The following is a 57,671-nucleotide window of genomic DNA, read 5'->3' as shown; positions in this document are numbered from 1 at the left end:
ATCAGGAGCGCCGCGATGACGGCGCAGATGGCGGCCCCGGACGCCTTCAGGCGCATGGTGTGCCTGGTGGCGATGAAGATGAGGAAGATGGAGGCGAAGGTGAAGAGGTCGAGCGCGTTGAAGAGGGCGTGGAGCTTGACGCTGTCGGGGGCCAGGTAGAAACCCAGGGACGTGGGGGAGAGGGCGTCGGGCTTGGCGCCGCCGATGGTCTTCAGGGAGCAGATGATCCCCAGAAGGATGGCCTTGGGGGCGCCGACCAGGCCGGCGACGACCGTGGCGGAGAAGGCCTGCCGGTAGCTGGGCTTGCGGCCCTCGTGGCTCCAGGAACCCACGATCCAGTAGACCAGGGCCAGAATGAGGCTGACGACCGCAAGGCCCAGCAGCCCGCCCAGCACGCTGAAGGGAAGGATCATCTTGGCCTGCATGGAGATGATATTGTCGATGGACTCGGCGGGGATCTTGGGATTGGCCTCGAGCATGGGACGGAGCATGGCGTCCACGTCCACCCGGCGGGCCCACAGGACCGCGACCACGGTGTTGAGGAGCGTCAGGAGGGCCAGCGCGCCTCCCCACACCGGCGTGGCCTCCAGCCGCCTGAACAGGGCCTCGGGCTCGGTGAACACCCCCACGAGCTGCTCCAGGAGGCCCGGGGCCTTCACGGGTTGCGGAGCGGCCTCGCTGCCATAGAGGCTTTCGGACGGATTGGATTCATTCATGGCTGGCCTCGTTCGGGGTTGTTGGTAAATTTTCGCAGCATCGGCGCCGCTTTCAATGTCAAATTCCCGCTCCTCCCCCTCGAGGAACGATGGCCACGCTCGCCGCACACAACTGGGAACGGAGACGAGACCATGAAGGTTGATCCAGGGCTGGGCCGTCATCTACTTGAGCAGGAGGAGCGGTACGGGACCCCCGGACCCCGTTCCCTTGAGCAGGTGTTCCTGCGCGCCGACGGCGCCTACCTGTGGGATCTCCAGGGGAACCGCTTCATGGATTTCCTCGGGGGGGACGGCGCGGTCAGCCAGGGCCACAACCACACCCGCATCGCCGCCGCCATGGTGGAGCAGTGCCTCCGGCTCTCCCTGGTGACCCAGGCGGTGCGCCACGCGCGGCTGGCCCCCTTCCTCGAGAAGCTCTGCACCGTGACGGGGTTCGGGGCCGCCCTGCCCATGAACACCGGCGCCGAGGCCGTGGAGGTGGCCATCAAGGCCGCCCGGCGCTGGGCCTACCGGGTCAAGGGCATTCCGCCGGGCAAGGCCGAGATCCTCGTGTTCACGGGCAACGACCACGGGCAGACCACGACCCTGGCGGGACTGTCCTGCGACCCGGACGCCGCCGGGGACTTCGGCCCCTTCGGCCCGGGGTTCCACATGGTGGCCTACGGCGACCTGAACGCGGCAGGGGCGGCGGTGGGGCCCTGCACCTGCGCCATCCTGGTGGAGCCCATCCAGGGCCGGGCCGGGCTCCGGATCCCCCCCCGGGGCTACCTGCGGGGCCTGCGGGAACTCTGCGATCGCCACGGGCTCCTGCTGCTGCTGGACGAGGTGCGGTCCGGCCTGGGGCGCACCGGCAAACTGTTCGCCTTCGAACACGAGGGCATCCGCCCCGACGGGGCCGTCCTGGGCAAGGCGCTGACCGGAGGCTTCTATCCGGCCAGCGCCTTCCTGGCCTCCAGGGAGGTCATGGACCTGTTCACCCCCGGTTCCCACCGGTCCACCTTCGCAGGCAACCCCTTGGCCTGCGCCGTGGCCTCCGCCGCCCTGGACGTGCTGGCCGAGGAGCGCCTTGCGGACCGGTCCGCCGAGCTGGGTGCCTACTTCCTCGCACGCCTGCGGGCCATGGAGAACCCCCGCGTGCAAGAGGCGCGGGGCCTGGGCCTCTGGGTGGGGCTGGAGCTGCGGGGCCCCGAGGCCGTCCGGATCTGCGAGGCCCTGGCCCACGAGGGGCTCCTGTGCCAGGCGGTGTGTGATACGGTCATCGTCCTCGTACCGCCCCTGGTGATCACCCGCGAGCAGCTGGACTGGGCCCTGGAGAAGCTGGAGCGGGTCCTGGGCAGGTAAAAGGAAAGCGGGCCCGGAGGCCCGCTTCCAGTGCGTACGGACGGACTAGAAGTGCAGGCCCAGGTAGAAGGAGCCCGCGACCTGGGGCGCCATGGCGCGCAGGGTGCGGTTGTCCATGCTGCTGAGGGCCTGGAGCTGGGTCTGGGTGGTCTTCACGGGGGTGCCGGCCACATCGACGCCCACGTAGGGACGGAGGGAGCCCATGCGCCAGGTGCCATCCAGGCTCAGGCGGACCCAGGGGCGCAGGTAGGTGTTCGAGGCATCCACGCGGCCGGTGATGACGCCGTTCTGGAAGATGGCGCCCTGGGCGGAAAGGGCTTCGCCCCTGCCCTCCAGGTGGAAGCCCAGGGAGACGCTGGAGCCCAGGGGCATGAGGTAGCCCGCGCCCAGGGACCAGTAGCTGTGGGTGATCTTGATGTCGGTGAGATCCACGGCGCCGGTGTTGAGCGCCATCTGGGAGGAGGAGTCCAGCTTCCCGCCCACTTCGTAGTACCAGTTGCGGGCGGAGGCGATCTCGCCCATGAAGCGGATCCCCACCCCGATGGAGCGGTCCGCCTGGTCCTTGGTGCCCGCCTGCACGGTGATGGAGGTGGGCCGGATCAGTTCCCCGAAGACCTGGATCCGGGCGTCCAGGGCCTGGACCGGCGTCTGGGCGAAGAGGGATCCTGCGGAAAGTGCTGCGACCAGGACTGTTGTGATCTTCACGAGTCCTCCTTAAGAGTTGGGAACCAGGGGGGCGAACAAGGGGGAAGCGTCGGGGATCCGACGCTTCCCAAGGGGGATGCAATCAGGGTGCCACGGGGGTGGCGGGGCCGTTGGTGACCACGATGTCCCAGTGGTAGTTGAAGGGGATCTTGTAGGCGTAGCTGAGATCCTTGCCATCGCTGGCCTTGATGTGGACGTTGCCGGTTGCCGTCTTGATGGCCTCGATCCACTCCGTCCGGTTGAGGGCGCGGGGAACCAGCTTGCCCCCGGCGTTGTTGGCTGTGATCGCCTTGAGGGCGTATACCCGCAGGGTGGCGGAGCCGGAGGGCCGGAGTTCGAAGGGGACGTCGAACCAGCAGTAGCCTGGGGCGACGGTGGTCATCAACGTCGTCTTGGCCACCGGGTCGGTATAGATCTGGCCGCTGGTCATGGTGACCCGGGCGTCGGTGAGGATGGGGAGCGTGTCCGGGTTGGGGGTGGTGGTGCCGCTGAAGACCGGATAGCCGCTGGACGGATTGCCGGCAACGGTCTGGGCCGGGAAGCTGCCTGGCAACATGAAGTGCTGAGTTGATTGGTCGGTTGCCAGTTCCACGACCCAGAAATCGGGGGCGACCGGGGCGCCGAGGCTGTCCTTGGTGGCATTGAACCAGGTGACCCGGTAGCCGCCGAGGCTGGGCGTATCCGTGACCAGGGGGTTGGGAATCTTGAGGCTGCCGTCGGCGTTCCGGCCGCGCTTGTCGACCATGGTGTCCTGGGGCGGGACGAAGCCGAACCTGGCCGTGGCGTCGCCGGAGGCGACCCCGGTGAGGCCGGTGGGCGGCTGCAGGGTGGTGCCGTCGGCCAGCCAGGTGCGGGCGATGGTGCAGCCCGAGACGCTGTTGTAGTAGGGCGTGAACGCGGTCCAGAAGAAGCGGCCGACGCCGTTGGGACTGGGCACCAGCCCGTTCTCCGCCGCCGGGAAGGAGGCATCGAAGGTGCCCTGGCCCGTGGCGTTGAGGTTGAAGGCGCTGTTCCGGGGGGTGATGCCCGCGTGGCTCGGCCAGGTGGTGGCCGAGGTGTAGCGGAAGCCCGGGAAGCCTGCCAGCATCCCGTTCTTGGAGTTCTGCCAGTCAAGGGCGGCGGCGTTCAGAGTGACCGGCCACTGCCAGACCCTGGACCAGAGGTATTCGGAGTAGGAGAAGACGCTCCGGATGGGATTGAGCGGCCGGGTGGAAGGGGTGATCACCTGGCGGTTGACGTCGTTGGCGTCGTAGGGAATGAGGAGGTCGGCCAGACCGCCCGAGAAGGCCGAGGCACCCTGAGAGTCGTACACCGCGGCGTTGAAGAAGGCGGGAACGGCGCCTGCCACAGGCAGCGGGGACAGGCTCACCGTGTCCGAGCTCCAGCCGGCCACATCCAGGTCATAGGGGTCCGTGGACGCGCCGGGGGCGCGGAAGGCCTGGAACTCCGAAGCCTTGTAGGTATTGGGGACGGCCGAGTCACCCTGATAGGTGGGGTAGTCGAGGTTGAAGCCCAGGTTGGCCGAGGTGCCGGCGCTGGTGGTTTCCACCGTGGGGATCGTCTTGAGCATCAGGGGCCATTCCGCGAAGATCTGGAAGGCCTGGATGCCCGAGAAGGTGGCCGCCATGTTGTCTTTCTCTTCCCAGACGGGAGCGGTCCAGGGCACGGAGGGACGGAACAGCCAGCGGTCCGTCGGGATCCCGCCGGGCAGGGCGGTCGTTCCCTGCAGCTTGCGCAGGGAGGCGACGGCCGTCTCGGCCGCGAAGCCCTGGGCGGTCACGATGTTCAGGACCGGGTTCCAGGGGGCGACGGCAGCCGCGGGATTCTCGAAGCCGAAGGAGGAGACCGTGGTGGTGGAATCCAGGGTCGCGCCCAGGGTCGGATCCATGAACGCGCCGGTGGGGGCGTTGGGGATGCGCATGAAGTAGGACCGGCTGTCGGGGATCGCCGGATTCGTCCAGGAGGGGATGTCGATCCAGAAGGGCAGGTCCGAGCGGACCGGCACCGAGATGGTCGCGTTGATGCCCTGGGAATCGGCCACCGCATAGCTGTAGGTGATGCCGTCCTGGAAGATCTGGATGGTGGCGCCCAGGCCGTTGGCGGCGGTGGTGACCTTCGGCAGGGGCGTGACCGCCTGGCCGGTATCGTCCTTGATCTGGCGGTAGAGGAAGTTCAGGGTGAACAGCTGGGTGTTGATGCCGTCCACAACCACCCACTTGCGCGTCTTCTTGGGGACCACCAGGCTGGAGCGGCCGACCTTCGCGCAGCTGTTGGCCGGGTCCTGCACGTCGGTGGTGTCGGTCACCGTGAGGTCCACGCGGTAGGCGATGATCTTGCCGGCCTCGCCGGGGAAGGAGACCTCGCCGGGGCTGGCGACGCCGCTGGCGCTGGGCACGCCGCCCGGGAACGTCCAGGCGTAGGTGAGGGCTCCACCGGAGGTGGGGGCCACGCCGGTGCCGGCGAAGAGGAGCTTGCCGCCGGCGGGGATGTAGACGACGTCGGGATCGGAGTCGCCCGCGGGAATGACGGGGACGCCCTTGCCGCCGTCCAGGATCGTCTTGGGATCCGGGGGCGGGGTCCCCGAGGCCTGGGGGGAGGAGATGGAAGCCGTGGGAAGCGCGTTCAGGGACACCGTGACCGTGAACGACACCTGGGTGGCGGCGGCGTTCGAACTGCGGTTGTCGGTGCCGTTGATGGTGACCGTGGCATTCCCGGTGAACGCATCCGGGTAGATGTGGCTCAGGGTCACCACCGATCCGCCCGAGGCGCTGGTGCTGGTGGTGGTGGTTCCGGTGACGACCCTGGGCTGGCAGGCGGAGTCGGGTCCGCCCCAGTCGACGGTGTAGGAGACCGGATCGTTGTCCTGGTCGGAAACGGCGAAGACGAGGCTGACGGCCTTGGAGGTCAGGGCCGAGGTGATCGGCGCCGCCGGGGTGCTGATGGTGAACCCGGGCTTGTGGTTCGCGCCCAGGGTCTTGATGGTCATGACCGGGCCGCTGGCGGGGACGCCGACGATGCCCAGGCTGTCCGTTGCGAAGGCCGAGGGGGTGGAGGTCCGGGTGCCGGTGGCCGCCGCGCCGGGGTACTGCACCGTGGCGGCGTAGGCGCCCCCGCCCGTGCTGACGAGGCTGGTGACCGTCGCCCCGGCGTCGTTGGGCTGGAAGGTGATGAGGTTGGCGGGAATGGGATCGGTCGCGCCGCCGGCGCCGGCCCTCGGGTTGGTCACGGTGAAGGTGAACACCTGGCTCACGGTCCCGTTCAGGTCCACGTTAAGGGTGGTGGCGCCCGGCGTGGTGAAGGCGACCACGGGCAGGGGGGTGTTGACCACCTGGAAGGCCACGGAGGGGCTGAAGTCGCCCACGCCGCCGTTGGCGTCGATGGCCCGGACCCGCACGGGGATGGTCCCGGTGACGGTGGTGGGGAAGGTGTGGTTGACGGTGGTGGTGCGGGTCGTGCCGGTGGGGCTCGCGTCGGGGGCCGAGGTCACGGTGTTGCCGTCGCCGAAGTCCCAGACGAACTGTTGGATGGTGTCCGAGGTGTTCGGGTCCGTGGCGGAGGCGGTGAAGGCGTACACCTTGTTCTGGAGCAGGCCGGAAGCCGCGGGGGTGGTGATCCTGGAGACCGGGGGCAGGTTGGCCTGGACCGTGATGGGAATGGCGACCGTGGTGACGCCGCCCTTGCCGTCGTCGGCCGTCACGGAGGCGTTGGAGATGCCCTGGGCCGTCCAGGCGTGGGTCGCGGTGGCGCCGGTGACCTTGGCGGTCCCGTCGCCGAAATCCCAGGTGATGGTCGGCGTGTCGGCGTTGGCGTCGGTCACGCCGGCGGTGAAGGTGATGGGCTGGTAGGCGAAGGGGTTGCCGGTGGGGTTCTGGGTGTAGGCGAGGACGGGCGGGGCGTTGGCCAGGATGTTCAGGACCAGGGAGATGGACTTGTTCCCGCCCGGGATCCCGTTGTCGGCCTTGAAGGCCATCGTGTAGATGCCGGCGGCCGCGTAGGTGTGGGTCTGGGTCAGGGAGGTGGTGCTGGAGACGTCCCCGACCGCGCCGGTGTCGCCAAAGGTCCAGCTGTAGGTCAGGGAGGCGTTCTGGGGATCCACCGCCGTGGCGGTGAACGTGATCGGGACGTTCTGCCAGGTCGAATTGGCGGCGCCTGGGACGGGAATGTCGGCCGACGCGACCAGGGATATGATCGGCGCCTGCGCGACGCTGAGGGTGGTGTTGACGGTCATGGCCGGCAGGGTCACGAGATCGCTGAGCAGGACGCCCGTGGTGTCCTGCACCGAGACGGTCGGCGAGAAGGTGCGGCTGTCGGTGGTGGCGGCCGCCGGGAACGTGGCGGTGGCGGTCCATTCGTTGGTGGTGCCGGGCTTGGCCGTTACCACAGGGCTGCTGCCGGTCGCCAGGGGGTCGTTGGTCTTGAAGGTGATGCCGGCGGCGTTGTAGGTGAGCCCGCTGGCGGGGTCGAGGTCGATGGTGAAGTCGAAGGTGTAGAGAACGTTGCTGCCGACCTGGGTCTGCAGGGTGCTGGGCGCGGCCGGCGCGACCGGGCTGACCGTGAAGGGGTTGGAGGCCTGGGTGACGGTGAAGGTGGTGGCGACGGCGGTCCCGGCGAGGCCGTGGCTGTCGGTGGGCGTCACCGTCACCGTGAGGGCGTTGGACGCCGACCGGAACGCGTGCTGGGCGGTGAACGGCGCGGCGGTCACGGTCTGGACCGGCGTGCCGTCCCCGAAATTCCAGATGCAGCTGGCGACGGAATCGCCCAGGTCGGGATCCGTCGTGCTGGTGGTAAAGGTGTATATCTTATATTCCACGAGGGTGTTGGTCGTGGCATTGACAACGGGGGCCGTGGCCGACGGCGCCGAATTCACCGCAACTTTGTTGCTGGGACTGTTACCACCTCCGCCGCATGCGCAAAGCAGCGCCAAGCAGGTGGCAGAAAGGATGATCCCGGAGTTGCGCAATGTGAATCTCATGGATGCCCCTTCGCATTGAAGCCGAAGAAAAGAACCAGCAATTACCCAAATTAGTACAGAAAGATCGGCCGATATGATGGCTCCGATCATACAATCAACCCCATCCAGGGGCCATTTATTTCCATGACTCTATGAAAATAGATGCCCGGAAGGCCTGGGCTTCACGATTTGCCTAGGGACGGGCCACTGTCTGGATCGTTACCGGGGGAAAGAGCACCGGCACGCTCTGGATATTCAGACTGTCCTTGATCTTCAAGGAAGGCGTCGCCGTGTAGACGGCGCCGGCGCCCCCGGAGGCGGGGTAGGCCATGGCGATGGACCAGGGCACGGCCCCGTCCAGGGTGCCCATGATCTTGACCACGGGCACCGCGGTGGCCAGCGGACTGCCCGGCGTGAACAGGAAATCCTCGTTGGGCACCGTCCCCATCCCGTTGTAGGTGACACGGAACTGGAAGATGACGGTGGTGCTGGTGCCCTGGCCGGCCTGCACGCTGATGGCGGCGGCGGGGGTGACGGGGATGACGGTGAAGGGATTGGCTGAAGGCGCCACCACGAAGGTCGTGGCGGAGGCGGGGCCGTTCAGGCCGTGGGTGTCCCGGGCGGTGACCGTCACCTTCACCGCCGCGGACGCGGCCAGGAAGGCGTGCTGCACCGAGAAGGGCGAGGTGGTGACCGCCTCCGGGAGGGAGCCGTCCCCGAAGTCCCACGTGCAGCTCACGACCTGGTCGTAGAGATCCGGATCCGTGGCGCCGGTCGTGAATAGGTATGTTTTATATTGAGACAGGTTGGTGTCGTTCGTGCTCGCCTTCGGCGGCGTCACGGCGGGGGGCGAGTTGATGGAGAGCCGCTCCCTGGGGCTGTTCCAGCCGCCCATGGTGCAGCCGCAGAGCAGGATCGGACCAAGCCCGGTGAGCACGAAGCAGCGCAGCATGGGTTTCATGGTCTCCCCTTCGGCATGATGTCCACCTTACCGCTTTGAAAACCTGATTTACCAGAACCAAGGTGCCGCAATGCCCCGGGAGCCGCCTTCGGCTCAGCCCTGGATCCACTCTGCGGAAAGGCCCAGGAGGCGGTCCACCGCCGCCCGTCCCCGGGGCCCGGGATCCACGGTGAAGTCGTTCACCCAGGCCCGGACGTAGCGTCCGATCATCTCGGTGTCCATGCCCCGCCCGAAGGACTGGGAATAGGCCACCGCCTCGTCGTGCCGCTCCCGCGCCAACTCGACGCTGCGGCGCATGAGGTTCGCGAAGCGCGCCTTCACGTCCTCGGGGAGGTCCTTGCGGATGGCGTTGCCGCCCATGGGAAGGGGCAGGCCGCAGTCGGCCTTCCACCAGGCGCCCAGGTCCTCCACGAGGTGCAGCCCCCGGTCCCGGAACATCAGCTGGCTCTCGTGGATGAGCAGGCCCGCCTCGAAGGCGCCCTCGGCTACCGACTCCATGATCCGGTCGAAGGGGACCAGCTCGACCTTCAGGCCCGGCATCCACCGGCGCATGGCCAGGTAGGCGCTGGTGCGCAGGCCCGGGATGGCCACGGTGACGCCGGCCAGGTCCGCGGGGGCCAGGGGTTTCCGGGAGATCACCACGGGGCCCGTGCCCTCCTGGATGCTGGAGCCGGCGGTGAGCAGCTGGTAGGTGGACGCCAGCTCGGGGTAGGCGCCGAAGCTGATGGCGGTCACCTCGTACGGCGCCCCCAGGGCCTCGGCGTTGAGCGTCTCGATGTCCTTGCGCACGAAGCGGAAGTCGAAGCCCTCGGTGTCCATCCACCCCAGGGCCAGGGGCGCCATCATGTACGCGTCGTCGGAATCGGGACTGTGGGCGATCGTGAAGGGCATCAACGGGCTCCGTGAAGGGGTGCGTGGAGCGACGCGAGCTTTTCCTTCACTCGCTCCACGGCCTTCACGGCCAGGGCGTATCCGGGGTTCTCCTGCACGGCGCTGCGGTAATGATCCAGGGCCTGCTCCAGTTTGTCCAGGGCCTCGTACACGCGGCCCAGGTTGTAGTGCGGGTAGCAGTAGCTTTCGTAGCGCTTGGCCTTGAGGGCCATGTGGAGCCAGGGGATGGTGTCCTCGTACTGGCCCAGTTCCAGGTAGTAGGCGCCGATGTCGTTGTAGGGGTTGCCGTACTCGGGGTCCAGGTCGATGGCCCGGTGGCAGTCGGCGATGGCGGCGTCGAAGTCCTTCTGGAAGGAGCGGGCCCACCCGCGGTACGTGTAGGCCTCGGGCGTCCGGTGCAGGTCCAGGGACTTGGTGTACAGCTCGATGGCCCGGTCCACCTCGCCACGCATGTGGTGCTGGTAGGCCTTGCTGACCAGTTCCATCGCCTCTTGCTTCTTGTCGTCGGTGCTCATGGAGGGCCTCGAGGGAACCCCATCATAGGACAATTCCGGCAGATGGGAGCCTAAGCTTGAAGGCGGAGAAGACTGACCGCCTGCCACAGGATATACCCGCCCATCGCCCCCACCAGCACCCCCCCCACCCGGAGGAGGCCGGTCCGCCAGGACTGGCGAAGCCGGGTCGCCGCCAGGCCGAGCCCCAGGAGAATGGGAAGGTTTCCCAGACCGAAGCAGACCATTCCGGCCGCCCCCATGCGCCAGGATCCGGCGTCCAGGGCCCGCAGGAGCATCATGTAGACCAGCCCGCAGGGGATGAAGCCCCAGGCCAGCCCCAGGAGGTAGGGGGCCCCCCCCCACTTGAGGCCCCGGGCCAGGAAGCTCTGGAGGGGCCGGGGCATGGGGAATTCCATGAGGCTGTCGGCGCGCCGGCCCAGGGCCATGAACAGCCCCAGGAGGAGCATCAGGAACCCGATGCCCAGCTTGACCCACACCTGCCAGGGCCAGGCCTGGGCGGCGATGAGGGCCTGGCCGTCGGGGCGGCAGCAGGCGTGCATGTCCTGCACGGTCTGGAGCCTCGCGAATCCGCCCAGGAAGCCGATGGCGGCCCCCAGGACCGCGTAGGTGCTCACCCGGCCCGCCTGGAACATCAGGTGGCGGGGCCACATGCGGCCCCCCTCCCTGGCCTGGGCCAGGCCGAACGAGGCCACGATGGGCCCGCACATGCCCGCGCAGTGGCCCACGGAGCCCAGGAGCCCGGCGATCCACATGATCACGAGCCAGGGCAGGGCGTGGGACTGGTTGAGCCAGGTCTCGAGCACTTTTCACCTCTGCCGGGATTCTACCGGGCAAGGCCCGACCCGGGTACGGCTATCCTTGTAGGATGACGAACGAGATCCCTGGAACCTTCTGCCAGAACTGTTTCACCTGGAACCCGGGAGAAAGGGAGATCTGCCGCAAGTGCGGCACCAGGCTCCTGATCGTCGCCGGGGACCAGACCTGGGAGGAGACCGAGGAGATGGAGGCCGAGGACGACCTCGACGAGCATCTCCTCGAGCGCATCACCGGCCTGGAGGAGACCCTGCGCCGGGTGGAGACCTACCTCGAGACCGTCTCCGACCAGATGGGCCGCCTGGAGCGCAGCGAGGTGATGCTGCGCAACGGCCTCATGTCCCTGGTGCAGGAGATGGAGCACAAGGGCCAGCTCGACGGCCGCGCCTTCTCCTCCCGGTGGGAGCAGCTGGTGGAGGAGAACCTGCAGCTCATCAGCGCGCGCGAGCTCTTCACCCGCTACCGCGCCCGGATACTCCCCATCGCCAAGCCCAAGGCCGCCTCGCAGCTCAAGCGGGCCCTCCTGGAGACCTCGGCCCTGCTGGACAACGGCCAGCTGCCCGAGGCCGCCACGCGCCTGGGCGAGGCCCTGGCGCTGGACCCGCGCAACTACGAGCTGGTGTTCACCGTGGCCGCCCTCAAGGAGGTGGCCCAGGTGTGGGACGAGGCCGAGCAGCTGGCGCGGCGCGTGGTGCAGCTCAGCCCCCGCCACTTCGAGGGCTGGATGCTCCTGGCCAAGGTGCTCCAGGACGACCCCGCGCGGGCCGACGCGGCCATCGAGACCCTGCGCATCGCCTCCGACCTGCGCCCCGACGAGGCCGGCCCCAAGATCCAGCTGGCCGAGCTCCTCCTGGAGGAGGAGGACCTGCAGGGCGCGCTCGAGAGCTCGCAGGAGGCCGTGAACCTCCAGCGGGACGGGGAGACCCTCTGCCTGCTGGCCGAGGCCCTCCTGGCCCGGGGCGAGGCCCCCAAGGCCATCCCGCTCCTCAAGGAGGCCTCCGGCTACCTCCCCGGGGACCTGCGGGTCCGCGAGCTCCTGGCCGAGGGCTACATCCTCGCCGACGAGCGTCCCAAGGCCTTCTCCATCCTCGCCGAGCTGCTGCGCCAGCACCCCGGCGATCCCCAGCTCCTCCTGCTCCTGGACGCCGAGAACGCCGCCCAGCTCCGCAGCGCCAGGGGCGGCAAGGCCGAGGCCCGCTACCTGCTGGACGACGCCGAGGACTGGCTCTCCGAGGGCAACCTCGCCGAGGCCGAGGGCGTCCTCAAGAAGGCCCGGCGCAAGGACAGGAGCGAGCGCCTGGAGTGGCTGGAGCTGAACCTGGCCTACCAGAAGGACCCCAAGGCCCACCTGGGCAAGGCCGTCCTCTTCGCCGGCAGCCCCCGCCATCCGCGCCTGTGCTTCCAGGCCCTGCGCCTGGCCCTGGACTCGCTCATGGACCGCAACGACGAGAAGGGCCTCAACCAGGCCCTGGACGTGTTCTTCAACGCCCACCCCAAGAGCAGCGGCGCCTGGGAGGCGGCCATCATCCGCCAGGCCCACCGGCTCATGAACGCGAAGATCACCGAAGCCGACCTCGCCGAGGTGCGCCGGCTCCAGGCCAACCCCCTGCCCGGCCAGGAGGCCCGGGCCCGCACCCTGCTGGGCCAGTACCTCCTGGAGCTCAAGCATCCCCGGGAGGTCGTCCAGCTCGTGGACCCGGTCCTTGCAAGCGAGCCGACGATGATCAATCATTTCCAGTTGGGGATGGCCCTGGCGGCCCTCAGGGAGAAGGAAGAGGCCCTGGCGGTGCTGCGGGACGGCCTGGACTCGGACCCGGGGGATCTGCCCGAGAGCCAGACCACCCTGCTCCGGTCCCGGATGGAAGGAATGATTCATGACCTAGAGCAGCCGGCCGGTCATCTGTGATCGCGGTCAAAGGGTCCGTGACAAAGTTGACAAGTCTAGTCATGATTATTCGGGAAGGTTGGGTCCGGCCATGAGCACGTCACTGCAGCAGGTCACAGGTCAGGAATACAAGTACGGGTTCGTCACGGACATCGAGTCCGACAGCGTGCCTCCGGGGCTTGATGAGGATGTCATCAGGTTCATCTCCGCCAAGAAGGGCGAACCCGATTGGCTGCTTGAATTCCGCCTCAAGGCCTACCGCCACTGGCTCACCCTGACCGAGCCGGAGTGGGCCAACGTCCACTACGAGAAGCCCGACGTCCGGAAGATCGTCTTCTACTCCGCCCCCAAGCCCCGGGAAGCCAAGTACCAGAGCATGGACGAGGTGGATCCCGAGCTCCTGCGCACCTTCGAGAAGCTGGGCGTGCCCATCAACGAGCAGAAGGCCCTGGCCGGCGTGGCCGTGGACGTGGTGTTCGACAGCGTGAGCGTCACGACGACCTACAAGGCCCGGCTGGCCGAAGAGGGCATCATCTTCTGCAGCTTCAGCGAGGCGGTGCGCGAGCACCCCGAGCTGGTCCGGAAGTACCTGGGCTCGGTCGTGCCCACCTCGGACAACTACTACGCCGCCCTCAACTCGGCGGTCTTCACCGACGGCTCCTTCTGCTTCATCCCCAAGGGCGTCACCTGCCCCATGGACCTCTCCACCTACTTCCGGATCAACAACAAGGAATCCGGACAGTTCGAGAGGACCCTCATCGTGGCCGAGGAGGGCGCCTCCGTCAGCTACCTGGAGGGCTGCACCGCCCCGCAGTTCGACGTGAACCAGCTGCACGCCGCGGTGGTCGAGCTGGTGGCCCTGGACGACGCGAGCATCAAGTACAGCACCGTGCAGAACTGGTACGCCGGCGACAAGGACGGCGTGGGCGGCATCTTCAACTTCGTCACCAAGCGCGGCCTCTGCAAGGGCCGCAACGCCAAGATCAGCTGGACCCAGGTGGAGACGGGCTCCGCCATCACCTGGAAGTACCCCAGCTGCGTGCTCCTGGGCGAGAACAGCGTGGGCGAGTTCTACTCCGTGGCGCTGACCAACCACCGGCAGCAGGCCGACACGGGCACCAAGATGATCCACCTGGGCCGCAACACCAAGTCCACCATCATTTCCAAGGGCATCTCGGCCGGGTTCTCCAGCAACAGCTACCGGGGCCTCGTGAAGGTCCACCCCAAGGCCGAGGGCGCCCGGAACTTCAGCCAGTGCGATTCCATGCTCATCGGCAGCCACTGCTCGGCCAACACCTTCCCCTACATCGAAGTGCAGAACGTCTCGGCCAAGGTCGAGCACGAGGCCACCACGTCGAAGATCGGCGAGGAGCAGCTCTTCTACTTCCAGCAGCGGGGCATCCCTCCCGAGGACGCCATCTCCATGATCATCAACGGCTTCTGCAAGGACGTGTTCCGGGAGCTGCCCATGGAGTTCGCCGTGGAGGCCACCCGCCTCCTGGGCCTCAAGCTCGAAGGGAGCGTCGGCTGATGAACACCCATTCGGAGACAAGCATGCTTTCCATCCGCAACCTCACCGCCCGCATCGGCGAAAACGACGTCCTCAGGGGCATCAACCTGGAGATCAAGGCCGGCGAGGTGCACGCCATCATGGGGCCCAACGGCAGCGGCAAGTCCACCCTGGGCAAGGTCCTGGCCGGCCATCCCGCGTACGAGGTCACCGGCGGCGAGGTGCTGTTCCAGGGGAGGAACCTCTTCGACCTGGCCGCCGACGAGCGCGCCCGGGCCGGCATCTTCCTGGGCTTCCAGCACCCCATCGAGGTGCCCGGCGTCTCCAACGCCTCCTTCCTGCGCCTGGCCTACAACAAGAAGGCCGAGGCCAACGGCCGGGAGGAGCTGGACCCCCTGGAGTTCGACGACTACATCCAGGAGCGCATCAAGCTCGTGAAGATGGACCCCTCCTTCCTGGACCGGAGCCTCAACGAGGGCTTCTCCGGCGGCGAGAAGAAGCGCAACGAGATCCTCCAGATGTGCGTGCTGGAGCCCGTGCTGGCCATCCTGGACGAGCTGGACTCGGGCCTGGACATCGACGCCCTGCGGGTGCTGGGCGAGGCCGTCACGGCCCTGCAGGGCCCCGACCGCGCCCAGCTCATCATCACCCACTTCCCCCGCATCCTGGAGACCATCCAGCCCACCCAGGTGCACGTGCTCTCCGGCGGCAGGATCGTGCGCACCGGCGGCAGGGAGCTCGCCGACGAGCTCGAGGAGCGGGGCTACGACTGGCTCAAGGAAGAAGCCCCCGCGGGGAGGGCGTGATGGTGGCGCTGGACGCCGTGCCCCTGCTCGAGGGCATCCTCTCCCGGCTCCGGCCCTCGGGCTGGGAGGCCCTGCGCGCCAAGGCCGAGGCGGCCCTGGAGGGCAGGGAGCTCCCCGCCACGCGCCAGGAGGACTGGAAGTACACCGACCTGGCCCCCATGCGCGACCTGGAGTTCGCCCCCGGCGCCGCCCTGGACGCCGACATCGCCCACGTCATCCTCCCGGAGGCCCGCGGCTCGCGCCTGGTCTTCGTCAACGGCCACTACGCCCCCCACGCCAGCAACGTCACCAACCTGCCCGCGGGCGTGCGGTTCCTGAACCTCTCCTGCGCCACGGAAATGGCCCGGGACCTGGGGACCCTCTCCGGATCGGACTTCTTCGCGGACCTCAACCTTGCCCGGTTCCAGGACGGCGCCCTGGTCGTCGTGCCCAAGGGCGTCCAGGTGGAGGCCCCCCTCCACGTGGTGTTCGTGAACCGCCAGGAGGGCGCCGTGCCCACCTTCGCCCTGCCCCGCCTGCTGGTGGTGGTGGAGCGCGGGGCCTCGGCCGTCCTCGTGGAGGAGCACCTGGGGACGGGCACCTACCTCACCAGCGGGGTCGCCGAGGTGATCGTCCGCGAGGACGGGCGCCTCATCCACGAGCGCATCCAGCGGGAATCCGACCTGGCCTTCCACTTCTCCCACCTGGCGGCCCGGGTCGAGCGCGGCGGGAACTACGCCTGCCGCACCATCAGCTTCGGCGGGCGCCTCTCCCGGTCCACGCCCCACGTGGTCATGGCCGCCGAGGGCGCCGAGCTCAGCCTGGACGGCCTGGCCCTCCTGGGCGGCTCCCAGCTCTCGGACACCCACTCCTTCGTGGACCACACGGTCCCCCACTGCACCACCCGCCAGTCCCACAAGGTCATCGCCGACGACGCCTCCCGCGCCGTGTTCAACGGCCGGATCTTCGTGCGCCCCGGCGCCCAGGGCACCGACGCCCAGCAGCAGTGCCGCGGCCTCCTGCTGTCCCCCAAGGCCCGCATCGACACCAAGCCCGAGCTGGAGATCTTCGCCGACGACGTGAAGTGCGCCCACGGCGCGGCCATCGGGCAGCTGGACCCCGAGGGCCTCTTCTACCTGCAGAGCCGGGGCATGGACCCCGCCCTGGCCCGCAACGTCCTCACCTACGCCTTCGCGGCCGACCTCCTGGCCCGCATCCCCGTCACGAGCCTGCGGCGCCAGCTGAGGCAGACCGTGCTGGCCCGCACCCAGTCCGGCACCCTCGAGGCCCTGTCATGAGCACCGCCACCGCCCCCCTGGACATCCAGAAGATCCGCGCGGACTTCCCCACCCTCACCACGCCCTTCCACGGCAAGCCGGTGGTGTACCTGGACAGCGCCGTGTCCAGCCTCACCCCCCTGCCCGTCATCGAGCGCATGGCCCACTACCAGTCCTTCGAGCACACCAACGTGCACCGGGGCGTCTCCACCCTCAGCCAGGAGGCCACGGACCGCTTCGAGGAGGCCCGGGAGAAGGTGCGCGCCCTGATCAACGCGCCCAGCGTCAAGCAGATCATCTGGACCCGCGGCACCACCGAGAGCATCAACCTGGTGGCCCAGACCTTCGGCCGCCAGAACGTCCACGAGGGCGACGAGATCCTCCTGTCGGCCATGGAGCACCACTCCGACATCGTCCCCTGGCAGCTGCTGGCCGAGGACCGCGGCGCGAAAATCCGCGTCATCCCCATGAACGACGCCGGCGAGCTCATCCTGGACGGCCTGGACGACCTCATCACGGAGCGCACGAAAATCGTGGGCGTCACCCACGTCTCGAACGTCCTGGGCACCATCAACCCCGTCAAGGAGATCATCCGGCGGGCCCACGCCAAGGGCGTGCCCGTGCTGGTGGACGGCGCCCAGGGGGTGCCGCACCTCAAGGTGGACGTCGTGGACCTGGACGCCGACTTCTACGTGTTCAGCGGCCACAAGCTCTCCGGGCCCACCGGCATCGGCGTCCTCTACGGCAGGAAGAGCCTGCTGGAGGCCATGCCACCCTGGCACGGCGGCGGCAGCATGATCCTCTCGGTCACCTGGGAGGGCACCACCTTCGCGGCCATCCCCGGCAAGTTCGAGGCGGGCACCCCCCCCATCGCCCAGGCCATCGGGCTGGGCGCGGCCATCGACTACGTGCAGGCCATCGGCCTGGACCGCATCGCCGCCCACGAGCACGACCTGCTCCTCTACGCCACCGAGCGCCTCAAGGCCATCCCCGGCCTGCGCATCATCGGCGAGGCCCGGGAGAAGGCCTCGGTCCTGTCCTTCGTCCTGGAGGGCATCCACCCCCACGACATCGGCTCCATCCTGGACCACGCCGGCGTGGTCGTGCGCGCCGGCCACCACTGCGCCCAGCCCGTCATGACCCGGTTCGGCATCCCCGCCACCACCCGTGCTTCGTTCGCCTATTTCAACACGCGGGCCGACGTGGACGCCCTGGTCTCTGGCATCCTGAACGTCCAGGAGATCTTCCAGTGAGCGACCCCCGGGAGCTGTACCAGCAGGTGATCATCGAGCACAACAAGAAGCCCCGCAACTTCGGGGACCTCGAGCCCTGCACCCACCACGCCCACGGCCTGAACCCCCTGTGCGGGGACGACATCGTCCTCAAGCTCGTGGTGGAGGACGGCCTCGTGCAGGACATCCGCTTCACGGGCCACGGCTGCGCCATCTCCAAGGCCTCCAGCAGCCTCATGACCGTCAACGTCAAGGGCAAGCCCGTGGCCGACGCCGAGGTCCTGGTGGAGCAGTTCCGCGCCATGATCCGCGGCGCCCTCGACACCGCCACCGACCCCAACGTCCTGGGCCGCCTCAGCCTCTTCCAGGGCGTGCGGGACCTGCCCAGCCGGGTGAAGTGCGCCGTGCTGCCCTGGGCCACGCTGCACAGCGCGCTCCACGGCGAAGACATCGTCAGCACCGAATAGGACGCCCCATGCCGAAGATCGCCGAAATCGAGTACACCCCCAATCCCAACGCCGTGAAGTTCCAGCTGAAGGAGCCCGTCACCGTGGGCTTCCCCAAGGCCTTCCGGGACGCGGAGATGGCCGAGCACGACGAGCTGGCCCGGGGCCTCTTCGCCATCGGCCACGTGGTGTCGGTCTTCATGCAGGACAAGTTCATCACGGTCACCAAGGACGACGGCATCGGCTGGACCGAGCTCCTGCCCAAGCTGGCCCCCCCCATCCGCCAGGCCCCGTCGGCGGCCGGCTCCACCCAGGAGGCCCCCCACTGGGACCGCCCCGAGGTGGACGAGAACGACCCCCTCATCCAGCAGATCCGCAAGGTCCTCGCCGCCAGCATCCTCCCCGCCCTGGCCGCCGACGGCGGCGGCCTGGACATCGTCGGCCGCCACGAGAAGCAGGTGATGATCCGCTACCTGGGCGCCTGCGGGTCGTGCCCGTCGGGACTTACGGGCACGCTCATGGCCATCGAGGGCATCCTGCGCAAGGAAGTGGACCCGGAGATCGTCGTCATCACCGTTTGAACCGGTTCTCGACGCCGGTATCCAGGGGAGCCTGCGGCGAGCTGGAGGAGGCCTCCAGCGGGGCGAGGAGGGTGGATATTCCTTCTCATCCTTTCGATTCCCTCGCCCCTTCCCGTACACTGACCCCATGACGGCAGGCAGGCGTGAGCGCCAACTACAGAAACAGCGAGAGATCCTGGACCGGACCTTGGCCGCCCTGGACTCGGGCGGTCCTGCGGACGTACGTTCCCAGGCCGACCTGGAGGCCATCATCTTCCATGACCACGCCGACCTGGTCCGGGGCCTGGCCGAGGTGCTGGACCGCTCGGGCCTCGTGGAGGCCTTCCAGGCCCTGGCCCGGCACCTGGAGGAGGACGGCGGGCCATGGCTGCGCCGCCTGGAGCGCATCGAGGCCGACCCCGCCCTGCGCGCCCGCCGCGCCGAACTCGACCGCGACTACCTGGAGGTCCTGTCGGGCCACTTCCGCCGCTGGGGCGCCGCGGGCCCCCAGGGCGAGCGGATCTCCGACCTGGAGGCCGCCCTCGCCCTGGCCGCCCTGCAGGGCGCCCAGCGGCTATGGGTCAAGGGCCGGGGCCGGCCCGTCCTGCCGGTGCTGGTGGACGAGGCCCTGGCGGTGCTGTGGCCTGCCCTCTACGCCCACGCCCGGCGGCACGGCTAGCCCAGGATCTCCCGCAGCGCCTTGACGTGCTCCTGGAACGCCTCCCGCCCCGCGCCGGTGAGCGACAGGTAGGTGCGCGGCTTGCGGTCCACGAAGGTCTTCTCCTGGGCCAGGAACCCGGCCTCCTCCAGCTTGAGCAGGTGGGCCCCCAGGTTGCCGTCGGAAAGCTTGAGCAGGTTCCGGAGGTAGGTGAAGTCGACTTTCGCGTCGGCATCGAGGGCCGCCAGGGCGGCCACGATGCGCAGCCGCGCCGTCTGGTGGATGATCTCGTTCAGCCCGGCCATGGCCTACCTCCAGCGGAGCTTGATGTAGAGTCCGGGCAGGAAGAGGCCGCCCCCACCGAACACGGCCATCCACAGGAGGAAGCCCCGGAAGTCCAGGAAGGCCCGGCCCGCCAGGGCCGCCACGCTCACCACCAGGCCGATGGCGGCGAGCAGCCCGCTGCGCACCCAGATCCCCATGAGCACGTAGGCCATCATGAGCACGGTGACGATCACGGCGAGCTGGTCCGCGCCGTTCCTCAGGGGCAGCAGCATGCCCAGGGCCATGGCGTAGACCATGACCGTCAGCCAGAACAGGGCCACCTGGGCCATGAGCCTGCGGGTCTGGGCGCTCCGGACGTTGCCCTGGCGGTGGTCCCGGAGGCCCAGCCCCAGGGTGGCCACCATGCCCAGGCTCCCCAGCACCATCCAGATCCGGCTGGTGTGGGCGGGGGACAGGTGTGACAGGGTGAACGCGACGATCCAGAGGGCCCCCCAGAGGAGGAGGTTGTCGCCCATCTGGCTGCCGGCCACGGCCCGGCGGGTGTGGCGGGCCACCATCTCGATGTCGGCCAGGGCTTCGCGCGCCTGGTCCGGGGTGAGGTCAGGCATGGCGGCACCTCCGCAGTCGGGCGAGCGAAAGGCAGGTTGGATTCATGGGTCGCCTCCTTGAAATTGGGTTAAGAGAACTCTGCATTACAGAGTACTCTTTGCTTGGCATTCGTCAATCCCCTCCTGACAGATATTTCTCCATTTGCAGTTCCCGGCGCCCCAGCTTCTGATTCCTGGTCCGAGAACCCGGGGGGGGATGGGCCGTGGACCGACGTGCCGGACGCATGATGGCTAGGCATAGCCCCCGAAGCGGCGGACAATACGGAAACGCCGACACCACCCCATAAGCTCAAATTATTAATTCATTTACAGTTCCCCCAGCCGGACTTGTGAAGGAACGCCCCGTGCAGCCCGCAGACCCCGACAGCCACCCCCACGTGAGGGCCGACGAGGGCGCCGAGATCCTCGTCGTCGAGGACGCTCCCGTCACGATGGAATTCCTCCGGTTCATCCTCGCCGAGAGCCGCTACCGCGTGCGGGCCGCCACGACCGTGGAGGAGGGCCTCGCGGCGCTCCGGGAGCGGCTTCCCGACCTGCTGGTTCTGGACCTCCTCCTGCCGGACGCCCATGGCCTGGAGATCTGCCGGCAGCTGAGGGCGGACCCCCAGGGGGACGACATCCCCATCCTCATCGTCACCGTGGACGATTCGCCCCGGAACCACGGGGACGCGGTTCGCGCGGGGGCCGACGACTTCCTGCGCAAGCCGATCCTGCCCCCCGAGCTCCTGACCCGGGTGCGCAGCCTCCTGCGCCTGCGGCGCCTGCGCATCCAGCTCCGGCAGGAGAAGGAGGCCGTCCTGCAGATGCAGGTCCAGCACGAGGAGATGGTCCAGTTCATCCTGCACGACGTGAAGAACCTGCTGGCGGGCCTCCTCGCCAGCGTCGAGATCTTCGAGCACGACGCCTCCCCGGACCACTGGGAGAAGCACCAGCGCCGCATCGGTTCCTGCACCCGGAGCCTGCACGGCCTGGTGGACAACTTCCTGGACATTTCCCTGTCCCGCCGGGACCGCCCGGTCCTGCGCACCGAGGCCATCCTCGTGGCCCGCTGGCTCCCGCGGGTCGTGAGCGAGTTCGGGAATTTCGGCACCCGGCGCCCCCAGGTCTTCGAGGTGAAGGCCGACGGCCCGGGCACGATCCAGGCCGACCCGCACCTGGTGCGGCGCGTGCTCTTCAACCTGCTGGAGAACGCCGCCCGCCACGCGCCGGGCGAGGCGATCCAGGTGCGGGCGGCCCTCGACGCCCGGGCCGGCCAGTGCCGGATCTCCGTGGAGGACCAGGGGCCGGGCGTGCCGGACCCCTTGAAGGAGCAGATCTTCGACCGGCTCTTCAAGGCCGGGGAGGACGCCGGGACGGGAGGCGGCAAGGGCCTCGGCCTGGCCTTCTGCAGGCACGTGGCCGAGCTGCACGGGGGGCGCATCTGGGTCGAGGACAACCAGCCCCGGGGCAGCCGGTTCGTGCTGGAGCTACCGAGGAGCCTGTCCACGTAACAGGAGGCCTCGCGGGGCCTCCTGTTACGTGGACAGGCTCCTGGGGGCTAGCCGATCCAGGAGCCGGTCCGGGTCCGCCTCGCAGGGCAGTCCGGCGAGACCGTCCCCGTGGAGGAAGCCGTGGGCCTCCACCTGGCCCAGGAAGGCCAGCAGGCCGTCCCAGAAGCCGTCGCTGTTGAGGAGCCCCACGGGCTTGGCGTGGATGCCCAGCTGGGCCCAGGTCAGCACCTCGAACAGCTCGTCGAGGGTGCCGAACCCCCCGGGCAGGGCCAGGAATCCGCCCGAGAGCTGGACCATGCGGGCCTTCCGGGAGTGCATGTCCTCGGTGATGATCAGCTCCGTCAGGCCGCGGTGGGCCTTCTCACGGGCCACCAGGGCCCGGGGCATGACCCCCACCGCCCTGCCCCCGCCCTGGAGCACCGCGTCGGCCAGGGCCCCCATGAGGCCGCAATGGGCGCCTCCGTAGACGAGACCCGTGCCCCGCCGGGCCATGGCCTGCCCCAGGGCCACCGCCGCCGCCAGGTGATGGGGGTTGGTGCCGGAATGGGAGCCGGCGAAGACGCAGAGGGTGCCAGGGTTGTCCATGGCTTCCATGCTCTCGTACGGCCGCGCGCATTGCATCCAAACGAATGAACAAGCGAGCACAAAAGGGATGAATGAAAATTATTGTCTAAACCAAAAAACTATTTAATCATTTGCAGACCCGAAAAGCCGAAACCCGGAATCCGCCGAAGCGAACCCAAGATTGCCTTATTTATCAACTGCTTGGATCCGGCCACGCGCTTGGGGCCATCCAGGTCCGTTCAGGAAAGAAGCCACTATTATCGCCCGAAAAACCATACATATTCAAGTCTGTTTATCCAGAGGCGTTCGCACTAATCTCGACGGAATGCCGGAACGAAGGGGTCATGAGATCCCGGCCCCAAGGCAGCGTGAGGAGACCCCATGCTCGCGCACCTGATCCTGAAAGACGGTGAGTGCTTCAGAGGCGACGCCCCCCTTGGCCGGGGCGGGAGCGGCGAGGTGGTGTTCACCACCGCCATGGCCGGCTACCAGGAGATCCTCACGGACCCCAGCTTCGCGGGGCAGATGGTCTGCATGACCTTCCCCGAGCAGGGGATCTACGGCGTCCATGGCGACCTCAACGAGGCCCCGCGGCCCTGGGCGGCGGGGTTCATCTGCCGGCGCCTGACCCTCCAGCCCGACCACGCGCGGGCCGAGGGCGACCTGGGCAGCTGGCTCAAGCGCCACCGGATCCCCGTGATCACCGAGGTGGACACCCGCGCCCTCACCCAGCACGTGCGGGACCGGGGCGCCCAGCCCGGCCTCATCTGGACCGAGACGGACGGTTCCCTCGCTGCGGGGGTGGCCGCGGCCTCCCACCTGCCGGACATGTCCGGCCAGGCCCTGGCGGGCGAGGTGAGCTGCACGGACCGCTACGAGCTCCTGCGGGAGGGCGCGAAGTTCCGGGTGGCGGTCCTGGACGGCGGCATCAAGGCCTCCATCCTCACCCGGCTCGCCGCCTCGGGGCTCGACCTGGAGGTCTTCCCCTGGGACGCCCCGGCCTCCGAGCTGACCGCGGCCCGCTTCAGCGGGCTTTTTCTTAGCAACGGCCCCGGCGACCCCGCGGCGCTGCCCGGCATGCGCAAGGAGGTGGAGGCCTGCATCGGCCGGCTCCCGATCTTCGGCATCTGCCTGGGGCACCAGCTCCTGGGCCAGGCCTTCGGGGGCAGCACCTTCAAGCTGAAGTTCGGCCACCGCGGCGCGAACCAGCCGGTGCTGGACCTGGCCACCCGCCGCGTCGAGATCACCGCCCAGAACCACGGGTTCGCCGTCGACGAGGCGACCCTGCCTCCCGAGATCGAGGTGACCCACCGCCACCTCTCGGACGACACCGTGGAGGGACTCCGGCACCGCACGCTCCCCATCTTCAGCATCCAGCACCACCCGGAGGCCTCCCCCGGACCCCACGACGCGCGCGGGGCCTTCGGCAGGTTCGTCCGCATGATGGAGGACCACCATGCCTAGGAACCCCGAGATCACTTCAGTCCTGGTGCTTGGCGCCGGCCCCATCCAGATCGGCCAGGCCTGCGAGTTCGACTATTCCGGCACCCAGGCCCTGAAGGCCCTGCGCGAGGAGGGGGTGCGCACCATCCTCCTGAACTCCAACCCGGCCAGCATAATGACCGATCCCCAGCGGGCCGACGCCACCTACCTGGAACCCCTGAACCTGGCGGTGCTGGAGAAGGTCATCGAGCGGGAGCGCCCCGCGGCGCTCCTGCCCACCGTGGGGGGCCAGACGGCGCTCAACCTGGCCATGGAGGCCCACAAGGCCGGCATCCTGGAGCGCTACGGCGTGCGCCTCATCGGCGCCCAGCCCGCGGCCATCGACCGCGGCGAGGACCGGGAGCAGTTCAAGGCCCTCATGGACGAACTGGGCCTGGAGACCTGCCGGGGCGGCTTCGCCCACAGCATGGAGGAGGCCCGCGCCATCTCGAAGATGACCGGCTTCCCCGCGATCCTGCGCCCCTCCTTCACCCTGGGCGGCTCCGGCGGGGGCATCGCCTACAACGTGGAGGACTTCGAGGCCATCGCCCAGCGGGGCCTGGACCTCAGCCCCATCCACCAGGTCCTGGTGGAGGAGAGCATCCTGGGCTGGAAGGAATTCGAGCTGGAGGTGGTGCGGGACCTGGACGACAACGTGGAGATCATCTGCGGCATCGAGAACCTGGACCCCATGGGCATCCACACCGGCGACAGCATCACCGTCGCCCCCATCCTCACCCTCACGGACCCCGAGTACCAGCGCATGCGCGAGGCCGCCAAGGCCGTCATCCGCGGCGTGGGCGTGGAGACCGGCGGCAGCAACATCCAGTTCGCCCTGGATCCCGCCTCGGGCCGCATGATCGTCATCGAGATGAACCCCCGGGTATCCCGCTCCTCGGCCCTGGCCAGCAAGGCGACGGGCTTCCCCATCGCCTGGGTGGCCACCAAGCTGGCCCTGGGCTACCGCCTGTGGGAGCTGCCCAACGTCATCACCGCGCGCACCAAGGCGGCCTTCGAGCCGGTGCTGGACTACGTGGTGGTCAAGGTCCCACGCTTCACCTTCGAGAAGTTCCCCGAGACCGAACCGGTGCTGGGCATCCAGATGAAGAGCGTGGGCGAGACCATGGCCATCGGCCGCAGCTTCCAGGAGGCCCTGCAGAAGGCCCTGCGCAGCCTGGAGGAGGGCCACCTGGGCCTCGCGGGCGCCCTCGACGGGAAGCTCGACCTCTCGCGGCTCAAGGAGCACCTCCTGACGCCGGGCCCCCAGCGGATCTTCTGGATCTACCAGGCCCTGCGCGCGGGCCACTCCGTCGAGGAGCTGCACCGCCTCACCTGCATCTCGGCCTGGTTCCTGCGGGAGATGGAGGAGATCGTGGTGCTGGAGGGGCGCCTGCGGGGCTTCCCCCTGGAGCGGCTCCCCCGCGAGCTGCTGGAGAAGGGCAAGCGCGCCGGGTTCACCGATTCCCAGATCGCCGCCTTCTGCGGGGCCACCGAGGCCGGCGTGGGCGCCCTGCGGGCGTCCATGGGCCTGCGCCACGCCGTCAAGCGCATCGACACCTGCTCGGGCGAGTTCCAGGCGGAGACGCCCTACCTCTACCAGACCTGGGAGGAGCGCAGCGAGGCCCCGCCCACGGACCGCCCCAAGGCCATCGTCCTGGGCAGCGGCCCCAACCGCATCGGCCAGGGCGTGGAGTTCGACTGCTGCTGCGTGCAGGCGGTGGAGGCCATCCGCGCCAAGGGGGTGGAGGCCATCCTCGTCAACTGCAACCCCGAGACCGTGAGCACGGACTTCGACATCTCCGACCGCCTCTACTTCGAACCCCTGGTCTTCGAGGACGTGAAGGCCGTGGTGGACCGGGAGGGCGCGGGCGGACATCTGCTGGGCGTCTTCACCCAGTTCGGCGGCCAGACCCCGCTCAAGCTCGCCCAGAAGCTGGAGGCCGCGGGCGTGCCGCTCCTGGGCACGGCCCACAAGGCCATCTTCGACGCCGAGGACCGGAACCGCTTCGGCGAGGTGCTCCGCAAGCTGGACATCCCGGCCGCGCCCTGGGGCATGGCCTCCAACCCCGCCCAGGCGCTCGCCGTGGCCGAGAAGCTCCACTACCCCGTCATGGTGCGGCCCAGCTTCGTGCTGGGCGGCCGGGCCATGGCCATCGTCTTCGACGACGCGGGCCTGGAGAAGTACATGCGCGAGGCCACCCTGGTGAGCGAGGACCGTCCCGTGCTCATCGACCGCTACCTGGAGAACGCCCAGGAGCTGGACGTGGACCTGGTGTGCGACGGCGGGACCGCCGTCATCGCCGGCGTCATGGCCCACATCGAGGAGGCCGGGGTGCACTCAGGCGACTCGTACGCCGTCTTCCCCCCGCTGGGCGTGCCCGAGGCGACCCTGGAGACCGTGAAGGCCATGAGCCGCGCCCTGGCCTTCGAGCTGGGGGTGCGCGGCCTCCTGAACCTCCAGTGGGCCATCAAGGACGGCCTCCCCTACTGCCTGGAGGCCAACCCCCGGGCCAGCCGCACCGTGCCCTTCATCTCCAAGGCCACCGGGGTCAACTGGGCCGGCGTGGCCGCGCGGATCGGGCTGGGCGAGACCCTGCGCGAGCAGGGCGTGCAGGACGGCCAGGCCCTGGCCGTGGCCGTCAAGGGCGTGGTCTTCCCCTTCGCCAAGTTCCCGGGCGTGGACCCGGTCCTGGGCCCCGAGATGCGCTCCACGGGCGAAGTGATGGGCGTGGGCGCCACCTTCGGCGAGGCCTACGCCAAGGCCCTCCAGGCCGCCAACATGGTCCTGCCCCTGTCCGGCACCGTCTTCCTCAGCGTCAGCGACCAGGACAAGCCCCAGCTCCCCGAGCTGGTCCGGCGCCTGGCGAGCCTGGGCTTCGGCCTGTGCGCCACGGACGGCACCGCCCGCGCCCTGGAGGCCGCCGGGTACCGGGTGCGCCGCATCCACAAGGTGAACGAGGGCCGCCCCAACGCCGTGGACCTCCTGAAGAACGGCGAGATCCAGTGGGTGGTCAACACCCCCCACGGCAAGAACGCCTTCGTGGACGAGGACACCATCCGTCGCCAGTCCCTGCGCCTGAAGATCCCCTGCGTCACCAACATGAGCGCCGCCCTGGCCGCGTGCGAGGCGGTGGAGACGCTGCGGGGCGAGGTGCGGGTGCGCAACCTGCAGGAGCTGGGAACCCGGATCTAGACCGGCCGGGTCGGCTGGCGTTCCGACCCCTTGCCCACGACCCGCCATGCAAGGGCTAATGGCTGTCATTTCATAAGAAAACAGTCAAACGCAGCGGCGCGGAGGATTCGCCAACGGTCCGAGGGAAGGGCGTTGGGCGATGTCCTGCAAACCCCGGCCAGGGCCTGCTCCATGGCCTGGCGAAGACCGATCGGCTCCCCAAACGCGGCGAACAAGGCCAACCCGCCCCATGGGGAAACCGGTTTCCGGGTCAGGCCGATTTCAACCTCCTGGCCCCCGGCCGCGGTAAGCTTCGGCTGCACCCTTGGGTCCGCCATCCGATCCTCCCTGCGTTCTCGACAAACCCAAGGAAATCAGGCGTTCCAAATGGCGCGACTGCCAATTCAAGGCCCTGCTGCCGAATCCGGGATTAGGTACCTGGATTTCTGGCGGCCTGCCCGGGTTCCACCGTGGCGCTCGGATGGCGGCAGGTCCGGTTTCCTCCAGGACGCCCGGGTTCGTTGCCGCCGGCGGGGCCGGCGCCAACGGAAGGAGTCCGGCCGGGAGCGTTGGGGTCATGGCGCCACCTTTGAACTCCGCTAAGGGGTGAGCCGGGGTTGAAGCCTGGCCCAAGGTTCCGACCCACCCGATCTCAAGAATCGGCAAGCACCACAATTCTAAGTTTTATACAAGTGCAGGCCCCGGTGCCCGCCCTGGCGCCGCGTCACCAGCTTGGCCGGTCCGGAGCTTCCATCCGTGGATTCCATTTGTATATTTATTTAATGTTTTTAATATTCCGACCTGAAACACAATCCGATTACCTTAATTCTAAGTGTTAAAAAATAAAATATTTAAAAGTCAAACATCGTGAAATCGATCGTGCCGAAGTTACTAAAATGTTTGCATTATATTAACTATAAATTAAAATGATCCAGTTGGAGACCCCACCTATGGCCCTTCCCGAACCCATCCACCCTCAACCCACACCCGCCCCCTCCCCGGGAGTGGCCGTGCACCTGATCACGGCCGCAGCGGCGTCCTTCCTCCTGATCCTGGCCCCGGCCTGCACCAGGCGGTCCGGCTCCGGCGGGTCCGTTCCCACCCCCACGGAACCGGCGGCGCCGAAGATCGCCAGCTTCCAGGCGGACAAGTCGATCATCACGAAAGGCGACTCGGCGATCCTGACGTTCGCGTTCGAGGGGGGAACCGCCACCCTCGATCCGAACCTCGGCCCCGTGACCAGCGGCGGAAGCCTGACGGTTTCGCCGGACCAGGACACCGACTACACCCTCACCGTCAAGGGCGCCGACAACGCCGCGGTGCACCGGGTCGTCACCGTGAAGGTGGCGCAGGCGCCCGCGGCCCCCGAGATCCAGGCGCCGGCCCAGGTGGCGACGTTCCAGACCGGCATGGTGGCCACGGTCCCCTTCGAGGCGGGCAGTACCTATAAGTGGAGCATCAGCAACGGCTCCATCACCTCCGGCCAGAACGAGAACACCGTCACCTTCGATGCGGGCGCCACCGGAGACCTGGTGCTGACCTGCGTCGTCTCCAACGCCGCCGGCAAGGAGGCCAAGGCCAGCACCTTCACGGTCGCCGTCAGGGTCTCCACCATCACCGACTTCAAGGCGTCGCCGGCCCGGATCACCGCCGGCAGGCCCACGTCCCTGATGGCCACCTTCACCGGCGGCACGGGCCTCATCGAGCCCGGCGGCCTGCCCATCACCAGCGGCACGGCGGTGGTGGTCACCCCCGCTGGGGACACCACCTACACCTTGACCGTCCACAGCGGAACCACCCCCCTGGTGTCGTCCCAGACGCTGGTGAAGGTCCTGCCGGCCCTGGCCGCCACCCCCATCACCGTTTCGGGCGCTGTCCAGGCGGGCATTTCGGGCTACCAGGCTAGGGTGGCTCCCCAGGCCGGCTGCACCTACCGGTGGAGGATCGGCAATGGCACCCTCACCGCAGGCGACGGCACCGACACCGTCACCTTCACCGCCGGCGTCGCCGGACCGCTGACCCTGGACTGCACGATCACCAACCCGGCCGGCGATTCCATCGATGCTCCTTCACTGGCCTTGACGGTCCAAAGCGCCCCCGCCCCCGGCGCGCTGGCCGTGTCGCTGCTCCGGCCGGCCTTCCCCGCCTACGGGGGCGGACTCCGGGCGGAGGTGAACCCTGAGCCCGGGGCCACGTATGCCTGGACGCTCTCGGACGGCACCATCGACCTGGGCGCGGGCACGAACGCGATCGTCTTCACCGCCGGCGGTCCGGCACCCGCCACGCTTCGCTGCGCCATGACCCTGGCGGACGGCTCCACCCGCGAAGGTTCGGTGGGCTTCACCCCCACCTACCCGGTCATCGACCAGTTCGCACCCAACCAGAGCGTGGTCACGGCGGGGCGGAACGCCACCCTCAACTTCACCTTCAGTGGCGGCACCGGAACCCTCTCGCCGGGCAACCTCGCCGTCACCAGTCCCGGCAGCGTCCAGGTGGCTCCCGGCACCTACACCCTGACGGTCCTGGACGCCGCCGGCAATGTGGACCGGGCGGAGCGGACGATCTCCACCGTCCCCATGCCCACCATCACCCGATTCACCACCAGCCACCCCATCCTCGGCCCCGGCCGGGAGGCCGACCTCACCGCCGTCTTCGACGCCGGTCCGGGCGGCACGGCCCAGGTGGAAACCCTCGGCGCGGTCACCAGCGGCCAGCCGATCAGCACGGGCCCCCTGCAGAACGGCCGGCGCTTCGCCCTCCGGGTGACCAACGCCGGGGGCGACAGCATCACCCGCGACGTGACGGTGCGCGTGGCGGCCCTCGAACTGGTGGCCGGCTTCCCCTCCGGGTACGGCAATGGTGACGGCGCGGCCCGCTTCGCGCGGTTCAGGAACCCTCGCGGGCTCGCCATGGACGCCGCTGGGAACAACTACGTGGCGGATACGCTGAACCATACGATCCGAAAGGTGGCCGCCGACGGCACGGTGACCACCGTGGCTGGGAATCCCGGCGTCCCCGGCAGCGCGGACGGCCAAGGGCGTGAGGCCCGGTTCAACACCCCGGTGGGACTGGCCCTGGACGCCAGCGGCAACATCTATGTGGCGGACTTCGGCAATGCCACCATCCGCAAGGTCGCCGTGGACGGGACCGTATCCACCCTCGCGGGCGTGCCTGGAACCCAGGGTTCCACGGACGGCACCAACGGTGACGTCCTCTTCAGGGAGCCCTACGGCATCGCGGTGAGTCCGGATGGCACCCAGGTGTTCGTCTCGGACAGAAGCAGCCGAACCATCCGGGCCTTCAATCCCGGCATGGCCCCCCTGGTGACGATGACGATCGCGGGCCAGGATGGCGTCCCTGCATTCATGGACGGGCCAGGCGCCACCGCGCGTTTCCGGCAACCGGGAGGCCTGGCCCTGGGGGGAAACGGCAGCCTCTACGTGACGGATACGACCTCCAGCGTCATTCGCAAATTGACGCCGCAGGCGGACGGCACCTATTTCGTCTCCACCGTCGCGGGCCGGGATCTGGCCAGAACCCTCAACGGCGTCACGGACGGTGACGGCCTCACGGTCGCGACGTTCACGAATCCCATCCAGATTGCCGTGGATTCCGCAAACAACCTCTACGTGACGGATCTCGCGCACAAGAGTGTCCGCAAGCTCACCCAGACCCCCAACGGGTACCTCGTCTCCACTCTGGCCGGCGACACCTCGGCCATGGGGACCCTGGATGGCCATCCCTTGACCCAGGCCCGGTTCACCCAGCCAGGGGGCCTGGCGGTGGACGCGACCGGAACGGTATTCCTTGCGGATGGCCAAGCCGGCGTCAACGGCCCCTTCGGGAACGCCATCCGGGCGATTCCCGCGGCCTCCAATACGTATACCGTCGCCGGCACCCTTCCCTCGGCAGGTGCGGTGAACGGCGTGGGGACTGGCGCCAAATTCAGGGAACCCAGGGGCTCCGTGTCCGACGCCGCCGGCGTCGCCTACGTGTGCGACACCCAGAACCACGCCATTCGCAGGATCTCGCCGGACGGCACCGTCACCCTCCTTGCCGGGAACGGCACCCCTGGGGCCGTTGACGCGACCGGCACCGGAGCCCGGTTCAACCAGCCCTATGCCATCGCCATCGATTCCGCGGGGGTCCTGTTCGTCGCTGACATGATGAACCATGCCATCCGCAGGGTCGCGCAGGACGGCGTCGTGACCACGGTGGCGGGGGATGTGACACAGCCGGGCGGGTTTGCCGATGGCCTGGGAACCGCGGCGCGCTTCAACCGCCCTTCGGGCATCGCCGTGGATGGAGCCGGCAACCTCTACGTGGCCGATCGCGACAACCACGTGATCAGGAAGATCGACCCGACCGGGCAGGTGACCACCTTGGCCGGCGACCCCCTGCGGGCTGATTCCCTGGACGGGCCGGCCGGGCAGGGCACCCTCACCGCGCCCTTCGGAATCGCCCTGGATGGTGCCGGAAGCCTGCTCGTTTCGGATTTCGGTTCCCACACCATCCGGAAGGTGAACCTCGCGACCGGCGCGCTGAGCACGCTGGCCGGGGACGCGGGCGCACCCGGGTTCCCGACGGACCCTGGGTACGTCGACGCGAACGGCTCCTTGGCCCGCTTCAACAAGCCGGCCTCCCTGGCGGTCGACTCCGACGGGAACGCCTATGTCGCGGACTTCAACAATGAGGCCCTCCGCATGATCGCGCCGGACGGGACGGTCACCACGGTCCTGGGCTTTGCGGGGTACCCGAGGATGCGAGGGGTCGCCCCCGGACCGCTGCCGACGGCCTTCGCCGAACCCAAGGGCGTTTCCGTCGACCCGGCCACGGGCAACCTCCTCGTCTCCACCCCGGACGCGGTCATGAAGGTCGCCTTCCGGTAGCGGGGCGCCCCGGACCTTCCGGTCCATTCCCGACACCCACCCGCCAGGGCCGCGAATTCCTCCACGGCCCTGGCGGTTCCGCGGAAGGCCCGCCTCACCAGGAATAGGCGAGGCCCGTCAGCAGCACGTCCGTATCCCGGTCGTTGAGCGTGATGGTGCGGTTCCATTGCAGGCGCAGGCCCAGGTGCGGTCCCAGGCTCCGTCCCGCCAGCATGGAGATGCGCCCGCTGGAGCGGATGTTCACGGTATCCGGGGGTTCGGACTTTCCCCGGTCGGGGAAGGTGCGGGAGAGGTAGGGTCCGATGCCCACGCTCAGCATCCAGTCCCGGTTGGCGCTCCGGGTGGACAGCCAGGCCTGCACCGACAGGCCGTCCCGCCTGGCGGCGTCGATGCCCCCTTCGTCGCAGTAGGTCACCGAGACGTCCACATTCCGGGCCAGCCGCCTGCGGTATTCCACCGCGAAGGATTGCAGGAATTCGGTCGTCTCGCTTTCCATGCTGTTGAGGATGGTTCGGCCGAACAGGAAGACCAGCTCATTGGCCGGGTCCTCACGGGGGGCCGGGGAGGCGGAAGGGCGGACCGACGGATGCCCGCCGAACCGGGTGCTCACCCCCACCAGGGAACCCTGGGTCTGGGGCCCGGGGGCGCCCAGGACGCGGTTCAGCTGCACGAACCCCTCCCAGGCGCCGCCCGCGAAGGGATACTGGGCCCGGAGGCTCAGCAGGGTCCGCAGGCCGTGGTCGTTCTGGTACCCGCCGCCGTCCTGGCCGGGCGTGGTGTCGAAGTTGCGGTAGATGCCCAGGCCGGCTCCCAGCCGCAGGCTGTTCCGCTCCATTCGATGGAAGCGCCAGACCTGGACGGAGGCCCCGTCCCGGTGGTGGCCATCCAGGTGCCCTTCATTGAGCCACGTGAAGCTCGCCGACCAGGCTCCCGCCAAGGGATGGAGGTACTGGAACTGCCACGTGTAGGTCGCCTCCCGCGCCCCGATGACATGCAGCCTGCCGAGGGCCGCGCTCACCTCCTGGCCGCGGACGTGGGACCCGCCCACGGCGGCCAGGAGCACGAGGAGAAGGAGAGGACGCATGGGGGTTCCGAAGGCGGGTCCGGGGAGATCCGCAGTCCCGGGGTCAAGGCGGGGCAAGCGGGACCCTTGGGGGTGGAGCGTCCACGAACGGGTTATTCGTTCGTTTGATCAACGCAAATTGAATTTAGCATGAAAAACCCAGGAAGGCCCGAAGGGGAGCTGGCAATGAGATGTTGATCACGCGGGATGGAGGCGGCGCCTCACACTTCCAGCTCCAGGAAAGCCCCTTGTGATCGATCGACCAATTCAATCACGGTCACCGGGATCCCCTCTGTCCCGGCGCGCGGCGCCGGCCCCGGTGTGGGCGCCGCCCGGGCCGTCTATGATGGAGGCATGCCGATCCTCCGCCTCATGCTGGCCCTCCTCCTCGCCCCCGCGGCCTTCGCCCAGCCCCTGGCCACCCGGCTCCAGGCCCACCTCCAGGCGCCGCGCTTCGAAGCCTCCAGGTGGGGCGCCTCGGTGGTATCGCTGGACACGGGGCGCACGGTCTTCGAGCAGGACGCCGGCAAGTACTTCGTGCCTGCCAGCAACGCCAAGCTGTTCACCTGCGCCATGGCGCTTTGCAGGCTGGGGCCGGAGCGGCGGATCCGCACGTCGGTGCTGGCCGGGGGCCGCCCCGGGCCGGACGGGGTCCTCCAGGGCGACCTGGTCCTCTTCGGCCGCGGCGATCCCATGCTCCTGGCCCGGTGGCACGGGTATCCCGGCACGCCGGACCCCTTCGAGGCCCTCGCGGCCCAGGTGGCCGCCGCCGGGGTGCGGGTGGTGCGGGGGGACGTGGTGGGCGACGACAGCTTCTTCCGCACCCGGCCCTTCGGGTCGGGCTGGGAGAGCGGGGACCGGGACTACGCCTTCGGGGCCGACGTGTCGGCCCTCACCGTGCACGACAACATGGTGGACCTGCGGATCTACCCGGGGGCCGGCGGGGGGCCCTGCCACCTCTTCCCGATCCCCGGCCTGGGGCTCCTGCCCCTGCGCAACCTCACCTCCACCGGCGCGGGGCCCGGCCTCCGGGCCCTCTGGGAAGGGGAGGAGCTGGTCGTCACCGGCAGCCTCGCCGCCGGCGCCGCCCCGGCCTCCCTCGCCGTCCCGGTGCGGCGCCCCGCCCTCTTCGCGGCCGGGCTCCTGCGCCGGGCCCTGGAGCGCCACGGCGTGCGGATCACGGGCGGCGCCGCCGCGCGGACCGCGCCTGCCCCGGTGGAGCTGGCCTTCGTGGAATCCCCCGCCGTCCGCGACCTGGTGAAGGCCACCCTCAAGGACTCGATCAACCTCTACGCCCAGCTCCTCCTGCTCCAGGCGGGGGGATCCGAGGAGGCGGGCCTGGCGACCCTGGCGGACTTCCTGAAAGAGGCCGGGATTCCGGCCGGGGACGTCCTGCTCGAGGAGGGGGCCGGGCTTTCCCGCAAGGACCTGGTGAAGCCCCGGGCCCTGACGGCCCTCCTGAAATTCATGGCCGCCCGCCCCGAGGGCCCGGCCTTCGCGGACGCCCTGCCCCTGGCGGCGGTGGACGGCACCCTGCGCAGCCGCATGGGGGATTCCCCCGCCGCGGCCAACGTCCGGGCCAAGACGGGCACCCTGCGCAACACCCATTCCCTGGCCGGCTACGTGACCACCGCGGCCGGGGAGCGCCTCGCGTTCTCCATCATCCTCAACAACCATGTGTCCCCCGCCCCGGCCGCGGACCTGGACGCCGCCGCCGTGCTCCTGGCGGAGCAGGCGGCGCGCGTGCAGTGAGGCCGCGAAGGCGGTAGAGTGGGAAATCCCACCGGTCCTCCCTTGCGCCTCCCCCATCTGCCCTTCGTGAAGATCTGCTGCATCTCGAGCCTCGAGGAGGCGCGGCTGGCCATCGCCTGCGGGGCCTCGGCCCTGGGCCTGGTGTCGGCCATGCCCAGCGGGCCGGGAATCATCGGCGACGGCCTCATCGCCGAGATCGCGGCGGCGGTGCCGCCGCCCATCGCCACCTTCCTCCTCACCTCCCGCCAGGACGCCGACGGGATCCTCCGCCAGCACCGGCTCTGCCGCACCACCACGATCCAGCTGGTGGACGAGGTGCCCCGGGCCGACCTGAGGAAGATCCGGCAGGAGCTGCCCGGGGTCCGCCTCGTCCAGGTGGTCCACGTGACCGGGGAGGCCTCCCTGGCCGAGGCCCGGTCCCTGGAGGGCCTGGTGGACGCCCTGCTGCTGGATTCGGGGAACCCGGCCCTGGCGGTCAAGGAGCTGGGGGGCACCGGGCGCACCCACGACTGGGGGCTGAGCCGGGCCATCGTGGAGGCCACCACGCTGCCGGTATTCCTGGCCGGGGGCCTGAACCCGGGCAACGTGGCCCAGGCCGTGGCCGTGGTGCGCCCCTACGGCCTGGACCTGTGCAGCGGGGTCCGCCGGAGCGGCAAGCTCAATGCCACCAAGCTGGAGATGTTCTTCGCCGCCCTCCGGGCCGGGGCCTGAATTTCCCTGCCGAATCTTGGAATTCCGCGATAACCTACCTGTTCTGCCGGACGCATGTGCCGGGATTCCAGCCCTCCAGGAGGGGGCTACTATTAGAGGTGGACGAATGTCCCAACTTTCAACACTCATCAAGGGCAAAGGCTCCAAGCAGATGGGCCGCATCACGGTGCTGGACGCGACCATGCTGGAGGACGAGACGCCTGACAGCCAGGAGTTCCTCGACGCCCTTCAGGGTGAGACCCGCGCGCTCCGCGAGGAAGAAGTGGTCCGCGGCATGGTCGTGGAGATCCGTGGCAAGGATGTCATCATCGACATCGGCTACAAGGGCTCGGGCACGGTCAACATCGATGAGTTCAACAATCCCGACGGCACCGTCGGCGTCGCCGTCGGCGACGTGGTCGAAGTGCTCCTCGAGCACCTCGAGGACCAGAACGGCAACGTCCGCCTCTCCCGCGAACGCGCGGAGAAGATGAAGATCTGGGACGAGGTGGAGAAGGCGTTCCGCGCCAACCTCACCGTCCACGGCGTCGTTCTCGAGAAGGTCAAGGGCGGCCTGGCCGTGGACATCGGCATCCGGGCGTTCCTCCCCGGCTCGCAGGTGGACACCAAGCCCGTGCGCAACCTGGACCCCTACCTCGGCAAGTCCTTCGACATGAAGGTCATCAAGGTGAACCGCCGCCGGGGCAACATCGTCCTGAGCCGCAAGCTCTTCCTCGAGACCATCAACGCGAACATGAAGGAAGAGACCCTGGCCGGCCTGGAAGAAGGCAAGCTGGTGGAAGGCACCGTCAAGAACATCACCGAGTACGGGGCCTTCGTGGACCTGGGCGGCGTGGACGGCCTGCTGCACATCACCGACATGAGCTGGGGCCGCCTGAACCACCCCTCCGAGATGTTCCAGGTGGGCGACAAGGTCGAGGTCGCCATCCTCAAGTACGACAAGGAGACCGAGCGCGTCAGCCTGGGCTACAAGCAGAAGTTCGCTGATCCCTGGCTCACCGTCGAGGACCGCTACCCCGTCAACGCCACGGTCAAGGGCAAGGTCGTCTCCATCACCGACTACGGCGCATTCGTCGAGCTCGAGCCCGGCGTCGAAGGCCTGGTGCACGTCTCCGAGATGAGCTGGACCAAGAAGGTCAAGTCCGCCAAGGGCATGGTCAACCTCGGCGACATGGTCGAGGCCCAGATCCTGCAGGTGGATCCCGAGAGCCGCCGCATCAGCCTCGGCATGAAGCAGATCACCCCCAACCCCTGGATGGAAGTGGCCGAGAAGTACAACATCGGCCAGATCGTCACCGGCCTGGTGCGCAACATCACCGAGTTCGGCGCCTTCGTCGAGCTGGAAGAGGGCATCGACGGCCTGATCCACGTGTCCGACTTCAGCTGGACCAAGAAGATCAAGCACCCCGGCGAGATCGTGAAGAAGGGCGACAGCGTCACCGCCAAGGTCCTCAGCCTGGATCCCCTGAACCAGCGCATGAGCCTGGGCGTCAAGCAGATGGAGCCCAACGTCTGGGAGATCTTCTTCGAAGGCCACCACGTGGGCGACACCATCGTCGGCCGCATCGCGCGCCTCACCGACTTCGGGGCCTTCGTGGACCTGGGCGAGGGCATCGAGGGCTTGGTGCACGTCTCCGAGCTCAGCCGCAAGCGGGTCGAGGAGATCACCAAGGAATTCGCCGCCGGCCAGGAACTGACGATGAAGATCGTCAAGCTGGATCCCACCGAGCACCGCATCGGCCTCTCCGTGAAGCAGTACGAGATGGACGCGGAGCGCGGCGAGATCGAGACCGCCAAGAACCTGCAGCCGTTCAAGAAGGCCACCCTTGCTGACGCGTTCAAGAACGTGGAGCGCGAGGACTAGGCAACCGTTCGCCCTGTCGGTGGAGTCTGAGCCGCAGGCGAAGAGGAAGGCCACCCTGGCCGACGCGTTCAAGAACGTCGAGCGCGAGGACTAGGCAGCCGCACCAGGGAAAGGGCCCCGCAACTCCGGTTGCGGGGCCTTTTCACGTACCGGGTCACAACCCGATCGGGTCCCCGCTGACGACCAGCTCCACCCGGCGGTTGCGCATCCGGCCCTCGCGGGTCTCGTTGGGCGCCACGGGACGGGAGGCGGCGAGCCCCTCGGCCTGGAGGCTGCCCGCGGCGAGGCCCTGGCCCGCCAGGAACCTCCGCACCGCCTCGGCCCGCTGGCGGGATAGGCGGGCGTTCAGGGCGGGCCTCCCGGTGGCGTCGGTGTGGCCCAGGGCGCGGATCTTCAGGCCCGGACGGGTCAGGAGGATGCCGGCGATCTTGGCCAGGTTCACCCGGGCGGGCGCCGACAGGCGGCTGCTTCCGGAGGGGAAGGCCACGTCCGTGAGGGTGGCCATGAGGCCCTCCTCCGTTTCGCGGGTCTGGAGCAGGCGGTTGAGCTGCTCGATGAGCCGGCGGCGCACCTCCAGCTGGGCCTGGGTGACCTCCCGCTCCTTTCCGCGGGCCGCGCTGGCCGCCGCGGCCCGGGCCGCGTCGGCGGTGGCGCGGGCGGCATCGGCCTGGACCCGGGCCGCGTCGGCCTGGGCGCGGGCGGATTCCAGGCTGGCCCGCAGTTCCTCGGCGGTCTCCCGTTCCCGGGCCAGGAGGAGGGCCTCCTTCTGCCGGCCGGCGACGATGCGGGCGTCCTCCGCCTGCAGCACCGCCCGCCGCGCGGCCAGGACGGCCTCCTTCCCCCCCAGGTGCTTTTCCGCCTCCATGCGGCCGAGCTCCCCCAGGGCCGCGCGGTACTCCGCGGGGGCGAAGGCCTCGGCCTGCTCGGCCTCGGCGAGCCGCACGGCATTGCGGGCCTGGAAGACGTAGGGCGAGGCCGTGGGGTCCCGGGGGGCGGGGGTGCCGGGCTCCAGGCCGTGGCCGGTGCCGGGGCCGAGGGGGGCCTCCACCGCCTCCAAGGCCGGCCGCGCGCCGCGCACCGGCTGGTTCTCCAGGACCAGGGCGTCGCTCACCCGGGTCACGGCGAAGTGGGGCTCGGCGGTGACGATGAGCCCGAAGGACGGGAAGGGGGTGATGGCCACCACGTGGGCCTTCCCGCGCACCGCCGCGACCTCCCCCAGGTTCACGGTCCGGCCCTGGGGCGAGACGGCCCAGAGCACGTAGGTGAGGTAGCCGGGGCCGAACCGGCTGGCGGGCTCCAGGCCCGCGAAATGGGCGTGGACCCGCATCCGGCCCCCCTCCCCGCGCACGATCGCCTGGCCGGAGGCGCCGGGGGACAGGGCCGTTCCGCGGAAGCCGATGAGGGTGGATCCCTCCACGAACGGATAATGAAAAGCTTGGGTGGACGCCGGATGCAAGGGGGCGAACGCACACAGGACCAGCAGGGGCCAGGGAATGGCTCGGGGCATCGTGCTCCTCCAGGGGGGTGGGTCCGCACAGGACACGGACTGCCTCCTATGTGGGGCGGAGGGGCCGGAGGATTCACCCCGGGCCGAATCCGTTCCGGAATGAAATTTCCATCCAGTCGTGGCCCGCCCGCTGGAACAATGGTGGGAAGCCCCCGCGGACCCATGCCATCATTCGAACGAGGATCTCCCATGCAAGCCCATCCCGAAGCCCAAGGCCCCGCCGCGGAATTCGCCAACAGCCTCACCCACGGTCTCGGCGCGGTCCTGGGCGTGGCGGCCCTGGTGGTCATGGTGGTCCAGGCCAGCCTCCACGGTTCGGCCCGGGACATCGTCGGCGCCTCCATCTTCGGAGCCTCGCTGGTGCTGCTCTATTCCATGAGCACCCTCTACCACGCCTTCCGCGGCCCGCGGGTGAAGTTCGTCTTCAAGGTCCTGGACCACAACTCCATCTTCGTGCTCATCGCGGGCACCTACACCCCCTTCTGCCTGCGCACGCTGCCGGCGGGGTGGGGCTGGAGCATCTTCGGGGTGATCTGGGGCCTGGCGGTGCTGGGCATCGTCTTCAAGAGCATCTTCATCCGCCGTCTCTCCTGGCTGAGCCTGGCGGTGTACCTGGGCATGGGCTGGATCGTCGTGATCGCGGCCAAGCCCCTGGCCCAGCACCTGCCCCCGGGAGGCCTCTTCTGGCTGGGCGCGGGCGGGCTCTTCTACACGCTGGGCACCGTCTTCTACGCGTGGAAGAGCATGAAGTTCCATCACGCCGTCTGGCACCTCTTCGTGCTCGGGGGCAGCGCCTGCCACGTGGCCTCGGTGCTGTTCTTCGTCATCCCGCGGGCCTAGCCCATGGCGGGCCTGGAGGGACTGCCTGGCTACGGGAGGTGGGGAGCCTCCCTGGACGTGCTCCTGGGCCATCCGGGGCCGCTGTGGGTCTACGGCGAGGCCGGCTGCGGCCTGAGCACCCTGGGGGCCTGGCTGGCCCGGGGCCGCGGCGCCCCCTTCCAGGACGACGCCGAGGGCCTGGACCCGGCCGCGCTGGGCGCCTGGATCGAAGCGCACCCCGCCGGCGTACTGGCCTCCCATCTGCCCCCCGAGGATCCGGCGGTGGCGCGGGCCGCCTCCCGCTGCCTCCCGTTCCGGCTTCCCAGTCTCGAGGAGGAGGAGGGCGATCTGGAGCGAACCTTCTGGATCATGGCCCGGGAGGAGGGCGTCACCGGCCCCCTGCCGCCGCTCCTCACGGCCCTGCCCTGCCCCGGCAACCTGCGCGGGCTGCGGAACCGGCTGGTGCGGTGGAAGCTCCTGGGCCAGCTGCCCGACGACGCCACCCCGCGCCTGCCCCTGGCCGACACCGAGGACCTCGCCGCCAACCTCCACGTGCTGGAGCGGCTCCTGCTCCACCGCGCCCTGCGGCGCAGCTACGGCAACCGGGTGGAGGCCGCGAAGCGCCTGGGCGTGAGCCGCAGGCACCTGTACCTCCTCATCGCGCGCCACGGGGACCCGGTGCGGGGCGAGGCTCCCACGGCGGAAGGCCCCAAAAGGCTCCTGCGCGGACAAAACTCCAACATCCTGGATCCACACCGATAAACTGAATGGAGACAGGGCGGACCATGGCGAATCCTCTGAGAGTTCTGGTGGTGGATGACGATCCCGGCATGCGGGATGGCATGGCCTTGAGCCTCAAGCGCGCCGGCTTCGTCACGGAACAGGCGCGGTCCGGCGAGGACGCCCTGCGCATGACCCGGCCCGGCGCCTTCGACGCCGTGGTCACCGACCTGCGCATGACCGGCATGGACGGCCTCCAGCTCACCGCGCGGCTCAAGGCCCTGGACACGGGCCTCCCGGTGCTCCTGGTGACGGCCTTCGGCAGCCTGGACACGGCCCGGGAGGCCATGCGCCTGGGGGCCTTCGACTACCTCTCCAAGCCCTTCAGCCCCGACGAGCTGGTCCAGGCCGTGCGCAAGGCCATCCGCAGCGACGACCGCCTCAAGGCCGAGATCCCCGCCGAGGCCCCCGTCATCCTCACCCAGGACCCGGCCCTGGCCGAGACCCTGGCCCTGGCCCGGCGCGCCGCCGACAGCAAGGCCACCATCCTCATCCAGGCCGAGAGCGGCACCGGCAAGGAGCTCCTGGCCAAGCTCATCCACACCTCCAGCCCCCGGCGCAAGGCGGCCTTCGTGGCCATCAACTGCGCGGCCATCCCCGAGAACCTCCTGGAATCCGAGCTCTTCGGGTTCGAGAAGGGGGCCTTCACCGGCGCCACCAGCGCCAAGCCGGGCCGCTTCGAGCAGGCCGACGGCGGCACCCTGGTGCTGGACGAGATCGGCGAACTGCCCCTGGCCCTCCAGGGCAAGCTCCTGCGGGCCATCCAGGAGCGCACCGTCGATCGCCTGGGCGGAAACCGCCCCATCGCCGTGGATGTCCGCCTCATTGCCCTCACCAACCGCGACCTGGCCACGGAAGTGAAGGAAGGCCGGTTCCGGGAGGACCTCTACTACCGCCTCAACGTCATCCCCCTGCGCCTGCCCCCCCTTCGGGAGCGCACCGCCGACCTGGAGCTCCTGGCCCTGCACTTCGCCGAGCGCTACGCCCGGGAGAACGACCGCCCCACCCCCCGCCTCTCCCCCAGCTTCCGGGAGGCCCTCACCCGCCACCCCTGGCCCGGCAACATCCGCGAGCTGGAGAACGCCGTGCAGCGCTGCGTGGTGCTGAACCCCGGCGACCTCCTCACCCACAAGGACCTCGCCTGGCTCCTGGACCCCGCCCAGCTGGAAGGCCTGCCCGAGGACCCCCCCGAGCCGCCCCGGGAATCCCCCTTCCTGCGCCCCCTGGAGGAGGCCCTGCCCGCCCCCCCCGCCGCCTCCGGCGACCTGCGCATCGCCGACCCCGCCGAGCCCCTGAAGGGCGTGCCCCTGGGCACCCTGGTGGCCCTGCCCCTGGGCATCCCCCTGCCCGAGCTGGAGCGGTTCTGGCTGCTGTCCACGCTCTCGGCCCTGGAGGGGAACCGCACCCACTGCTCCCAGAAGCTGGACATCGCCTTGCGCACCGTGCGGAACAAGATCAACGAATACCGGGACGCCGGCTACGACATCCCGCTCAGCGGGCACGGCCGGGAAGACTAGGCGGCTCCGAGGAAATTCTGGGCCACGACCCATCCGATGCCAGCCAGGAATCGGTGCGGAGGCGGGTGGACGTCCTCCGGCAGCAGGCGATCGGTGCCTCCCGGCTGGCCCTCCACAACTCGGCCCTAAATTGCCTATAACTCCTGCCGCGACCGGCACTGCCCCAAGTGCCAGGCCCTGGCCCAGGAACGCTGGCTCGACAAGGAGACCCAGCGCCTTCTGGACCTGCCCCACTACCACCTGGTGTTCGCCCTCCCGGCGGAATTGCGGTTCCTGGCCCGGCAGTACCCGGCCAAGTTCTACGGCGCCCTATTTCGGGCCGCGACCCGGACCCTTCTGAAGCTGTTCCGGACCCGCCTGAAGGCCACCCCGGGCCTGCTGCTGGTGCTTCACACCTGGACCCGGGAGTTGACCTTCCACCCCCACCTCCACGTACGGGTCACCGCCGGGGGCCTCGCCTTCGACGGCGGAAGCTTCATCCCCAGTGGGAAGAGGTACCTGTTCCCGGTGGCCATGATGGGTGAGGTGTTCCGGGCCAAGATGCTCAACGCCCTGGGCAGGCTCCAGGAGAAGGGCGCCTTCCCGGAGGTTCAGAAGGAACTTTACGCTACCCGGATGGCCGCGGTCAGCGACCTGGACTGGGGCGTCCACGCCAAGAAGCCATTCGCGCACTCCAGCCACGTGGCCGGCTACCTGGCCCGGTATACCCGCTGGGTCGGCATCGCCAACTCCCGGCTCCTGAACGTCACCGAGGACCGGGTGACGTTCGCCACCAAGAACGGCAAGACCGCCACGGTCCACCCCGTGGAATTCCTCGAGCGCCTGGTTCAGCACGTCCTTCCCCCGGGCTTCCACAAGATCCGTCATGCCGGCCTCTACGGCTCCCTCCAGGCTGGCGGCCTTCTGGAGAAGGCCAGGGCCATCGTCGGTACCTGCAAGAAGCCCCGGAAGGACCCGTCTGATCTGGAACGTCTGGAGCGCGAATCCCAGATCTGCCCCGTTTGCGGTGGCGCCCTCCGCCGGACACCCCTGCCCGCCGCCGTCCCCGCACCGCCCGGGGACGATCCAAGCTGACCGTCCCTGCAACGCCCGTGACGTCAGTTCCCGGCCTGCCCGATTGGGGTAGGTGGACCAGGGTCTTTCCGCATCTCAGCCTACCGCCGGGAACAGTGATCCCGAAGGGCGAAGCTCGGGTCCAGGGACCGATCCGGGCCTGTCCAAGAACGTAAGATCGGGCTGCGCGTCATCGCGCCGGCACAGGTGTGCGTTCGTGTTCCTGCGAGCCCGATTTACTAACTATTCTGATACTTGCCGTCGAACTCGGCTGAGCAGAAAGCCTCCACGGACTTCAAGGCGCCTTGAAGGTCCTGCCCTTCTCCGGACCACCCGGGAAGGTTAGCGGCTGCAATTAATACCATCATCCCAAACGACGCGGCCGCCAGGTTTGGGATAAAGGACCGGAATTGGGGAAGGAAAGTTGTCCGACGCCGGATCAGGGGTGATTCGCAGGGCGGTTATCTTGAATTCTTGTGGATCAGCTCATTCATTTTGGCAGAACAAGACGGATAACATAATTTAAAAAAATTAAATACAATGAAGCCAAACATGTAGAACAGGCCCAAAAGCGTTACGATCTCAAACACGAACCGCTGGAATAGAGTCAAATCATGAATACAATTGCCAATACCAAGGAAATTATTAATGGGTTGCTTAAGAGCAACACAAGGCAAAATAATTGCGATTCGTATAATATTGATATTATTCATTTTAACCATTCACCACCTCTGTTCAATTTGCCATGAATTTGACTTCGCTTAGCAGCTATCACCCGAATCAGATCCCGTATAAAATGAGTCATTAAGCGAAAAAATCAGGACAAAGGTGTTTAATGATACGATAAACAAATAAAAATAAAATATGCATAATTCCGAGAAGCACCATGGATGCAACTGCAAGGCTTGGGAAAAATCCAAGATTATCAATGCAATTGTTTATACCAGTTAATTTATAAAAAGGTTTTTGCAGACACAATGACACAAGAATTATTATAGCCTGGGTCCATTTTATTCTTTTGTGTTTCATTGCTAGTTCTTTCAACATAATTGGCCCAAAAGGCACCTAATACCGAATTTCAGGAAGAGCTCCAGCGCAGTTTATATCTGAATAATTTTGGATTGCTCTGTAATTTGCTTACCAGTTATATTTAATCGTGCTCAACGTTTTCTGCAATTTAATACCCTCTGTGACTCCTGTATAACTCAATGCTCCAACACCAGCAATAATTGCGCCGCCTGCAGCCCCAACACCTCCAATGGGAGGCCCCCCGATGCCAAGCCCAAGAACGGCGCTGCTGGCGTTGTGGACGGCCTGGGCCCTGGTGTGCAACGTGAGGCCCGGGGTGGCGCGCATTTAGCGGGTGATCGCCGCCTTCAGGCGGGCCTGCTCGAGGCGGTAATGGCCCATCAGGTTCGCGGCCAGCGCCAGGTCGTGGGAGGCCACGGTGGCGAGGCGCGCGTTCAGGGCCGGAACATCGTAGGTGCCGTCGGGGAGCATGGGATTCAGGGCGGCGATCAGGGCCGTGGCCTCCTGGAAGGTCAGGCCTTCCGTGGCCAGGGTCCTGGCGGCGGGGGCCGGAGTGGCGGGCGCCTTGGCCGGGCTGGCGGAAGGGGTGGCGGGGAGAGTGGTGGTGCTGGAACTGGAGGAGCCCGTACTGCTGCTGGAACGGACGGAGGCCTGGGGCGCCTTCATCCAGCCCAGGGCGACCAGCGTCGCGCCCAGGTCCTGCCAGCCCGGAAAGCCGTTTTCCGCGAGCCTGGGCTGAATGACCGCATGGTAGCTGAAAGCCACCTGGCTGCCTGGATAACTCAAGGCGTCGGGGTGCACCGCCGCCATGCTGCCGACCACCTGGACCAGGCATTCCTGGGCCCTGGCCTGGGCACCGACAGGCACCGGTCCCTTCCGGGCAGCCTGCAGGGTCGCCAGGCCCTGGGCGAGTGCCTCCTCCTGCAGCTTGTCGAGCCACGCCTGGGCCCTGAGATCGGCCTCGACGTCGTAGCCGGGCGGGTTGGTCGCGAGCAGGGGCTGGACCACCAGAAGGGCGGGGACAAGAAGCAGGCGCAGATTCATTAATTCTCCATCCCGATCGTCGGGCTGTCTTTCATGTGCCCTCAACCCCTACGGCCGTTCCAGCCATTGACAGACATTTTTATATATTTAATTTATATATTGGAGTTCTGGAATCCCCCTTTGAGCCACCCCCTTTCCCCCCTCCTGGCCGGCTTCCTGGCCCTGGTCCCCTCCCACGGTCCGGAGCGCCTGGCCAGGACTTATGTTCATTTCTCCAACGATTCCCGGGGGCCCTGGACGGTGGGGGTGGACCGGAGGACCGGCCTGAAGGGGAGGCTCCGGATCATGGACTTCGACGGGAAACGGCAGGCCTGGAAGACGGCCGGGAACCTGGAACCGGGCCGTGAGATGGTCCTGCCTCCGGGCCGGGGCCTCCACCTTGCGCCCTGCCCGCCCGCCTACATGGGGTTCCTCAAGACCGGAGAGGACTTCACCGGCCGGCTCTACCTCAAGGACAGCCAGGGCCGGAGGATCCTCCTGGACGTGGCCCGCCCGGCCAGGGAGGGCGCCCCGCCGGTCTTCAGCTTCGTGCTGCCCGCTTGCAGTTCGAAGGTCGAGGGGGTCCTGGCCTACGCCTACGGCAACGGCGACCTCGAAGGCTATGCCGTGGCCCGAATCCGCATCGTCTCGGAGACGGTCAGTCCAGATCCAGGTCCAGCAGCCCCGGAGGGGGATCCAGTTCCAGGCGCCGGCCGGCCAGGTCCACCTGCCACCAGGCCTTGATGTAGGGCACGTCCCGCTGGCCGGTGCGGCCGGGGCGCAGGTCCTTGAGGACCACCATGTCGTACCCCATGGGCGTGGGGTCCAGGCGCAGCACCTCGCCCACCAGGGCGCCGTGCACGTAGACCTGGCAGCCGGCCCACTCGTGGCGGAAGGTCTCGCCCTCGGGCAGGATGATGGCCTCGTCGGGGGCCCAGATGGCCCAGCCCTTGAAGGGCTCGGCGGCGGTGCGGTCGGGGATGCCCTCGAAGGCGACGCAGGCGCGGTCCTGGTGGAAGCGGAAGGTGCGCACCTTGGCGGGTCGCGCGGGGGGCGGCGCTTCGCCGGCGCCCTCCAGGTCCAGGCTCGGGGGGGCCAGCACGAGGCCGGCCATGCCGTCCAGCTTCTCCGGCTCGTCCATGAGCTCGTGCAGCAGGAACTCGCCCTTGAGGCCCTGCACCTTGGCGAGGTGGCCCAGGAGGAACATTACTGGTCGCCCAGGGGCGCTTCGGCCTCGGGCCTGGCGGGGCGCTCGTCGCCGTCGAACAGCTCGAGGTTCACCGTAAGGCCGGCCTTCTCGCCGGCGACCTTCGCGAGGGTGCGCAGGGAGGTGATCATGCGCCCGCCCTTGCCGATGATCCGGCCGCGGTCCCGGGCCTCGGCGTAGATGAGGACGTCCAGCTTGCGCCCGCCCTCCTTCACGTCCACCCGCAGCGCTTCGGGGTGGTCGAGGATGGGTGTCAGGACATCGGTAACAAACGCTTCAAAGTTCATGGAAGCTCCGCCGGGCGGCCGTGGCCAACCGGCCTTCAAGGCCAGATTCGCCGGCCCGGATGCCGGGCCGGCGTGTCGAGCTTACAGGATGGAATTCTTCTTGAAGAGTTCCAGGACGGTCTTGGAGGGCTGGGCGCCCTTGGCGATCCAGGCCTTGGCCTTCTCGGCGTCGATGCGCACGGTCTCGCCGTTCTGCGCGATGGGGTTCACGAAGCCCAGGACTTCGATGGCGCGGCCGGTGGGGATGCGGTCGTTCTCGGACACGACGATGTGGTAGAAGGGCCGCTTCTTGGCGCCGTTGCGGGCGAGACGGATGGAAAGCATCGGGACTCCTTGGGTGTTGAAAGAAAATTGCGGGTTAGAGTGAGAAGGGCGGTTTCTGCATGCCCTGCATGGCCTGCATCCGCTTCATGAAACCGGGGTTGTTCATCTGGGACATCATCTTCTTCATCTGCAGGTACTGCTTGAGAAGCTGATTGACTTCATGGACGGGGCGGCCGCAGCCCGCGGCGATGCGGCGCTTGCGCTTGGCGTCCAGGAGATTGTGGTTCTGCCGCTCCCGCGGCGTCATGGAATTGAGGATGGCCTCCAGGTGCTTGATCCGCTTGTCCGTGGCCACGGACTCGATCTGCTCCTTCATCTTCCCGAGCCCCGGCAGCATGCCGATGATCTTCTGCATGGAGCCCATCTTCTGGATCTGCTGGAACTGGCTGCGCATGTCGTCGAGCGTGAACTGGTTCTTGACGAGGCGCTGCGCCATGCGCTCGGCGTCCTTCTCGTCGATGGTGTCCTTGGCGTGCTCGATGAGGGTGAGCACGTCGCCCATGCCGAGGATGCGCTGGGCCATGCGGTCGGGGTGGAAGCGCTCGAAGTCGTCCAGCTTCTCGCCCGAGCCCACGAACTTGATGGCGGTGCCGGTGATGTGCCGGATGCTGAAGGCCGCGCCGCCGCGGGTGTCGCCGTCGGCCTTGGTGAGGATGACGCCGGTCGTGGCCAGCTTCTCGTGGAAGGCCCCGGCGGAGCGAACGGCGTCCTGCCCGGTCATGGCGTCGGCCACGAAGAGGATCTCGGTAGGGGAACAGGCGCCCTTGATGGCCGCCAGTTCGTTCATGAGAGTCTCGTCCAGATGCAGGCGGCCGGCCGTATCCAGGATCACCACGTCCCAGCCCTTGAGGGCGGCTTCCTGCACGGCCGCCTTGCAGATGGCCACCGGCTCCATGGATTCGGTGCGGAAGCTGGGCACGCCCGCGTCCCTGGCCACCACGTGCAGCTGCTCGATGGCGGCGGGGCGGTACACGTCCGCGGGCACCAGCAGGGGGGAGTAACCGTTCTTCTTCAGATACTTGGCGAGCTTGCCGCAGGTGGTCGTCTTGCCGGAGCCCTGGAGGCCCACCATCATCACCACGGTGGGCGGCTTCGGGGCCATGTCGAGGGGCCGCTCGGGAGCCTGGCCGCCCATGATGGCGGTGAGCTCCTGGTAGACGATGTCGATGAACTGCTGGGCCGGGTTGAGGCCGTTCAGGACCTCGACGCCCAGGGCCTTCTCCTTGACCCGCTGCAGGAAGGCCTTGGCCACCTGCACGTGCACGTCCGCTTCCAGGAGCGCCATGCGCACGTCCCGGAGGGCCTCCTCGATGTTCTTCTCGGACAGCCGGCTCTGCCCCCGGAGGGACTTCATCGCGCGGCTGAGTTTATCGGACAGGGTTTCGAACATGGGTCCCAGAGACAGGCAGAGCCATCCCAGAGTGGGATGAACCCATGATCTTAGCGCCAAAGCGGCTGGGACTCAACGGAAAGGCTTGGAACTCACGATCCGTGCCAGAATGTCGACTTCCGGAGTCGACTATGGCCAACCGTCTCGCCCAGTCCACCAGCCCCTACCTTCTCCAGCATGCCCACAATCCCGTGGAATGGAACCCCTGGGATGCCGAAAGCCTGGAGCGGGCCCGCCTGGAGGACAAGCCGATCTTCCTCAGCATCGGCTACAGCGCCTGCCACTGGTGCCACGTGATGGAGCGGGAATCCTTCGAGGACCCGGCGGTGGCCGCGGAGCTCAACGCCCACTTCATCCCCATCAAGGTGGACCGGGAGGAGCGCCCCGACCTGGACGACCTCTACATGGGCGCGGTCCAGGCCATCACGGGCCGCGGCGGCTGGCCCATGAGCGTCTGGCTCACGCCGGACCTCAGGCCCTTCTACGGAGGGACCTACTACCCCCCCGCGCCCCGCCACGGCCTCCCGGCCTTCCTGCAGCTCCTCGAGAGCATCCGCCGCGCCTGGGCGGACCAGCGCCCCGACCTCGAGGGCGACGCCGCGAGCCTCCTGGCCGCCCTGGACCGCGATCCGCCCCCGGCCCGGGCCCTCCCGACCCTGGCCCCGGTGCGCAAGGCCATGGAGACCATGGAGCGCAGCTTCGACCCGCGGTGGGGCGGCTTCGGCCCGGCCCCCAAGTTCCCCCAGCCCACCGGCCTGGAGCTGCTCCTGCGCCACGGGTCCGCGGCGGACCGGGCCCGGGCCCTCAAGACCCTGGACGCCATGGCCGAAGGCGGGATCTTCGACCACCTGGGGGGCGGCTTCGCCCGCTACAGCGTGGACGAGAAGTGGCTGGTGCCCCACTTCGAGAAGATGCTCTACGACAACGCGCTGCTGGCGCCGTGCTACCTGGAGGCCTTCCAGCTCACCGGCGAGCCCCGCCACCGCGAGACCGCCAGGGCCACCCTGGACTACCTGCTCCGGGACCTGCGGGACCCCGCGGGCGGCTTCCACTCCAGCGAGGACGCCGACAGCGAAGGGGAGGAGGGCCGCTTCTACGTGTTCACCCCCGCCGAGATCGAAGGCGTCCTGGGCGCGGACGCCGGACGTTTCTGCGAGGCCTACGGCGTCACCGCCCAGGGCTGCTTCGAACACGGAACCAGCGTCCTCCACCGCTTCGAGGCCCGGGGCGCGGCCGTCGAGGAGGGGCTTCGGGCCCGGGTCCTGGCCTTCCGGAACGCCCGGGTGCGCCCCGGCAAGGACGACAAGGTGCTTGCGGCCTGGAACGGCCTGGCCCTCGGCGCCTTCGCCCGGGGCTTCCAGGTGCTGGGCGAGGCGAGGTACCTGGAAGCGGCCGGCGCCCTGGCGGATTTCCTGCGGACCGAGCTGTGGCGGGACGGGAGCCTCCTGCGCACCTGGCGCCGCGGCCGGGGGCACACGCCGGCCTTCCTGGAGGACTACGGGGCCGTGGCCTGCGGGCTGGTGGACCTGTACGAGGCCGGGTTCGACGCCCGGCACCTGCGGTGGGCCTTCGACCTGGGGGAGATCCTCCTGGAGCGGTTCCAGGACCCGGAAGGGGGGTTCTACGCGAGCATCGCCCGTCCGGACCTCCTGGTGCGCCAGAAACCCTTCCAGGACGGCGCCGTGCCCTCGGGGAACACCCTGGCCGCGCGGGCCCTCCTGGCCCTGGGCCGGCACTTCGGGCACGCCCCCTTCACCGTCGCCGCCGAGGGCGCCCTGCGGGCCGCGGCGCCCCTGCTGGAGCGGGCCCCGTCGGCCGTGACGGGCATGGCGGGCGTCCTGGCCTCGGCCCTGGCTCCGGGACCGGAGGTCGTCATCGCCGGGGATCCGGGGGACCCGCGCGTCCGGGCCCTGGTGGACCGGGCCCACCGGGCCCTGCGGGTGGGAGGGGTCCTCTCCCTGGTGGAGGCCGACCCCGCCCTGCCCCTCCACCAGGACCGCCGGGTCGCCGAGCCGTCCGTATTTCTCTGCCGGGGCGGCGTCTGCGAGGCCCCGCTCACGGATCCGGACCGCCTGGCCGATAGCCTCGCGGGCGTGTTGACAAACTAATGAACCATCCTTATTTTTGATCCGGCGGCCGATACATGATCCATTTGGTCATCTAAAGGCCGACCCGGGAGTCGGCCATGGCCCAACCCAGTTCAAGGCCCGACTGGTTCGAGAAGGGGAAGAAGGACGGACGCTACGTGCTGGGTCCCCTCCTGGGCCACGGCGGCATGGGGGACGTGGTCGAGGCCTGGGACACCATCCTGGGGCGCGTGGTGGCCCTCAAGATCCTCAACCACGCCGAGCCCGCGGCCATGGTGCGCTTCATGCACGAAGCCCAGCTCCAGGCCAAGCTCGAGCACCCCAACATCTGCCGGATCTATGACATCGAGGCCCACGAGGGCGTGCCCCGCATCGCCATGCAGCTGGTGCGGGGCCCCACGCTGGAGGACGCCACCAACGACCTGGAGCTTGAGGAGATCGTGGCCCTCATCGCCCAGGTGGCCGAGACCCTGGAGGATGCCCACCGCCACGGGCTCATCCACCGGGACATCAAGCCCGGCAACGTCCTCCTGGAGCCCCTGCCGGCCGGGGGCTGGAAGCCCATCCTCTGCGACTTCGGCCTGGCCCTGCAGGTCGACGCCTCCGTGCTCACCCTGCCCAACGCCCTCACCGGGACGCCCGCCTACATGGCTCCCGAGCAGGTGCGGGGGGACCGCCGGCACATCGGGCCCGCGACGGACGTCTACGCCCTGGGCGGCACCCTCTACTTCCTTCTGGTGGGCCGGCCCCCCTGCGTCAGCACCGTCACCCAGGAAATGCTGAAGGTGAAGAAGGAGCGGCGGTTCCCCACCCCCCGGGCCCTGGAGCCGTCCATCCCCGAGGCGCTGGAGGCCATCCTCTTGCGCTGCCTCGCCCCGGCCCCGGCGGAGCGGTACCCGACCATGGAGGCCCTGGCCGCCGACCTGTGGGGGTTCCTGGGCCGGGCCCCGCGGCGCGCCGCCGGGAAATGGCGGAGCCTGGCCGCCACCGCCGCGGCCCTGGGGCTGGTGGCGGGGCTGGGAGGCCTTGCCTGGCACCGGGCCGCCGCCCAGGAACGCTCGGCGGAGCGGTTTAACCGCGCGGCCCAGGAAGCGAGCAATCTCATGGCCGGCCTCCGCTACGAGCAGGAGCAGCCGCTCCACGACACCCGGAGCGCCCTCGCGCGCATCCGGGCCGTCAGGGACGCCGCCACGGCGCCCGCCGACGACCCCGCCTGGGCCCTGGTGCGGGGGACCGCGGACTACTGCCTGGACAACCTTCCCGCCGCCCACGCCGAACTGGAGAAGGCCTTGGCAAGGGGACCGGCCCTTCCCGGCACCGCCTACCTCCTGGGCCTCGTCTGCGCGCGCCAGTGGCTCGACCTGGAGCAGGAGCCCGCCCAGCGGGGGCAGGCCGCCGCGGCGGACCTGCGCGCGCAGGCCCAGGCGTGGTTCCAGAAGGCCAAGGGCCTGAGCCGGGACCGGGAGGCGTTCGCCCAGGCGCTCCTCGCCCTCATGGCCCATGACCTTCCGGGCGCCCTGGCCCATTGCCGTGCTGCCGAGCAGGCCAACCCCTGGCTTCGCGACGCGGGCGCCCTGGGCTCCCACTGCCTGGCCCGTCTGGCCCGCACCTACCTTGCGGGCGGGGATGACGCCGCCGCCGGCAGCGCCTACCGCGAGGCCCTCCGGTGGGCCGAGGACGGCGCCCGCCAGGCCCAGAGCGACGGCGGACTCCGCCATGCCGCCCTGGTCGCCGCCATGGGGCTGGCCGAGCTGGACCGGGCCCGGGGCCAGCTCACCCGGGAGACGGTCCAGGCGCTCGTCGCGCGCGCGGACCAGAGCCTCCTCATCAATCCGGACGGCGGGACCGCCCAGGCGGACTGGATTTCCGTGCAGTGCCTGGTCGCCCGGCAACAGGCCGATGCGGGCCTCGATCCCAAGCCCACGCTGGACCGGGCCCTGGCCTTCTACTGGACCCGGACCCAGGATCCCCGTCCCCCGGCCCTGACCGCCGCCCAGCGGATGCTGAACGGATTGACAACCGAACGTGACCGGGCCCGGAGCCGGCCGGTCCTGCCCAGGGCCGTCAAGGCCTCCGGCCTGCCCATGGAAGGGCACCCGGACATTCTTCGCCCGCACGCCCAGCAACGAGCCGTCCCAGCAGCCTGAGAAGGCAGAAAACACCGCCTTGTTTCCGGTCCCCGGGGGCCTAGATTGGGTGCAGGGTAGAAAAAAGTCGCTCTTCCCTTACACCTGAGGCCGTCTAAGAACGAGCCCCTTCCCCAGTGACGGCGTTCCGGAAACCGCCCGCTGGCGAGACCCCAAAGCACCCTCTTCAGGGTGCTTTTTTTTCGGTGGAGGCCCGGGCGCGCAGCGCAACCACGCGAGATTCCTGGGAACCCCCGGCCACCCGGACGCTTATCGCGTTTTCATCAGCCACGGATCCTTGCCTGTTCGCCCAATTGAACGCCGAGCTGCCAGAAGGTGTGAACCAGGGCATTCGGATCATCTTTCCGCCGGATCCTACCCATTCCGCCCAGGGGCATTGCCCCATAATCGGATGGCGTCTCCGGGGTGGTGGCGAAAGCGGTCGCCTTGCCGGAAGCGTGAAGGGAATGGGCGCGATCCAGACGAAATAGCCAGGGAGGTCGACCATGCTGAAGTTCCAGATCCCCATGCTTGTAACCCTGCTGGCGATCCCGCATCTCAATGCGCAAGGGGGTCCCATGGCAAGCCCGGGAGCCGTCCAGAGGAGGAATCTGCTCGAGGCGGCCCTCGCACCCCCGAAAGCCGTCGGGAGCGTCAGCGTCCAGGACGTGACGATGGCGACCGGGCAGAAGGCGCCCCTTCACCTGCACCCATGCCCCGTCATCGGGGTTGTGATCGAAGGTCGCATCGCCTACCAGATCGAGGGTGAGCCGACGACGTTCCTCAAGGCCGGGGACGCCTTTTATGAACCTGCGGGCGTTCATGTGGCACGCTTCGACAACGTCGGGGACACCCCTGCCAGATTCGTCGCGGCCTACCTCCTGGAAGAGCCGGGGCAGCCGACGGTCAAGATCGTGCAGAACCCCTAGGCTCCTAGAGGGTCAGATGGTCCCCAGGGCCTGGGCGAGGTCGGCGATGAGGTCCTGGGCGTCCTCCAGGCCCACGGACATGCGCACCATGTTGTCGGTGATGCCGGCCTGGGCCTTCTCCTCCGGGGTCATGTCGGAGTGGGTCATGGAGGAGGGGTGCTCGATGAGGCTCTCGATGCCCCCGAGGCTCACGGCCAGCTTCATATGCCGCACGGCGTCCAGCACCCTGAAGGCCTCGGTTTCGCCGCCCTTGACGCAGAAGGCGATGATGCTCCCGGTGCCGGTGCACTGGTCCTTCCAGAGGGCCGTCTGGGCCTCGCCCATGGCCGGGCTGCCGGGGTAGGCCACGCACTGGACCTTGGGGTGGGTGCGCAGGAAGTCCACGATGCGCAGGGCGCTGGCCTGCTGCTGCTCCATGCGCAGCTGGAGCGTGCCCAGGGAGCGCTGGATGAGCCAGGCCGTGTCCGGGTCGGAGTTGGAGCCCAGGATGGTGCGCATGACCTTGATCTGGCCCACCAGGGCGGCGCTGCCCATGGCCACGCCCGCCACCAGGTCGGAGTGCCCGCCCAGGAACTTCGTGGCGGAGTAGAGGATCACGTCGGCGCCCAGTTCGAGCGGCTTGCTGAAGATGGGTCCCATGAAGGTGTTGTCCACCACGACCAGGATCTTGTGGTCCTCGCGGGAATAGGCGGCGGCCAGCTCCGAGGCGCCCCGGATGTCCGAAAGCATCATCGTGGGGTTGGCGGGGGACTCGATGTAGATGACCTTGACGGTGGGATCGGTCTTGACGAAGCGCTCCAGCTCCTCGCGGGGGGTCCCGGCGGGGAACGGGATCGTCCGGATGTTGAACTGGGGGAGCACCCGGCGGAAGAAGTACTCGGTGCCGCCGTACACCGGATCCGAGAAGAGCAGCGTGTCGCCGGGCTTCAGGAAGGCCAGGCAGGTGCTGGAGATGGCGCCCATGCCCGAGGAGAACAGGGCGGCGGCCTCGGCGCCGTCCCACACCACGACCTTGTCCTCCAGGATCTCGCTGTTGGGGTTGTTCACGCGGGTGTAGATGAGGGCCGGGCTCTCCCCGGCCTTGGGACAGTCGAGGCCGTAGGCGATCTCGAAGGCCCGCTTGCCCTCGGCGGCGGTCTTGAAGATGAACGTGGAGGTGCGGAACACCGGAGGCACCGCGGCGCCCTCGGAGCGCTGGGGGTCGTATCCGTGGGAGAAGATGCGGGTCTGCGGCTTGACGGTCATGGGGGCTCCGGATCCTTGGCAGGATGATTATGAGTCCCTGGGATCCGAATCCATGGTGTCGGAGGTCACACCTTGGGCCGGGAGCCTGTCTACGTAACAGGATTCAGGCTCCTAGCCCCTCGCCAGCGGCATGGTCATGCACCGCGGCCCCCCACGGGCCCGGCTCAGCTCGGCGCTCTCGAGCATCACCGCCCACTTGCCGCCGTCCAGAAGATCGATGGACGGGTCGGCGATGAGGTCCCGGGCCATGAGGATCCGGTAGCCGGCCTTGGCGAGTTCGCCGGCGGTGGCGTGGTTGCGGCTGTACATGACGATCACGCCCGGGGCCAGGCAGAAGGCGTTGGCGCCGTCGGTCCACTGCTCCCGCTGCTGCATGATGTAGTTGTCCCCGCCGCAGCGGATGGGTTCGAGGTCGATGCCCACGCCCTTCAGGGCCCGCAGGAGGTTGGCCTCCACGGAGGTCTGCAGGGTCTTGTGGCGCAGGTCGAACTTCACGACGTTGAGCAGCTCGCGGCTGTGGTCCGTGAAGAAGGGCGGGTAGATCAGGCACTCGCCTTCGCTGACCCGGGTGAAGATGGTGTCGAGGTGCATGGCGCTGCGCACCTTGGGCATGAGCACCATGAGCAGGGTGTCGAAGGAGAGGTCCTGCCGGCGCAGGTTCTCGGCCAGCATGTGGATGGCGTCGGCGGAAGTTCGCTCGCTGCAGCCCACGGCCAGCACCTTGTCGGAGAGCACCAGGGTGTCCCCGCCCTCCAGGCTCTGGGGCATGCGGATCTCGCCCTTGAGAAGCGGCGTGAGCTGGTCGAAGAGCCGGTCCGCCTCCTGGAGGTGGCACAGCCGCGGGTGGTGGCGGAAGACGTAGCTGAGGATCAGCGGCTCGCGCTCCCGGGCCCAGGTGGCCATGAAGTTGATGTTGTACCCGCGGCCCACCACCGCGGCGGGATCCCGCATGAACAGGAGGTTCGGGATGGGGCGCACGGTGTAGTCGAAGCGCTTCTGCCAGTGAGTGTGGCTCAGGGTGTCGTCCCAGGGGATGCCGGTGATCACGGCCCGGGCCACGTCCGCGGGAGCCATGGCCCGCAGCAGGTTCGCGGACTCGTCGGGCATGTCCACCAGGCGCCGGAAGTCCTCGATGAAGGCCAGCTTCACCCCTTCGGAATCGAGCGACTCCACGAAGAGGTCCTGGATGTCCAGCACCTCGTCGGCCACCCGGGCCAGCACCTTCCGGAACACCCCGTGCTCGGCCCGGGCGAGGTCCCCGTAGAGGATGTCGTCGAAGAGCAGCTCCTCCATCATGTCCGGAACCATCATGTCCACTTCGGGGCCGGGGTTGTGCACGACCACCTGCTTCAGGCGGCCGATCTCGGAAAATATCGATAACTGGATTGCGGGCATGACGTCCTCAAAAAGGGCACAAAAGTTGAAGATAAGCTTATCCGAAAAAGCGATTTACCGAAAGTTTACCAAACTGGTCACAATTCCCTTGCCTCGCCTGCGGGCCCCATCGTAGCCTGGAAACTCACTGGAAATCGTTCCCCCACAGGAGGCCACATGGCTGCTTTCGTAACTCAACCCGCACCCGACTTCAAGGCCACCGCCCTCGTGAACGGCGAGTTCAAGGAAGTCACCCTCAGCCAGTACAAGGGCAGGAAGGTCGTCCTGTTCTTCTACCCCCTGGACTTCACCTTCGTCTGCCCCACCGAGATCCTGGCCTTCTCCGACGCCGTCAAGGAGTTCGAGGCCCGCGACACCCAGGTGCTGGGCGTGAGCGTCGACTCCCACTTCAGCCACTGGGCCTGGGCGAACACCGAGATCAAGAACGGCGGCATCAAGGGCGTCAGCTTCCCGCTGGTCTCCGACCTGTCCAAGTCCATCGCGGCGGACTACAACGTCCTGCTCCCCGGCGGCATCGCCCTGCGCGGCCTGTTCCTCGTGGACGAGGCGGGCATCCTGCGCCACATCACCGTCAACGACCTGCCCCTGGGCCGCAACGTGGAGGAGGTCCTCCGCGTGGTGGACGCGCTGGACTTCCACACCAAGAACGGCGAGGTCTGCCCCGCCAACTGGAAGAAGGGCGACAAGGCCATGAAGCCCACCCAGGAAGGCCTGCGCGAGTACGCGGCCAACCACTAGCCTGCCGGATCGCGCGAAACGGGGCCCTGCGGGGCCCCTTTTCGCGTCTACAGGATGTTCACCGAGAACCCCACGTAGGGGCACCGGGCCCGGCGGTCCCACCCGATCCGGCCCGTGAGCATCCCCACGTAGAGGGCGAACCGCTCCTTGTATTGGATGCCCGCCTCCGCCCGGACCGCCAGCTTGAGAAGGCCCGTGGAGCCGTTGTAGGTGCCCCTGTTGCCCAGGCCGGTGGCTTGGTCGTACGTCCCTTCGGATCCCATCCGCCATTTCTGGAGGACCACCCCCGCGGAGATCGTGGGATGGAAGGCCGAATCGGGGGCCAGCGTCAGGAGGCCGTCCGCGCCCAGGCCATAGTTGTTCATCGCGACGCGGCCGCCATCGGCGGGGAAGGAATCCCCATCCAGGCGCACGCGCAGACGCATGGCCTCCTTCCCCACGAGGACGGCGAAGCCGCCGCCGGCGCCGGTACGGGAAAAGCCGATGTCCTTCAGGCTTTTGCCAGGCTGCGTGGCCCGGCCGTTGAGCTGGTACTGGATGCCGTCGCCGGCGGCCAGGGGCCAGGCGCAGAGGACGGCCAGGGAGATCGTGAGCAGCTTGTCCAAGCATCCCTCCGGGGGTTCACTTCAGTTCGAAATAGACACGGCTTCCGCCTTCCTTCCGGGCCCGTTCCCCACCGTCGACGATGAAGACCCGGTCCTCGGACACCTTTCCCGAGCCCAGGAGACGGTCCCGGACGGCCTGGACGCGACGGCGGGCCAACAGCCGAAGGGCAGCGGCGTCCACATCGACCCGGGCAAGGAGCCGGGCTTCCATGTCGGCCGGGGCGGGTTCGGGAGCGGCCTTGGCCTCCTTGGGGTCCTTGGGCGGGGGGAATGCCTGGAGGTAGGCGGCGCGCAGGAACTTCGGCCGCTCACCGGGCCCCAGGGGCTGGCCCTTGAGGCGCGCCAGGGAGGCCTCCAGCTCCGCGAGCTTCAGGGCGGGCACATCGACCTCGCCCGCGGTGCCCTCCATCTCCAGGCGCAGGCCGGGGCGCTCGAAGAGGCCCTTCTCGAGGGTCTCCAGGACCTTGGCCCCCTGGGCGTCGAC

The 57,671-nt window shown here is 68.5% G+C and carries 46 protein-coding genes and 1 pseudogene (2 of these 47 cut by a window edge); 26 read left to right on the top strand and 21 right to left on the bottom strand.

The window, feature by feature from the left end; translation table 11 throughout:
• Nucleotides 1-716, bottom strand: the 5' portion of a protein-coding gene (locus RAH40_RS21240; RefSeq protein ID WP_306599637.1) for a YIP1 family protein. 31 nt of this gene lie to the left of the window's left edge; 716 of the gene's 747 nt are visible here — the first part of the coding sequence; its start codon is at nucleotides 714-716; its stop codon lies off the left edge, out of view.
• A 132-nt stretch (nucleotides 717-848) separates the two neighbouring features.
• Here RAH40_RS21240 and rocD point away from each other — a divergent pair, with 132 nt between their 5' ends.
• Nucleotides 849-2,057 carry an ornithine--oxo-acid transaminase gene (gene rocD / locus RAH40_RS21235; protein WP_306599636.1) on the top strand — a complete coding sequence of 403 codons (1,209 nt, stop codon included), beginning with the start codon at nucleotides 849-851 and terminating at the stop codon, nucleotides 2,055-2,057.
• Nucleotides 2,058-2,102: 45 nt separating this feature from the next.
• Here the strand turns inward: rocD and RAH40_RS21230 are convergent, their stop codons facing one another.
• From RAH40_RS21230 to RAH40_RS21205, 6 genes are all read right to left on the bottom strand, one after another.
• On the bottom strand, nucleotides 2,103-2,762 hold the full coding sequence (locus RAH40_RS21230; protein ID WP_306599635.1) for a hypothetical protein: 660 nt from the start codon (nucleotides 2,760-2,762) through the stop codon (nucleotides 2,103-2,105).
• Nucleotides 2,763-2,844: 82 nt separating this feature from the next.
• Nucleotides 2,845-7,572: a PKD domain-containing protein gene (locus tag RAH40_RS21225; protein WP_306599634.1), complete on the bottom strand. Its 4,728-nt coding sequence runs from the start codon at nucleotides 7,570-7,572 to the stop codon at nucleotides 2,845-2,847.
• Between the two features lie 334 nt (nucleotides 7,573-7,906).
• Nucleotides 7,907-8,674: a PKD domain-containing protein gene (locus RAH40_RS21220; protein WP_306599633.1), complete on the bottom strand. Its 768-nt coding sequence runs from the start codon at nucleotides 8,672-8,674 to the stop codon at nucleotides 7,907-7,909.
• 93 nt (nucleotides 8,675-8,767) lie between these two features.
• The gene (locus RAH40_RS21215; protein WP_306599632.1) at nucleotides 8,768-9,565 is read right to left on the bottom strand and encodes an MqnA/MqnD/SBP family protein; all 798 of its coding nucleotides are present in this window, start codon (nucleotides 9,563-9,565) and stop codon (nucleotides 8,768-8,770) included.
• Nucleotides 9,565-10,080: a tetratricopeptide repeat protein gene (locus RAH40_RS21210; RefSeq protein ID WP_306599631.1), complete on the bottom strand. Its 516-nt coding sequence runs from the start codon at nucleotides 10,078-10,080 to the stop codon at nucleotides 9,565-9,567. The genes RAH40_RS21215 and RAH40_RS21210 overlap by 1 nt, the downstream gene beginning before the upstream one ends.
• 50 nt (nucleotides 10,081-10,130) lie before the next feature.
• A complete protein-coding gene (locus RAH40_RS21205; protein ID WP_306599630.1) occupies nucleotides 10,131-10,883 on the bottom strand; it encodes a sulfite exporter TauE/SafE family protein in 753 nt (250 codons plus the stop codon).
• Nucleotides 10,884-10,945: 62 nt separating this feature from the next.
• Between RAH40_RS21205 and RAH40_RS21200 the strand changes: the two genes are divergently transcribed.
• The 8 genes from RAH40_RS21200 (at nucleotide 10,946) to RAH40_RS21165 (ending at nucleotide 19,267) form a co-directional block, all read left to right on the top strand.
• Nucleotides 10,946-12,799: a lipopolysaccharide assembly protein LapB gene (locus tag RAH40_RS21200; protein ID WP_306599629.1), complete on the top strand. Its 1,854-nt coding sequence runs from the start codon at nucleotides 10,946-10,948 to the stop codon at nucleotides 12,797-12,799.
• Between the two features lie 70 nt (nucleotides 12,800-12,869).
• Entirely contained in the window at nucleotides 12,870-14,309 is a 1,440-nt protein-coding gene (gene sufB, locus RAH40_RS21195) for a Fe-S cluster assembly protein SufB (protein ID WP_306599628.1), read from the top strand.
• A 23-nt stretch (nucleotides 14,310-14,332) separates the two neighbouring features.
• A complete protein-coding gene (sufC, locus tag RAH40_RS21190; RefSeq protein ID WP_306599627.1) occupies nucleotides 14,333-15,094 on the top strand; it encodes a Fe-S cluster assembly ATPase SufC in 762 nt (253 codons plus the stop codon).
• Nucleotides 15,094-16,371, top strand: a complete 1,278-nt coding sequence (gene sufD, locus RAH40_RS21185; protein WP_306599626.1) for a Fe-S cluster assembly protein SufD — start codon at nucleotides 15,094-15,096, stop codon at nucleotides 16,369-16,371. Before sufC ends, sufD begins: the two co-directional genes overlap by 1 nt.
• A complete protein-coding gene (locus tag RAH40_RS21180; protein ID WP_306599625.1) occupies nucleotides 16,368-17,603 on the top strand; it encodes a cysteine desulfurase in 1,236 nt (411 codons plus the stop codon). Before sufD ends, RAH40_RS21180 begins: the two co-directional genes overlap by 4 nt.
• The gene (gene sufU / locus RAH40_RS21175; RefSeq protein WP_306599624.1) at nucleotides 17,600-18,049 is read left to right on the top strand and encodes a Fe-S cluster assembly sulfur transfer protein SufU; all 450 of its coding nucleotides are present in this window, start codon (nucleotides 17,600-17,602) and stop codon (nucleotides 18,047-18,049) included. Before RAH40_RS21180 ends, sufU begins: the two co-directional genes overlap by 4 nt.
• A gap of 8 nt (nucleotides 18,050-18,057) precedes the next feature.
• A complete protein-coding gene (locus tag RAH40_RS21170) occupies nucleotides 18,058-18,609 on the top strand; it encodes a NifU family protein (RefSeq protein ID WP_306599623.1) in 552 nt (183 codons plus the stop codon).
• Nucleotides 18,610-18,796: 187 nt separating this feature from the next.
• Nucleotides 18,797-19,267 carry a hypothetical protein gene (locus RAH40_RS21165; protein ID WP_306599622.1) on the top strand — a complete coding sequence of 157 codons (471 nt, stop codon included), beginning with the start codon at nucleotides 18,797-18,799 and terminating at the stop codon, nucleotides 19,265-19,267.
• Here RAH40_RS21165 and RAH40_RS21160 read toward each other — a convergent pair.
• Nucleotides 19,264-19,551, bottom strand: coding sequence for a transcriptional regulator (locus RAH40_RS21160; RefSeq protein ID WP_306599621.1), 288 nt, complete (start codon nucleotides 19,549-19,551; stop codon nucleotides 19,264-19,266). The two genes, RAH40_RS21165 and RAH40_RS21160, sit on opposite strands and share 4 nt — an antisense overlap.
• Nucleotides 19,552-19,554: 3 nt before the next feature.
• Entirely contained in the window at nucleotides 19,555-20,139 is a 585-nt protein-coding gene (locus RAH40_RS21155) for a hypothetical protein (protein ID WP_306599620.1), read from the bottom strand.
• 344 nt (nucleotides 20,140-20,483) lie between these two features.
• Here RAH40_RS21155 and RAH40_RS21150 point away from each other — a divergent pair, with 344 nt between their 5' ends.
• A complete protein-coding gene (locus tag RAH40_RS21150; RefSeq protein WP_306599619.1) occupies nucleotides 20,484-21,629 on the top strand; it encodes a hybrid sensor histidine kinase/response regulator in 1,146 nt (381 codons plus the stop codon).
• A gap of 24 nt (nucleotides 21,630-21,653) precedes the next feature.
• Here the strand turns inward: RAH40_RS21150 and RAH40_RS21145 are convergent, their stop codons facing one another.
• Nucleotides 21,654-22,214: a TIGR00730 family Rossman fold protein gene (locus RAH40_RS21145; RefSeq protein ID WP_306599618.1), complete on the bottom strand. Its 561-nt coding sequence runs from the start codon at nucleotides 22,212-22,214 to the stop codon at nucleotides 21,654-21,656.
• 360 nt (nucleotides 22,215-22,574) lie between these two features.
• Here RAH40_RS21145 and carA point away from each other — a divergent pair, with 360 nt between their 5' ends.
• The 3 genes from carA to RAH40_RS21130 all read left to right on the top strand — a co-directional run bounded on the left by carA (nucleotide 22,575) and on the right by RAH40_RS21130 (nucleotide 31,736).
• Nucleotides 22,575-23,657 carry a glutamine-hydrolyzing carbamoyl-phosphate synthase small subunit gene (gene carA / locus RAH40_RS21140; protein ID WP_306599617.1) on the top strand — a complete coding sequence of 361 codons (1,083 nt, stop codon included), beginning with the start codon at nucleotides 22,575-22,577 and terminating at the stop codon, nucleotides 23,655-23,657.
• Nucleotides 23,650-26,868 carry a carbamoyl-phosphate synthase large subunit gene (carB, locus tag RAH40_RS21135; RefSeq protein WP_306599616.1) on the top strand — a complete coding sequence of 1,073 codons (3,219 nt, stop codon included), beginning with the start codon at nucleotides 23,650-23,652 and terminating at the stop codon, nucleotides 26,866-26,868. Before carA ends, carB begins: the two co-directional genes overlap by 8 nt.
• A gap of 989 nt (nucleotides 26,869-27,857) precedes the next feature.
• Nucleotides 27,858-31,736 (top strand): hypothetical protein, encoded by a 3,879-nt coding sequence (locus tag RAH40_RS21130; RefSeq protein WP_306599615.1) that lies wholly within the window; start codon nucleotides 27,858-27,860, stop codon nucleotides 31,734-31,736.
• 94 nt (nucleotides 31,737-31,830) lie between these two features.
• On the opposite strand, the gene RAH40_RS21125 is transcribed toward RAH40_RS21130, so the two are convergent.
• On the bottom strand, nucleotides 31,831-32,820 hold the full coding sequence (locus RAH40_RS21125) for a hypothetical protein (RefSeq protein WP_306599614.1): 990 nt from the start codon (nucleotides 32,818-32,820) through the stop codon (nucleotides 31,831-31,833).
• A 333-nt stretch (nucleotides 32,821-33,153) separates the two neighbouring features.
• Here RAH40_RS21125 and dacB point away from each other — a divergent pair, with 333 nt between their 5' ends.
• The 3 genes from dacB to RAH40_RS21110 all read left to right on the top strand — a co-directional run bounded on the left by dacB (nucleotide 33,154) and on the right by RAH40_RS21110 (nucleotide 37,126).
• The gene (gene dacB / locus RAH40_RS21120) at nucleotides 33,154-34,551 is read left to right on the top strand and encodes a D-alanyl-D-alanine carboxypeptidase/D-alanyl-D-alanine-endopeptidase (protein WP_306599613.1); all 1,398 of its coding nucleotides are present in this window, start codon (nucleotides 33,154-33,156) and stop codon (nucleotides 34,549-34,551) included.
• A 42-nt stretch (nucleotides 34,552-34,593) separates the two neighbouring features.
• On the top strand, nucleotides 34,594-35,262 hold the full coding sequence (locus tag RAH40_RS21115; protein ID WP_306599612.1) for a phosphoribosylanthranilate isomerase: 669 nt from the start codon (nucleotides 34,594-34,596) through the stop codon (nucleotides 35,260-35,262).
• Between the two features lie 106 nt (nucleotides 35,263-35,368).
• Complete coding sequence (locus tag RAH40_RS21110) at nucleotides 35,369-37,126, top strand: 30S ribosomal protein S1 (protein ID WP_306599611.1); 1,758 nt, start codon at nucleotides 35,369-35,371, stop codon at nucleotides 37,124-37,126.
• Between the two features lie 154 nt (nucleotides 37,127-37,280).
• On the opposite strand, the gene RAH40_RS21105 is transcribed toward RAH40_RS21110, so the two are convergent.
• Nucleotides 37,281-38,633 (bottom strand): OmpA family protein, encoded by a 1,353-nt coding sequence (locus tag RAH40_RS21105; protein ID WP_306599610.1) that lies wholly within the window; start codon nucleotides 38,631-38,633, stop codon nucleotides 37,281-37,283.
• 189 nt (nucleotides 38,634-38,822) lie between these two features.
• On the opposite strand from RAH40_RS21105, the gene RAH40_RS21100 reads away from it, so the two are divergent.
• From RAH40_RS21100 to RAH40_RS21085, 5 genes and pseudogenes are all read left to right on the top strand, one after another.
• A complete protein-coding gene (locus RAH40_RS21100) occupies nucleotides 38,823-39,473 on the top strand; it encodes a hemolysin III family protein (protein WP_306599609.1) in 651 nt (216 codons plus the stop codon).
• 3 nt (nucleotides 39,474-39,476) lie between these two features.
• Nucleotides 39,477-40,214: a helix-turn-helix domain-containing protein gene (locus RAH40_RS21095; RefSeq protein ID WP_306599608.1), complete on the top strand. Its 738-nt coding sequence runs from the start codon at nucleotides 39,477-39,479 to the stop codon at nucleotides 40,212-40,214.
• Nucleotides 40,215-40,237: 23 nt separating this feature from the next.
• Complete coding sequence (locus tag RAH40_RS21090; RefSeq protein WP_306599607.1) at nucleotides 40,238-41,749, top strand: sigma-54 dependent transcriptional regulator; 1,512 nt, start codon at nucleotides 40,238-40,240, stop codon at nucleotides 41,747-41,749.
• A gap of 129 nt (nucleotides 41,750-41,878) precedes the next feature.
• Nucleotides 41,879-41,992: pseudogene (locus tag RAH40_RS23105) on the top strand (transposase zinc-binding domain-containing protein); the annotation flags it as partial.
• Nucleotides 41,993-42,823: a transposase gene (locus tag RAH40_RS21085; RefSeq protein ID WP_306599606.1), complete on the top strand. Its 831-nt coding sequence runs from the start codon at nucleotides 41,993-41,995 to the stop codon at nucleotides 42,821-42,823. It begins immediately after the preceding pseudogene.
• Nucleotides 42,824-44,158: 1,335 nt separating this feature from the next.
• Here the strand turns inward: RAH40_RS21085 and RAH40_RS21080 are convergent.
• Nucleotides 44,159-44,875, bottom strand: coding sequence for a hypothetical protein (locus tag RAH40_RS21080; protein ID WP_306599605.1), 717 nt, complete (start codon nucleotides 44,873-44,875; stop codon nucleotides 44,159-44,161).
• A 120-nt stretch (nucleotides 44,876-44,995) separates the two neighbouring features.
• Here RAH40_RS21080 and RAH40_RS21075 point away from each other — a divergent pair, with 120 nt between their 5' ends.
• A complete protein-coding gene (locus RAH40_RS21075) occupies nucleotides 44,996-45,598 on the top strand; it encodes a hypothetical protein (RefSeq protein ID WP_306599604.1) in 603 nt (200 codons plus the stop codon).
• On the opposite strand, the gene RAH40_RS21070 is transcribed toward RAH40_RS21075, so the two are convergent.
• From RAH40_RS21070 to ffh, 4 genes are all read right to left on the bottom strand, one after another.
• Nucleotides 45,513-46,061, bottom strand: a complete 549-nt coding sequence (locus tag RAH40_RS21070; RefSeq protein WP_306599603.1) for a ribosome maturation factor RimM — start codon at nucleotides 46,059-46,061, stop codon at nucleotides 45,513-45,515. The genes RAH40_RS21075 and RAH40_RS21070 overlap by 86 nt on opposite strands.
• The gene (locus RAH40_RS21065) at nucleotides 46,061-46,348 is read right to left on the bottom strand and encodes a KH domain-containing protein (protein ID WP_306599602.1); all 288 of its coding nucleotides are present in this window, start codon (nucleotides 46,346-46,348) and stop codon (nucleotides 46,061-46,063) included. The genes RAH40_RS21070 and RAH40_RS21065 overlap by 1 nt, the downstream gene beginning before the upstream one ends.
• A gap of 81 nt (nucleotides 46,349-46,429) precedes the next feature.
• On the bottom strand, nucleotides 46,430-46,672 hold the full coding sequence (rpsP, locus tag RAH40_RS21060) for a 30S ribosomal protein S16 (protein ID WP_306599601.1): 243 nt from the start codon (nucleotides 46,670-46,672) through the stop codon (nucleotides 46,430-46,432).
• A gap of 34 nt (nucleotides 46,673-46,706) precedes the next feature.
• Nucleotides 46,707-48,062 carry a signal recognition particle protein gene (gene ffh, locus RAH40_RS21055; protein ID WP_306599600.1) on the bottom strand — a complete coding sequence of 452 codons (1,356 nt, stop codon included), beginning with the start codon at nucleotides 48,060-48,062 and terminating at the stop codon, nucleotides 46,707-46,709.
• Between the two features lie 131 nt (nucleotides 48,063-48,193).
• Here ffh and RAH40_RS21050 point away from each other — a divergent pair, with 131 nt between their 5' ends.
• The 3 genes from RAH40_RS21050 to RAH40_RS21040 all read left to right on the top strand — a co-directional run bounded on the left by RAH40_RS21050 (nucleotide 48,194) and on the right by RAH40_RS21040 (nucleotide 53,204).
• A complete protein-coding gene (locus RAH40_RS21050) occupies nucleotides 48,194-50,170 on the top strand; it encodes a thioredoxin domain-containing protein (RefSeq protein WP_306599599.1) in 1,977 nt (658 codons plus the stop codon).
• Between the two features lie 77 nt (nucleotides 50,171-50,247).
• A complete protein-coding gene (locus RAH40_RS21045; protein WP_306599598.1) occupies nucleotides 50,248-52,296 on the top strand; it encodes a serine/threonine-protein kinase in 2,049 nt (682 codons plus the stop codon).
• A gap of 485 nt (nucleotides 52,297-52,781) precedes the next feature.
• Nucleotides 52,782-53,204, top strand: a complete 423-nt coding sequence (locus tag RAH40_RS21040) for a cupin domain-containing protein (RefSeq protein ID WP_306599597.1) — start codon at nucleotides 52,782-52,784, stop codon at nucleotides 53,202-53,204.
• Between the two features lie 12 nt (nucleotides 53,205-53,216).
• Here RAH40_RS21040 and RAH40_RS21035 read toward each other — a convergent pair whose 3' ends face one another.
• Together RAH40_RS21035 and RAH40_RS21030 are read right to left on the bottom strand one after the other, a co-directional pair.
• Entirely contained in the window at nucleotides 53,217-54,449 is a 1,233-nt protein-coding gene (locus RAH40_RS21035; RefSeq protein ID WP_306599596.1) for a PLP-dependent aspartate aminotransferase family protein, read from the bottom strand.
• A 111-nt stretch (nucleotides 54,450-54,560) separates the two neighbouring features.
• On the bottom strand, nucleotides 54,561-55,844 hold the full coding sequence (locus tag RAH40_RS21030; RefSeq protein WP_306599595.1) for an arginine deiminase family protein: 1,284 nt from the start codon (nucleotides 55,842-55,844) through the stop codon (nucleotides 54,561-54,563).
• 156 nt (nucleotides 55,845-56,000) lie between these two features.
• Here RAH40_RS21030 and RAH40_RS21025 point away from each other — a divergent pair, with 156 nt between their 5' ends.
• Entirely contained in the window at nucleotides 56,001-56,582 is a 582-nt protein-coding gene (locus RAH40_RS21025; RefSeq protein ID WP_306599594.1) for a peroxiredoxin, read from the top strand.
• Between the two features lie 47 nt (nucleotides 56,583-56,629).
• On the opposite strand, the gene RAH40_RS21020 is transcribed toward RAH40_RS21025, so the two are convergent.
• Nucleotides 56,630-57,187 (bottom strand): hypothetical protein, encoded by a 558-nt coding sequence (locus tag RAH40_RS21020; protein ID WP_306599593.1) that lies wholly within the window; start codon nucleotides 57,185-57,187, stop codon nucleotides 56,630-56,632.
• A gap of 16 nt (nucleotides 57,188-57,203) precedes the next feature.
• Nucleotides 57,204-57,671, bottom strand: the end of a protein-coding gene (locus RAH40_RS21015) for a DUF748 domain-containing protein (RefSeq protein WP_306599592.1). Its footprint extends 2,295 nt past the window's final position; the window shows 468 of its 2,763 coding nt (coding positions 2,296-2,763); its start codon lies off the right edge, out of view — the gene reads right to left on this strand; the stop codon is at nucleotides 57,204-57,206.

The organism is Geothrix sp. 21YS21S-2, from assembly GCF_030846775.1.
Classification (GTDB): domain Bacteria; phylum Acidobacteriota; class Holophagae; order Holophagales; family Holophagaceae; genus Mesoterricola.
Note: the sequence above shows the minus strand (reverse complement) of the source record. Positions and strands in the feature narration are given on the sequence as shown.

Coding starts and splice junctions, on each gene's coding strand:
- RAH40_RS21095 (WP_306599608.1), top strand. CDS start 39,477: ATGGCGGGCCTGGAGGGACTGCCTGGCTACGGGAGGTGGGGAGCCTCC.
- carB (WP_306599616.1), top strand. CDS start 23,650: ATGCCTAGGAACCCCGAGATCACTTCAGTCCTGGTGCTTGGCGCCGGC.
- RAH40_RS21025 (WP_306599594.1), top strand. CDS start 56,001: ATGGCTGCTTTCGTAACTCAACCCGCACCCGACTTCAAGGCCACCGCC.
- RAH40_RS21125 (WP_306599614.1), bottom strand. CDS start 32,820: ATGCGTCCTCTCCTTCTCCTCGTGCTCCTGGCCGCCGTGGGCGGGTCC.
- rocD (WP_306599636.1), top strand. CDS start 849: ATGAAGGTTGATCCAGGGCTGGGCCGTCATCTACTTGAGCAGGAGGAG.
- ffh (WP_306599600.1), bottom strand. CDS start 48,062: ATGTTCGAAACCCTGTCCGATAAACTCAGCCGCGCGATGAAGTCCCTC.
- RAH40_RS21200 (WP_306599629.1), top strand. CDS start 10,946: ATGACGAACGAGATCCCTGGAACCTTCTGCCAGAACTGTTTCACCTGG.
- sufB (WP_306599628.1), top strand. CDS start 12,870: ATGAGCACGTCACTGCAGCAGGTCACAGGTCAGGAATACAAGTACGGG.
- sufC (WP_306599627.1), top strand. CDS start 14,333: ATGCTTTCCATCCGCAACCTCACCGCCCGCATCGGCGAAAACGACGTC.
- dacB (WP_306599613.1), top strand. CDS start 33,154: ATGCCGATCCTCCGCCTCATGCTGGCCCTCCTCCTCGCCCCCGCGGCC.
- RAH40_RS21215 (WP_306599632.1), bottom strand. CDS start 9,565: ATGCCCTTCACGATCGCCCACAGTCCCGATTCCGACGACGCGTACATG.
- RAH40_RS21110 (WP_306599611.1), top strand. CDS start 35,369: ATGTCCCAACTTTCAACACTCATCAAGGGCAAAGGCTCCAAGCAGATG.
- RAH40_RS21180 (WP_306599625.1), top strand. CDS start 16,368: ATGAGCACCGCCACCGCCCCCCTGGACATCCAGAAGATCCGCGCGGAC.
- sufD (WP_306599626.1), top strand. CDS start 15,094: ATGGTGGCGCTGGACGCCGTGCCCCTGCTCGAGGGCATCCTCTCCCGG.
- RAH40_RS21105 (WP_306599610.1), bottom strand. CDS start 38,633: ATGCCCCGAGCCATTCCCTGGCCCCTGCTGGTCCTGTGTGCGTTCGCC.
- RAH40_RS21220 (WP_306599633.1), bottom strand. CDS start 8,674: ATGAAACCCATGCTGCGCTGCTTCGTGCTCACCGGGCTTGGTCCGATC.
- RAH40_RS21070 (WP_306599603.1), bottom strand. CDS start 46,061: ATGTTCCTCCTGGGCCACCTCGCCAAGGTGCAGGGCCTCAAGGGCGAG.
- RAH40_RS21145 (WP_306599618.1), bottom strand. CDS start 22,214: ATGGACAACCCTGGCACCCTCTGCGTCTTCGCCGGCTCCCATTCCGGC.
- RAH40_RS21160 (WP_306599621.1), bottom strand. CDS start 19,551: ATGGCCGGGCTGAACGAGATCATCCACCAGACGGCGCGGCTGCGCATC.
- RAH40_RS21035 (WP_306599596.1), bottom strand. CDS start 54,449: ATGACCGTCAAGCCGCAGACCCGCATCTTCTCCCACGGATACGACCCC.
- RAH40_RS21065 (WP_306599602.1), bottom strand. CDS start 46,348: ATGAACTTTGAAGCGTTTGTTACCGATGTCCTGACACCCATCCTCGAC.
- RAH40_RS21080 (WP_306599605.1), bottom strand. CDS start 44,875: ATGAATCTGCGCCTGCTTCTTGTCCCCGCCCTTCTGGTGGTCCAGCCC.
- RAH40_RS21040 (WP_306599597.1), top strand. CDS start 52,782: ATGCTGAAGTTCCAGATCCCCATGCTTGTAACCCTGCTGGCGATCCCG.
- rpsP (WP_306599601.1), bottom strand. CDS start 46,672: ATGCTTTCCATCCGTCTCGCCCGCAACGGCGCCAAGAAGCGGCCCTTC.
- RAH40_RS21030 (WP_306599595.1), bottom strand. CDS start 55,844: ATGCCCGCAATCCAGTTATCGATATTTTCCGAGATCGGCCGCCTGAAG.
- RAH40_RS21170 (WP_306599623.1), top strand. CDS start 18,058: ATGCCGAAGATCGCCGAAATCGAGTACACCCCCAATCCCAACGCCGTG.
- carA (WP_306599617.1), top strand. CDS start 22,575: ATGCTCGCGCACCTGATCCTGAAAGACGGTGAGTGCTTCAGAGGCGAC.
- RAH40_RS21090 (WP_306599607.1), top strand. CDS start 40,238: ATGGCGAATCCTCTGAGAGTTCTGGTGGTGGATGACGATCCCGGCATG.
- RAH40_RS21100 (WP_306599609.1), top strand. CDS start 38,823: ATGCAAGCCCATCCCGAAGCCCAAGGCCCCGCCGCGGAATTCGCCAAC.
- RAH40_RS21045 (WP_306599598.1), top strand. CDS start 50,248: ATGGCCCAACCCAGTTCAAGGCCCGACTGGTTCGAGAAGGGGAAGAAG.
- RAH40_RS21155 (WP_306599620.1), bottom strand. CDS start 20,139: ATGCCTGACCTCACCCCGGACCAGGCGCGCGAAGCCCTGGCCGACATC.
- RAH40_RS21210 (WP_306599631.1), bottom strand. CDS start 10,080: ATGAGCACCGACGACAAGAAGCAAGAGGCGATGGAACTGGTCAGCAAG.
- RAH40_RS21050 (WP_306599599.1), top strand. CDS start 48,194: ATGGCCAACCGTCTCGCCCAGTCCACCAGCCCCTACCTTCTCCAGCAT.